At 66.8% G+C, this 51,848-nt stretch carries 51 protein-coding genes (1 of these 51 running past the window's edge); 29 read left to right on the top strand and 22 right to left on the bottom strand.

Annotated features, from left to right (window positions below; all coding sequences use genetic code 11):
- From AC30QB_RS07465 to AC30QB_RS07445, 5 genes are all read left to right on the top strand, one after another.
- A partial coding sequence (locus AC30QB_RS07465; protein ID WP_489545564.1) for a hypothetical protein occupies positions 1-211 on the top strand: 211 nt, incomplete at its 5' end.
- Positions 208-1,083 (top strand): glycosyltransferase family 2 protein, encoded by an 876-nt coding sequence (locus tag AC30QB_RS07460; RefSeq protein WP_489545563.1) that lies wholly within the window; start codon positions 208-210, stop codon positions 1,081-1,083. The genes AC30QB_RS07465 and AC30QB_RS07460, both read left to right, overlap by 4 nt.
- A complete protein-coding gene (locus tag AC30QB_RS07455; protein ID WP_489545562.1) occupies positions 1,080-1,925 on the top strand; it encodes a glycosyltransferase family 2 protein in 846 nt (281 codons plus the stop codon). The genes AC30QB_RS07460 and AC30QB_RS07455 overlap by 4 nt, the downstream gene beginning before the upstream one ends.
- A gap of 126 nt (positions 1,926-2,051) precedes the next feature.
- Complete coding sequence (locus AC30QB_RS07450; protein ID WP_489545561.1) at positions 2,052-3,800, top strand: DUF1800 domain-containing protein; 1,749 nt, start codon at positions 2,052-2,054, stop codon at positions 3,798-3,800.
- A gap of 43 nt (positions 3,801-3,843) precedes the next feature.
- A complete protein-coding gene (locus tag AC30QB_RS07445; protein ID WP_489545560.1) occupies positions 3,844-5,292 on the top strand; it encodes a DUF1501 domain-containing protein in 1,449 nt (482 codons plus the stop codon).
- A gap of 6 nt (positions 5,293-5,298) precedes the next feature.
- Here the strand turns inward: AC30QB_RS07445 and pyrF are convergent, their stop codons facing one another.
- Positions 5,299-6,126, bottom strand: coding sequence for an orotidine-5'-phosphate decarboxylase (gene pyrF / locus AC30QB_RS07440; protein WP_489545559.1), 828 nt, complete (start codon positions 6,124-6,126; stop codon positions 5,299-5,301).
- Between the two features lie 2 nt (positions 6,127-6,128).
- The gene (purB, locus tag AC30QB_RS07435; RefSeq protein ID WP_489545558.1) at positions 6,129-7,499 is read right to left on the bottom strand and encodes an adenylosuccinate lyase; all 1,371 of its coding nucleotides are present in this window, start codon (positions 7,497-7,499) and stop codon (positions 6,129-6,131) included.
- A gap of 187 nt (positions 7,500-7,686) precedes the next feature.
- Here purB and AC30QB_RS07430 point away from each other — a divergent pair, with 187 nt between their 5' ends.
- From AC30QB_RS07430 to AC30QB_RS07395, 8 genes are all read left to right on the top strand, one after another.
- Positions 7,687-8,280 carry a DUF2239 family protein gene (locus AC30QB_RS07430; protein WP_489545557.1) on the top strand — a complete coding sequence of 198 codons (594 nt, stop codon included), beginning with the start codon at positions 7,687-7,689 and terminating at the stop codon, positions 8,278-8,280.
- Between the two features lie 96 nt (positions 8,281-8,376).
- A complete protein-coding gene (locus AC30QB_RS07425; RefSeq protein WP_489545556.1) occupies positions 8,377-9,759 on the top strand; it encodes an MATE family efflux transporter in 1,383 nt (460 codons plus the stop codon).
- Between the two features lie 215 nt (positions 9,760-9,974).
- Positions 9,975-10,442 (top strand): cache domain-containing protein, encoded by a 468-nt coding sequence (locus AC30QB_RS07420; RefSeq protein WP_489545555.1) that lies wholly within the window; start codon positions 9,975-9,977, stop codon positions 10,440-10,442.
- A gap of 81 nt (positions 10,443-10,523) precedes the next feature.
- Entirely contained in the window at positions 10,524-12,065 is a 1,542-nt protein-coding gene (locus tag AC30QB_RS07415) for a methyl-accepting chemotaxis protein (protein WP_489545554.1), read from the top strand.
- A gap of 366 nt (positions 12,066-12,431) precedes the next feature.
- Positions 12,432-13,259, top strand: a complete 828-nt coding sequence (gene phnC / locus AC30QB_RS07410; protein ID WP_489545553.1) for a phosphonate ABC transporter ATP-binding protein — start codon at positions 12,432-12,434, stop codon at positions 13,257-13,259.
- Positions 13,260-13,294: 35 nt separating this feature from the next.
- The gene (gene phnD, locus AC30QB_RS07405; protein WP_489545552.1) at positions 13,295-14,275 is read left to right on the top strand and encodes a phosphonate ABC transporter substrate-binding protein; all 981 of its coding nucleotides are present in this window, start codon (positions 13,295-13,297) and stop codon (positions 14,273-14,275) included.
- 5 nt (positions 14,276-14,280) lie between these two features.
- Positions 14,281-15,051, top strand: coding sequence for a phosphonate ABC transporter, permease protein PhnE (gene phnE / locus AC30QB_RS07400; RefSeq protein WP_489545551.1), 771 nt, complete (start codon positions 14,281-14,283; stop codon positions 15,049-15,051).
- 50 nt (positions 15,052-15,101) lie between these two features.
- Entirely contained in the window at positions 15,102-15,686 is a 585-nt protein-coding gene (locus tag AC30QB_RS07395) for an HD domain-containing protein (protein ID WP_489545550.1), read from the top strand.
- Between the two features lie 18 nt (positions 15,687-15,704).
- On the opposite strand, the gene AC30QB_RS07390 is transcribed toward AC30QB_RS07395, so the two are convergent.
- The 9 genes from AC30QB_RS07390 to phnG all read right to left on the bottom strand — a co-directional run bounded on the left by AC30QB_RS07390 (position 15,705) and on the right by phnG (position 22,731).
- Entirely contained in the window at positions 15,705-16,082 is a 378-nt protein-coding gene (locus AC30QB_RS07390) for a hypothetical protein (protein WP_489545549.1), read from the bottom strand.
- Positions 16,083-16,383: 301 nt separating this feature from the next.
- A complete protein-coding gene (locus AC30QB_RS07385; protein ID WP_489545548.1) occupies positions 16,384-17,523 on the bottom strand; it encodes an alpha-D-ribose 1-methylphosphonate 5-triphosphate diphosphatase in 1,140 nt (379 codons plus the stop codon).
- 10 nt (positions 17,524-17,533) lie between these two features.
- Positions 17,534-18,223 (bottom strand): phosphonate C-P lyase system protein PhnL, encoded by a 690-nt coding sequence (phnL, locus tag AC30QB_RS07380; protein WP_489545547.1) that lies wholly within the window; start codon positions 18,221-18,223, stop codon positions 17,534-17,536.
- 96 nt (positions 18,224-18,319) lie between these two features.
- Positions 18,320-19,099 carry a phosphonate C-P lyase system protein PhnK gene (phnK, locus tag AC30QB_RS07375; protein ID WP_489545546.1) on the bottom strand — a complete coding sequence of 260 codons (780 nt, stop codon included), beginning with the start codon at positions 19,097-19,099 and terminating at the stop codon, positions 18,320-18,322.
- A 97-nt stretch (positions 19,100-19,196) separates the two neighbouring features.
- The gene (locus tag AC30QB_RS07370; RefSeq protein WP_489545545.1) at positions 19,197-19,652 is read right to left on the bottom strand and encodes a GNAT family N-acetyltransferase; all 456 of its coding nucleotides are present in this window, start codon (positions 19,650-19,652) and stop codon (positions 19,197-19,199) included.
- A complete protein-coding gene (locus tag AC30QB_RS07365) occupies positions 19,649-20,482 on the bottom strand; it encodes an alpha-D-ribose 1-methylphosphonate 5-phosphate C-P-lyase PhnJ (protein ID WP_489545544.1) in 834 nt (277 codons plus the stop codon). The genes AC30QB_RS07370 and AC30QB_RS07365 overlap by 4 nt, the downstream gene beginning before the upstream one ends.
- Positions 20,479-21,645, bottom strand: coding sequence for a carbon-phosphorus lyase complex subunit (locus AC30QB_RS07360; RefSeq protein ID WP_489545543.1), 1,167 nt, complete (start codon positions 21,643-21,645; stop codon positions 20,479-20,481). The genes AC30QB_RS07365 and AC30QB_RS07360 overlap by 4 nt, the downstream gene beginning before the upstream one ends.
- Position 21,646: 1 nt before the next feature.
- Complete coding sequence (gene phnH, locus AC30QB_RS07355) at positions 21,647-22,264, bottom strand: phosphonate C-P lyase system protein PhnH (RefSeq protein ID WP_489545542.1); 618 nt, start codon at positions 22,262-22,264, stop codon at positions 21,647-21,649.
- Entirely contained in the window at positions 22,261-22,731 is a 471-nt protein-coding gene (gene phnG / locus AC30QB_RS07350; protein ID WP_489545541.1) for a phosphonate C-P lyase system protein PhnG, read from the bottom strand. The genes phnH and phnG overlap by 4 nt, the downstream gene beginning before the upstream one ends.
- Before the next feature lie 67 nt (positions 22,732-22,798).
- On the opposite strand from phnG, the gene phnF reads away from it, so the two are divergent.
- From phnF to AC30QB_RS07335, 3 genes are read left to right on the top strand one after another with little or no spacing between them, the layout of a single operon-like run.
- The gene (gene phnF, locus AC30QB_RS07345) at positions 22,799-23,557 is read left to right on the top strand and encodes a phosphonate metabolism transcriptional regulator PhnF (RefSeq protein WP_489545540.1); all 759 of its coding nucleotides are present in this window, start codon (positions 22,799-22,801) and stop codon (positions 23,555-23,557) included.
- A complete protein-coding gene (locus tag AC30QB_RS07340) occupies positions 23,554-24,228 on the top strand; it encodes a DUF1045 domain-containing protein (protein ID WP_489545539.1) in 675 nt (224 codons plus the stop codon). The genes phnF and AC30QB_RS07340 overlap by 4 nt, the downstream gene beginning before the upstream one ends.
- The gene (locus AC30QB_RS07335) at positions 24,225-24,815 is read left to right on the top strand and encodes a ribose 1,5-bisphosphate phosphokinase PhnN (protein WP_489545538.1); all 591 of its coding nucleotides are present in this window, start codon (positions 24,225-24,227) and stop codon (positions 24,813-24,815) included. Before AC30QB_RS07340 ends, AC30QB_RS07335 begins: the two co-directional genes overlap by 4 nt.
- Here AC30QB_RS07335 and AC30QB_RS07330 read toward each other — a convergent pair.
- From AC30QB_RS07330 to AC30QB_RS07315, 4 genes are all read right to left on the bottom strand, one after another.
- Positions 24,803-25,981: an ABC transporter substrate-binding protein gene (locus AC30QB_RS07330; protein ID WP_489545537.1), complete on the bottom strand. Its 1,179-nt coding sequence runs from the start codon at positions 25,979-25,981 to the stop codon at positions 24,803-24,805. The genes AC30QB_RS07335 and AC30QB_RS07330 overlap by 13 nt on opposite strands.
- 246 nt (positions 25,982-26,227) lie before the next feature.
- Positions 26,228-26,986, bottom strand: a complete 759-nt coding sequence (locus AC30QB_RS07325; protein ID WP_489545536.1) for a LytR/AlgR family response regulator transcription factor — start codon at positions 26,984-26,986, stop codon at positions 26,228-26,230.
- Positions 26,973-28,010 (bottom strand): sensor histidine kinase, encoded by a 1,038-nt coding sequence (locus AC30QB_RS07320; RefSeq protein ID WP_489545535.1) that lies wholly within the window; start codon positions 28,008-28,010, stop codon positions 26,973-26,975. Before AC30QB_RS07320 ends, AC30QB_RS07325 begins: the two co-directional genes overlap by 14 nt.
- A gap of 50 nt (positions 28,011-28,060) precedes the next feature.
- The gene (locus AC30QB_RS07315; protein ID WP_489545534.1) at positions 28,061-29,038 is read right to left on the bottom strand and encodes an alpha/beta fold hydrolase; all 978 of its coding nucleotides are present in this window, start codon (positions 29,036-29,038) and stop codon (positions 28,061-28,063) included.
- Positions 29,039-29,281: 243 nt separating this feature from the next.
- Here AC30QB_RS07315 and AC30QB_RS07310 point away from each other — a divergent pair, with 243 nt between their 5' ends.
- The 5 genes from AC30QB_RS07310 to AC30QB_RS07290 all read left to right on the top strand — a co-directional run bounded on the left by AC30QB_RS07310 (position 29,282) and on the right by AC30QB_RS07290 (position 35,534).
- Positions 29,282-30,556: a GTP cyclohydrolase II gene (locus tag AC30QB_RS07310; RefSeq protein ID WP_489545533.1), complete on the top strand. Its 1,275-nt coding sequence runs from the start codon at positions 29,282-29,284 to the stop codon at positions 30,554-30,556.
- 150 nt (positions 30,557-30,706) lie between these two features.
- A complete protein-coding gene (locus AC30QB_RS07305) occupies positions 30,707-31,939 on the top strand; it encodes a URC4/urg3 family protein (protein WP_489545532.1) in 1,233 nt (410 codons plus the stop codon).
- An 18-nt stretch (positions 31,940-31,957) separates the two neighbouring features.
- Positions 31,958-32,593, top strand: a complete 636-nt coding sequence (upp, locus tag AC30QB_RS07300) for a uracil phosphoribosyltransferase (protein WP_489545531.1) — start codon at positions 31,958-31,960, stop codon at positions 32,591-32,593.
- A gap of 182 nt (positions 32,594-32,775) precedes the next feature.
- Entirely contained in the window at positions 32,776-34,296 is a 1,521-nt protein-coding gene (locus tag AC30QB_RS07295; RefSeq protein ID WP_489545530.1) for an ice-binding family protein, read from the top strand.
- A 56-nt stretch (positions 34,297-34,352) separates the two neighbouring features.
- On the top strand, positions 34,353-35,534 hold the full coding sequence (locus AC30QB_RS07290; protein ID WP_489545529.1) for an OmpA family protein: 1,182 nt from the start codon (positions 34,353-34,355) through the stop codon (positions 35,532-35,534).
- A gap of 12 nt (positions 35,535-35,546) precedes the next feature.
- Here AC30QB_RS07290 and AC30QB_RS07285 read toward each other — a convergent pair whose 3' ends face one another.
- A complete protein-coding gene (locus tag AC30QB_RS07285; RefSeq protein WP_489545528.1) occupies positions 35,547-37,430 on the bottom strand; it encodes a N,N-dimethylformamidase beta subunit family domain-containing protein in 1,884 nt (627 codons plus the stop codon).
- A gap of 308 nt (positions 37,431-37,738) precedes the next feature.
- On the bottom strand, positions 37,739-38,875 hold the full coding sequence (locus AC30QB_RS07280; RefSeq protein ID WP_489545527.1) for an outer membrane lipoprotein: 1,137 nt from the start codon (positions 38,873-38,875) through the stop codon (positions 37,739-37,741).
- Positions 38,876-39,191: 316 nt separating this feature from the next.
- Here AC30QB_RS07280 and AC30QB_RS07275 point away from each other — a divergent pair, with 316 nt between their 5' ends.
- Complete coding sequence (locus AC30QB_RS07275; protein WP_489545526.1) at positions 39,192-40,151, top strand: cation diffusion facilitator family transporter; 960 nt, start codon at positions 39,192-39,194, stop codon at positions 40,149-40,151.
- Here AC30QB_RS07275 and AC30QB_RS07270 read toward each other — a convergent pair.
- Positions 40,054-40,878 carry a trypsin-like peptidase domain-containing protein gene (locus tag AC30QB_RS07270; protein ID WP_489545525.1) on the bottom strand — a complete coding sequence of 275 codons (825 nt, stop codon included), beginning with the start codon at positions 40,876-40,878 and terminating at the stop codon, positions 40,054-40,056. The genes AC30QB_RS07275 and AC30QB_RS07270 overlap by 98 nt on opposite strands.
- A gap of 161 nt (positions 40,879-41,039) precedes the next feature.
- Between AC30QB_RS07270 and AC30QB_RS07265 the strand changes: the two genes are divergently transcribed.
- Both AC30QB_RS07265 and AC30QB_RS07260 read left to right on the top strand, forming a co-directional pair.
- Positions 41,040-41,906, top strand: a complete 867-nt coding sequence (locus AC30QB_RS07265; protein WP_489545524.1) for a transglutaminase-like domain-containing protein — start codon at positions 41,040-41,042, stop codon at positions 41,904-41,906.
- 104 nt (positions 41,907-42,010) lie between these two features.
- The gene (locus AC30QB_RS07260) at positions 42,011-42,328 is read left to right on the top strand and encodes a hypothetical protein (RefSeq protein WP_489545523.1); all 318 of its coding nucleotides are present in this window, start codon (positions 42,011-42,013) and stop codon (positions 42,326-42,328) included.
- Here the strand turns inward: AC30QB_RS07260 and AC30QB_RS07255 are convergent.
- Positions 42,276-44,504 carry an acyl-CoA dehydrogenase gene (locus AC30QB_RS07255; RefSeq protein WP_489545522.1) on the bottom strand — a complete coding sequence of 743 codons (2,229 nt, stop codon included), beginning with the start codon at positions 44,502-44,504 and terminating at the stop codon, positions 42,276-42,278. The two genes, AC30QB_RS07260 and AC30QB_RS07255, sit on opposite strands and share 53 nt — an antisense overlap.
- A gap of 142 nt (positions 44,505-44,646) precedes the next feature.
- Here AC30QB_RS07255 and AC30QB_RS07250 point away from each other — a divergent pair, with 142 nt between their 5' ends.
- Positions 44,647-46,239 carry an alkaline phosphatase D family protein gene (locus AC30QB_RS07250; RefSeq protein ID WP_489545521.1) on the top strand — a complete coding sequence of 531 codons (1,593 nt, stop codon included), beginning with the start codon at positions 44,647-44,649 and terminating at the stop codon, positions 46,237-46,239.
- A gap of 12 nt (positions 46,240-46,251) precedes the next feature.
- Here AC30QB_RS07250 and atpE read toward each other — a convergent pair whose 3' ends face one another.
- Positions 46,252-46,494, bottom strand: a complete 243-nt coding sequence (gene atpE / locus AC30QB_RS07245) for a F0F1 ATP synthase subunit C (RefSeq protein ID WP_489545520.1) — start codon at positions 46,492-46,494, stop codon at positions 46,252-46,254.
- Between the two features lie 198 nt (positions 46,495-46,692).
- Here atpE and AC30QB_RS07240 point away from each other — a divergent pair, with 198 nt between their 5' ends.
- Positions 46,693-47,178 carry a hypothetical protein gene (locus tag AC30QB_RS07240; protein WP_489545519.1) on the top strand — a complete coding sequence of 162 codons (486 nt, stop codon included), beginning with the start codon at positions 46,693-46,695 and terminating at the stop codon, positions 47,176-47,178.
- Between the two features lie 69 nt (positions 47,179-47,247).
- Here AC30QB_RS07240 and AC30QB_RS07235 read toward each other — a convergent pair whose 3' ends face one another.
- A complete protein-coding gene (locus AC30QB_RS07235) occupies positions 47,248-48,225 on the bottom strand; it encodes a Bug family tripartite tricarboxylate transporter substrate binding protein (protein WP_489545518.1) in 978 nt (325 codons plus the stop codon).
- A 78-nt stretch (positions 48,226-48,303) separates the two neighbouring features.
- Between AC30QB_RS07235 and AC30QB_RS07230 the strand changes: the two genes are divergently transcribed.
- Entirely contained in the window at positions 48,304-49,581 is a 1,278-nt protein-coding gene (locus tag AC30QB_RS07230; protein WP_489545517.1) for an amidohydrolase family protein, read from the top strand.
- 18 nt (positions 49,582-49,599) lie between these two features.
- Here the strand turns inward: AC30QB_RS07230 and AC30QB_RS07225 are convergent, their stop codons facing one another.
- Positions 49,600-49,947, bottom strand: coding sequence for a hypothetical protein (locus tag AC30QB_RS07225; protein ID WP_489545516.1), 348 nt, complete (start codon positions 49,945-49,947; stop codon positions 49,600-49,602).
- A 360-nt stretch (positions 49,948-50,307) separates the two neighbouring features.
- On the opposite strand from AC30QB_RS07225, the gene AC30QB_RS07220 reads away from it, so the two are divergent.
- Positions 50,308-51,312, top strand: coding sequence for a glycosyltransferase family 2 protein (locus AC30QB_RS07220; RefSeq protein ID WP_489545515.1), 1,005 nt, complete (start codon positions 50,308-50,310; stop codon positions 51,310-51,312).
- Positions 51,309-51,848 carry the 5' portion of a GtrA family protein gene (locus AC30QB_RS07215; RefSeq protein WP_489545514.1) on the top strand. 1,347 nt of this gene lie beyond the right edge of the window, so only the first 540 of its 1,887 coding nucleotides appear in the window; the start codon lies at positions 51,309-51,311; its stop codon lies off the right edge, out of view. Before AC30QB_RS07220 ends, AC30QB_RS07215 begins: the two co-directional genes overlap by 4 nt.

The raw sequence follows: 51,848 nt of genomic DNA, 5'->3' as shown, positions 1-51,848 counted from the left end.
GCGCAGTTCCTCCGGCATCCCCGGCCTGAGCCGGATCCCGGTGATCGGCGGCCTGTTCGGCCAGCAGGGCACCAGCAATCGTCGCGAGGAGTTGATCGTGCTGATCACCCCGACCGTCGTGCGCAATCCGCAGGAAGCGCGCAACCTCACCGACGAATACGGACGCCGCTTCCGCGCGCTGGAGCCGCTCTACAACCGCCGGACGCAGTGAACCCAGCTGCGTCCTCGCCAGCCACTGCGCTGCCCATCGTGCTGGTGCCGGTCGGCACCGACGAGGAGGCGTTGGACGCCTGCCTGGCCTCGCTCGACGCCGGCACGCCCGCCGGTACCCGGGTGTGGCTGGCCGACGACGCCCAGGCGGGACCGCGCGCCACCGCGATCATCGAACGCTGGCTGTCCCGCACCCGCCTGCAAGCCGCGCACACGCGCCGCGCTGCGAGCATCGGCGAGGCCGCGCATATCGACCAAGCCCTGCGCGCCTGCGGTGCGGGTGACGTGGCGGTGCTGGCCAGCGACGCGCAACCCGCGCCTGGCTGGCTGCAACAACTGGCGGCCAGCCTTGCGCGCGATGCCGTCATCGCCACCGCCACGCCGTGGAGCAATGCCGGCGAAGCCGCTGCATGGCCGCGGATCGGCGAGATGGCGGCGATCGAGCATGCCCCCGGCGCGCTGGCCGAGGCCTGCATGCGCCTGTCGACGCGGCATCCGGACCTGCCGTCGGCGGTCGGCCACGCGGTGCTGATCCGCGGCATCGCGCGCGCCCGCGCCGGCGGACTGGATGCAGCCAGCTATCGTTCCTGGTATGCCAGCCTGATCGATTTCTCGTTGCGCTTGTCGGGACTGGGTTGGCGCAATGCGTTGTGCGAAACCACGTTCGTGCTGCGCAATGACGAAGGCTGCGCCGTGCATGGCGACATGGATCGGCTGTCGGTGCGCTGGCCCGGCTGGCATGCGCGGCTGGCGCACTTCCTGATGGAGGATCCGCTGCATGGCCTGCGTGCGCAGCTGGGCGCCGAACTCGCGCAACGCGCTGCCGGATCTGCGCAGCGCGACTTGTTTGGCGACCCCACGGAACCGACATGAACGAGAACGCGATCGCCGCGATCGTAGTCTCGCATCGCAGCGCGGCGACGCTCGACGAATGCCTGACGCGGCTTCGCGTCGCCACCGAGGTCGCCGAGATCCGGGTGGTCGACAACGCCTCCGACGACGGCTCGCTGGACATTGCGCAGCGCCACGCCCTGGCCGATCCACGCCTGCGTTTTATCGCCAATCCGGACAATCCCGGCTTCGCCGTGGCCTGCAACCAGGGCGCTGCCGACTGCAAGGCGCCATGGCTGTCCTTCGTCAACCCGGATTGCCTGGTCGAGGTTGATTCGCTGGCGCGCATGCGCGTGCATGCAGAGGGTTTCAGCGCTGCGCTGGTCGGCGCCGATTTGGTCGACGACGACGGCGTGCGCGATGTTGCGTCGCGTCGGCGCGATCCGGACTTTGCGGCAATGCTGCGCAACCCGTCGCGGGCAGCGCTCGGGGTCGGGGTCGATCCCGAAGCCACCCTGCAACCCGTGGATGCGGTGTCAGGCGCTTTGATGCTGTTGCCGCGCAGCTTGTTCGTGCAGATCGGCGGGTTTGACGCAGCGTACCGCTTGCACGTCGAGGACTTGGACCTGTGCCGGCGCGCGCGCGCAAAAGGCGCATGTGTCGCCGTGGCCAACGATGTGCGGGTAGTGCATGTGCGCGGCGTGTCGTCGCGCAGCCGCCCGCTGTTCGTCGAGTGGCACAAGCACCGCGGGTTCTGGCGCTACTACCGCAGGTTCGAAGGCCCGCGACGCGGCGTGCTGGTGTCGGCCCTCGTGTTTGCAGCAATCTGGTGCCGGTTTCCGATGGCAGCGCTGGGCGCTTTGCGAGGACGGTCCCGCCGCTGATGCCGTGGCGGCGCCTATCGGCTGTCAACCGAATCCGCGGGCAGGCGTTGGCAGTTGATCCAAACCGTTCGCAATGCGAACGTGCAAGGCAGATTGTACCGTAGCCAGGGCTGGGGAGCTCCAATCATGTCGATCAAACGTCAACCGGCCGAACACCATCTGGCACCCGTTTGGCGCTTGCGCTGGGCTGGCGGTCTGCTGTGCGCGTGCAGCGTTTTGCTGGCAGCCTGCGGCGGTGGCGGGAGTAGAGCCCCCAACGCCCCGCCCATCGCGCCGCGCCCGCCGCCGCCTACTGTAGCCGCGATCAGCGAAGTCGAAGCCGCGCGCTTCCTCGCGCAGGCCAGCTTCGGCCCGACCCGCGCCGAGATTGCCCGCGTGCAATCGCTCGGTTATGCGCAATGGCTGGACCAGCAGCTGGACCCGACGGCCACTCCGATGACCCTGGTGCTGCCGCACATCCAGCAGATCCAGGCCAACGGACTGGCAGCAACGGATCTGACCCAGTCCCATCGGCGCAACGCCTGGTTGTGGCAGGCAGCCACCGGTCCGGACCAGCTCCGCATGCGCATGGCGTTCGCGCTCAGCGAGATCTTCGTGGTTTCCGATTTCGAGAGCGGCCAGGCGCAGATTCCGCGGATTGCCGACTATCAGGACACCCTGTCGCGCAATGCATTTGGCAGTTATCGCAGCCTGCTCAAGGCGGTCACCCTGCACCCGGCGATGGGCGTGTACCTGAGCCATGCCGGCAACCGCAAAGCCACTGCGGACGGCAAAATCGTGCCGGACGAAAATTACGCACGCGAGGCGATGCAGCTGTTCAGCATCGGCCTGCAGGAACGCAGCCCGGATTTCTCTCCGGTGCTGGACGGTGCAGGCCAGCCTGTTCCCACGTACGACTCTGCCGTGGTTGCCGCGATGGCGCGGGTCTTCACTGGCTGGACCTACGCCGGTCTGTCGGACGCGAATTACGCGCGCGTGGATGCACGCTCGTTTGCGCCGATGGAATGCCATCCCGCGTTCCACGACGACAAGCCGAAGGCAATCTTCCGCGGCATCGTGATCAGCAACGGCAGTGACTGCGTTGCGGACCTTGAGCGCGCGCTGGATGCGCTCAGCACCCATCCCAGCACCGCGCCCTTCATCAGCCGCCAGTTGATCCAGCGTTTCGTCACCAGCAATCCAAGTCCGGACTACATCCGTCGCGTGGCCCAGGCCTGGAGCGGCAGTGGGGGCAACCTGGGCACGGTGCTGCGCGCGATCCTGCTCGACGGCGAAGCGCGCAACCTGCCCGCTGCCAGCGACGCCACCTTCGGCAAACCGCGCGAGCCGTTGCTGCGCATCGCCCACGCCTGGCGGGCTTACCAGGCGCGGTATGTGCCGCCCGCCGATGGCAGCCTGCGCTTCCGCGCAGGCAACACCGCAGACCTCACCCTGACGATTTCCCAGGATTCCCTGCGCGCGCCATCGGTGTTCAATTTCTTCGAGCCCGACTACCGCATTCCCACGACCAGTGGCACCGCGGGTGCGTTCGCGCCGGAACTGCAGATCATCAACGAATCCACCTTCACCACCGGGCACAACCAGAGCGATGCGCTGGTGTGGAACTACGCCAGCACCGCAGCCCCGACCGCGACCACCAACGCGCCGGTGCTGGACATCACCCGGCTGGTGCAGCTTGCCGACGCCGGCGACCACGCCGGCATGGTCCAGGACGTGAACCTGCTGCTGCATGCGGGCGGTTTGTCCACCGCCAGCGCGGGCAGCATGACCCGCATGCTGGACGCGCTGCGCAGTGACGGCCGCACATCCTCCGAACGCGCCCGCTCGCTGCTGCTGATTGCGCTGATGTCTCCCGACTACGCGATCCAGCGTTGACCCGACCCACCGGCCTCAGCTGCGCCCTGCAAGGATCCAAGCCATGACCCATTCCACCCGCCATGATCGCCGCCGCTTCCTGCACGGGCTCGGTGCCCTTGTTGCAGGCGGGGCGGCCAGCGCGATGTTCCCGCAGATGGAATTGATGGGCCGCGCGCTGGCCGCTACACCCACCAAGGGTGAGTACCGCGCGCTGGTCTGCATCTTCCTGTACGGGGGCAACGACTCCTACAACATGCTGGTCCCGCATGCGCAGGCCGAATACGACATCTACCAGCGCAGCCGGGGCGGCATCTACGACGCCACCGGCAATCCGTTCGGGCTTGGCATCGCGCGCGACAGTTTGGCCACGGTCGTCGATACCGGCGGCAAGACCTGGGGCCTGCATCCGGCGTTCGCGGCCGCCAAGCCGTTGTTCGATGCAGGCGAACTCGCCTTCCTCGCCAATGTCGGCAGCCTGGTGGAACCGGTACGCAAGCCCGAGGTCGGATTCCCCGGCGGCAAAGCGTTGCCGCCCTACCTGTATTCGCACAACGACCAGCAGCGCCAGTGGATGCGCGGGCATTCCACCGGCACCCGCAGCGCGAATGGATGGGGTGGGCTTGCGGGCGACCGCATCGCATCGCTCAACAGCGGCTTGACGGCCTTGCCGCCGACTATCTCGATCTTCGGCAACAACCTGTACCAGAGCGGCGCCTCGGTGCTGCCGTATGCCATCTCCAGCAGCGGCCCCAGCGAGCTTGCGCGCATGTCCGCCGGCGGCAGTCGCGCCGACGCGATCCGGCTGGAGGCGCTGAACGAGTTGCTGCAAGCCGGCCAGTCCCAGGTCATGCAGGGCCGCTATGCCGGCATCGGCAAGACGTCGCTCGCAGTCAATGGCGCGTTGCGCACGGCGCTGGACCCGGCCAATGGCGGCGATATCGCCACCGCGTTTCCGGCGACCCAACTCGCCGCGCAACTGCGCATGATCGCCCGCATGATCAAGGTCAGCCGCGGTCCGGCGATCGGCCACCAGCGGCAAATTTTCTACGCCGGCCTGGGCGGTTTCGATACCCACGACAACCAGATGGAGCCGACCCGCCACGCCGCGCTGTTGTCGCAACTGGCGGGTGCGCTGGTGGCGTTCCGCGCGGGCCTGCAGGAAATCGGCATGCTCAACCAGGTATCAACCTTCAGCATGAGCGATTTCGGGCGCACCTTGAACAGCAACGGCAACGGCACCGACCACGGCTGGGGTGGCGTGCAACTGGTGATGGGCGGTTCTGCGGCGAACGGTGGATCGTTGCAGGGGCGCCGCGTGTGGGGCGACTACCCGCTGCTCGAGCTGGATGGCGAGCAGGCCATGGGCCGCGGCCGCATGATCCCGACCACCTCCATCCAGCAATACGGCGCCACCATGGCCAACTGGCTGGGCGTGCCGGCGGGCGACATGCCCACCATCTTCCCGGGGCTCGGTAATTTCGCCACGCCACGGCTCGGGCTGCTTGGCTGAGCAGGCTCAGCGATAGCGGTTGATCTCGTCGCGCAAGCGGCGCGCGGCGTCGGCCGCGGCCTCTGCGTAGTCCGCACCTTGCGAGGCATACAGGATGCCGCGCGAGGAATTGATCATCAGTCCCGTGCCATTCGCAGTCTTGCCGTTGCGCACGGTGGCTTCCACGTCGCCACCTTGGGCACCGATGCCGGGAATCAACAACGGCATGTCGCCGACGATGCCGCGGATCACTCTCAGTTCTTCCGGAAAGGTCGCGCCGACCACCAGCGCGCAATTGCCATCGGTGTTCCAGTCATTTGCGATGGTGCGCGCGATGCGCTGGTAGAGCGGCTCGCTGCCGCCCGTGCCATCGGCCACCGCGAGTTCCTGGAAATCGCGCGCGCCCGGGTTCGAGGTGTGGCACAGGAACACGCAGCCGCGGTCGTTGCGCTGCAGGAAAGGTGCGGCGGAATCAAGGCCCATGTACGGGTTGAGCGTGACGGCGTCGGCACCGAAGCGGTCGAAGGCTTCGGTTGCGTAGTGCTCGGCGGTGCTGCCGATGTCGCCGCGCTTGGCGTCGAGGATCACGGGCACATGCGGCGCGACGCGCTTGATGTGTGCCATCAGCCTCTCGAGCTGGTCTTCGGCACGGTTGGCAGCGAAGTAGGCGATCTGCGGCTTGAAGGCGCAAACCACATCTTTGGTCGCGTCGACGATGGCCGAGCAGAAGTCGTAGATGCGGCCGGCGTCGCCTTTCCACTTGTCGGGGAACTTGGCGGGCTCGGGGTCTAGGCCCACGCACAGCAGCGAGTCGTTGGCGCGTTGGGCGGCGGCGAGTTGGTCGGTGAATTTCATGTTCAGCCGATGCGTTTCGCGAGCTCGGCCCCGAGGCCGGTGTAGCTGCCCGGTGTCATCGCCAGCAGCCGAGTCTTCTCGGCCGCCGGAATCTCCAGCGTCTCGATGAAGGCCTGAATCGCCTCGCGCGTGATCGTCTTGCCGCGGGTCAGCTCTTTCAGGCGCTCATAGGGGTTGGCCAGCTTGTAGCGACGCATCACCGTCTGGATGGGTTCCGCCAACACCTCCCAGGCATCGTCCAGATCGGCGGCCAGCGCAGCGCGGTTCACCTCCAGCTTGCCGAGGCCGCGCAGCAGGCTGTCGTAGCCCAGCAGCGCGTAGCCGAGTGCCACGCCCATGTTGCGCAGCACGGTGCTGTCGGTCAGGTCGCGCTGGAAGCGGCTGATGGGCAGCTTCTGGCTCAAGTGGGTGAGCAACGCATTGGCGAGGCCGAAGTTGCCTTCGGCGTTTTCGAAGTCGATGGGGTTGACCTTGTGCGGCATGGTGCTGGAGCCGATCTCGCCGGCTTTCGTGCGCTGCTTGAAGTAGCCCAGGCTGATGTAGCCCCACACGTCGCGCGACCAGTCGATGAGGATGGTGTTGGTGCGCGTGATCGCATCAAACAGCTCGGCCATGTAGTCGTGCGGCTCGATCTGGATGGTGTACGGGTTGAAGCTCAGGCCCAGCTGCCCCTCGATGACCTTGCGGCTGAAGGCCTCCCAATCGAAATCGGGGTAGGCCGAGAGGTGGGCGTTGTAGTTGCCCACCGCGCCGTTCATCTTGGCCAGCAGCTTCACGTCGGCAATGCGCAGGCGCGCAGTCTGCAAACGTGCCACCACATTGGCCACTTCCTTGCCGACCGTGGTGGGGCTCGCCGTCTGGCCGTGGGTGCGCGCCAGCATGGGCACGTCGGCCAGGTTTTTCGCCAGCGCTGACAGCACGGTGATGATCTTGTCGATGGTGGGCAGCAGCACGTCTTGCCGTGCGGCCTTGAGCATCAGGCCGTGGCTGGTGTTGTTGATGTCTTCGCTGGTGCAGGCGAAGTGCACGAACTCGCTGGCGGCCTTGAGCTCGGGCGTGTTTTCGAAGCGGCTCTTGAGCCAGTACTCCACGGCCTTCACGTCGTGGTTGGTGGTCTTCTCGATGTCTTTGATGGCTTGTGCATCGGCTTCGGAAAAGCGCGACACCAGCCCGCGCAGCAGCCCGCGCGACGCGCCGGTGAGGGGTTTGAACTCGGCAAAGCCCGCATCTGACAGCGCGATGAGCCACTCGACCTCCACCTGCACGCGCCGGTGCATCAAGCCGAACTCTGACAGCAGCGCGCGCAGCGGCGCCACCTTGGGGGCATAACGGCCGTCGAGCGGGGAAAGGGCGGTGAGGGCAGACAGGTTCATGGGGTGAGGCGCATCGGGCTGATGCAGGGGAATGAGAGCCAGCCGCGATTTTAGTGGGCGGGTTCCGGCGCTACACCCAAGACCGTTACACCAGCGGCGTCCATCGGGCGCCAACCTCGACTCGGGCGTGAAATATATTGCCCGGGTGATATTGACTAAGAATTTAACCCGGGTCAAAATACGCCCCATGACGACAGCCGCCCTCTATTCCGCCTTCAACGGCAGCACCCACCTGGCCAGCGGAAGCTTGGTTGACGTGGCCCTTGCGCTCAAGCGGGCAGCGGGCACAGGCGGCCGCCCGCTGATCTTCAACAACCGCAACGGCCAGGTCGTCGACCTGCACCTTGAAACCACGGAAGACGACTTGCGCCAGCGCGCCTTGGCGCGCTCCGCGCCCGCTGCCGGCGCCGAAGTGCCCGCCACCGAGGCACGCGGCCGCGGCCGCCCCAAGCTCGGTGTGGTGGCACGCGAGGTGACGCTGCTGCCGCGCCATTGGGAGTGGCTGGCCGGTGAGGCCGGCGGTGCTTCGGTGGCCTTGCGCAAACTGATCGAAGCCGCGCGCCGCAGCCCCGAAGGGCTCAAGCGGCGTGTGCATGAGCGCGCCTACGAGTTCATGCGCGTGATGGCCGGCCACGAGCCCGGTTTCGAAGAGGCCACCCGTGCCTTGTTCGCCGACGACCGCGCCCGCCTGGTCGAACTCATGGCCCAGTGGCCGCTCGATGTGCGCACCCACGCGCTTCGCCTGACCTCCAACGAAGGCGGTGTCACTTCCCCCGAGTGACGGCCACGTAGTCGCTCAAATCACGCCCATCGCTTAATTCGTTAGCGCTGCGTTTCCCGCAGCGTTAAGCCACCGCTTTGCCCAAAGGAAACTGCCATGTCTGCCCTCGCACCCCCTCAAACCGCCAGCGCCGCCAGCCCACCGCCGCTGTGGAAGCCGTACACCGCCATTCTGGTTCCCATGCTGCTGACCAACATCTTGCAAGGGGTCTCGGGCACGCTTGATGGCATCTATCTCGGCCAGATGATGGGTGTAGACGCGCTCGCCGCTGTCTCGGCCTTCTTTCCCTTGTTCTTTGTGTTCCTCACCATCGCCATCGCGCTCAGCTCGGGTGCCACCGTGTTGGTGGGCCAGGCCTGGGGTGCCGGCAATCTGGTGGCGGTACGTGCCGTTGCGGGTACCGCTTTGGTGATCGCGCTCGGTGTGGGGGCGGTGGTGAGCCTGCTCGGGGGCTGGTGGGCGCCTGAGTTGATGCGGGCGCTGGGCACGCCGCTCAACGTCTTGGCCGAGGCCAGCGCCTATGCACGCCTGATGCTGTTGGGCATGCCGCTCTTTTTCATGCTGTGGTTGTTGACCTCGCTCAGCCGCGGAGTGGGCGATGCGATCTCGCCCTTGTGGACGCTGTTGATCGTGACGGCGGTCGCCATGCTGTGCACGCCGATGTTCATACGCGGCAGCGCCGGCCTGCCGCAACTGGGCGTGCGCAGTGCGGCCGTGTCTACCTTGTTGGCCTTCGCGCTGGCGATGGCCTGGACGCTCTGGTACTGGCGGCGCAAAGACCACCCGCTGGCGCCGACGCCGACCCTGCTGCGAGCGGTCCGCTTCGACCCGACGATCGCACGCAAGCTGCTGCGCCTGGGCCTTCCCACTGGCTTGCAGCTGCTCACGATGGCGTTGGCCGAGTTGGTGCTGCTCGGTTTGGTGAACCGCCACGGCTCCAACGCCACGGCCGCTTACGGTGCGGTCACGCAGTTGATGAGCTGGTTGCAGTTCCCGGCGATGTCGATGGGCATTGCGGCCACCGTGCTGGCGTCGCATGCCATCGGTGCAGGGCGCGCCGGGTCGCTGGGCAACATCGTGCGCACAGGCCTGTGGCTCAACCTGCTGTTCACCGGCGCGTTCGTGGCCGTCGCCTATGCCATGGCGCGCACGGTGCTGGGCTGGTTTCTGGTTGACGCCCAGGTGATCGCCCTCGCGCTGCACCTGCTGCACCTGGTGGCCTGGACCATGCTCTTGCGGGGTGCGGCCATGGTGCTGGTGGGCGTGATGCGGGCCAGCGGTGTGGTGTGGGCACCGACGGCGCTGGGCATGCTCGGCATCGTCTGCATCGAGCTGCCCGCGGCGTGGTGGCTCAACGCGCGCATGGGCATGGTGGGCATTTGGTGGGCCTATGTGCTCACTTTCGTGGCGATGCTGCTGTTGCACACGGGCTTCTACCGGCTGGTGTGGCGCAAGAGGCCGGTGGAAAGGCTGATTTGACGGATCAAGAGACGCGGCGTGTCGCGCACCGCCTGCTCTGCGTACCCGGTGAGCACCTGGATCGGGAAGGCGTGCGAACAGAAACCTGAAATGCTGCCAATTCCTTGCATTGACCACTCAAGCTCTCGCCAAGAATGCCGATAAGCCAGGTTCAAAACCTTGGGCCGCCCAGCTTGGCGCCCGAAAGTCAATCGCCTTTACACAGGAGAAACGCAATGCAGATCACGTCACTTTTCAACGGCTTTGTGCGCGCAGCGCTGGTGAGCCTCGCCATGGTGAGTTCGGCCTACGCCGAGCAAGGCACATCCGCCGAGGCCGAGGCCATGGTGAAAAAGGCGGTGGCCTTCATCAAGGCCAACGGCCCTGAAAAGGCCTACGACGAGTTCACAAATGGCAAGTCTTTCAAAGACCGCGACCTGTACATCATCGTCTACGACCTGAATGGCAAGAACCTCGCCCAAGGCGCCAACCCCAAGCTGGTGGGCAAGGACCTGATTGGCCTGAAAGACCCGGACGGCAAACCGCTGATCAAGATGTTCGTAGACCTGGCCAAGGAAAAGGGCAAAGGCTGGGTCGACGGCTACAAGTTCCTCAACCCGGTGACGCAAAAGATCGAAGGCAAGGCCATGTACCTCGAGCGTGTCGGTGACACGCTGGTCGGTTGCGGAATTTACAAAGGCTGAGCCTGGCGCGCGCGTACGGCGTGAACCGGCGCGCCCCTTGCTCCTGCAGGCATAGCCTTCACTCGAATCGAAGCCATCAGCATGAATCTGCGTGACCTCAACATTGGAACCCGGCTCGGCTTGGGTTTTTGCGTGATCTTGCTGTCTGCGAGTGCCCTTCTGGCGGGCTCCATGCTGAGCAATGCCGCCAGCCGCAGCGCATTGCAACAAACGCTGCAGACCGCGGCCACGCAAGAAGATCACGCCGTTGCCATGCGCCACGCGCTGCTCAGCAGTGCCGTTGCCGTGCGCAACATGGGCCTGCAGAGCAAGATGGAGGCCGTGCAAAAAGACGAGGCGGAAGCGAAGAAGGAGCGCGCCAACTACCTGGCCACGCGCACCAAGCTGGAAGCCAATCAACTCAGCGATGCAGAGCGCGCGGTATTCCAAAGCCTGGCCGAGATAGACCGGCAGATGGATGCGCACTTCAAGGAAGCGGTGGATCTGGCCGCCCAGTTCAATACCGAGCAAGCAGCCAGCGTCATCACGAGCAAGATCGATCCCTTGCTGATTCGCGCCAACACCGAGTTGGCCAAATTCATTGGCATTCAAAAGCAACACACTGCTGACGCGACGGCGCAAGCCAATGCCCGCAGCCGCGTCACCGACTGGACCATTGCGACCGCGGGTGCCGTGGTGCTGGCGCTGGCCGCACTGATGGCCTGGCGGCTTACCTTGAGCATCACCGGCCCGTTGCACACGGCGATGAACGCCGCGGCTCTCGTGGCCAAAGGCAACCTCACATCCGAGATCACGGTCAGCGGCCGCGACGAAGCCGCGCACCTGCTGTCGGCGCTGAGAGAAATGCGCGACAGCCTCGCCCGCATGGTGAGTGAGGTGCGCTCGGGCGCAGAGGCCATCAACGGCGCATCGACTGAAATTGCCACCGGCAATTCCGATTTGTCGTCACGCACCGAATCACAGGCCAGCGCGCTGCAGCAAACTGCGTCGAGCGTGAGCCAATTGACTGTCACCGTGAAGCAAAACGCGCAAAACGCCGTGCACGCGCAGGGCCTGTCGCAAGGCGCCGCGCAGCAAGCCGACGAGGGCCTTGCGGTGGTGAGCAAGGTGGTGGGCACCATGAGCGAAATCAACGAAAACTCGCGCAAGATCGCCGACATCATCGCGGTGATCAACAGCATCGCGTTCCAGACCAACATCCTGGCGCTGAATGCGGCTGTTGAAGCCGCGCGCGCCGGCGAGCATGGCCGTGGCTTTGCGGTGGTGGCCGCAGAAGTGCGCACCCTGTCGCAGCGCACCACCCAGGCCGCCAAGGAAATCGAAACCCTGATCCGCTCCGCCGTGAGCTGCACGCAGACGGGGTCAAGCTTGGTTGACCAAGCCGGGCGCACCATGAGCGAGGTGACGAAGTCGGTGCGCAAGGTGGCCGACATCATCAGCGAGATCAGCGCCGCGAGCCGAGAACAGACCACCGGCATCGAAGATGTGAATAACGCCATCTCTGAAATCGACCGAACCACGCAGCAAAACGCGGCGCTGGTAGAACAGGCAGCCGCCGCGGCCGAGTCGATGCGCGATCAAACGCACCGATTGACCACGCTCGTCAGCGCCTTCGAAGTGTGAAATGTGGCCGCCGCCAGGCGGCTGCAACTCAAAAGAACGCCACGCTGGCATCGCCCGCGTGGCGTTTTGCTTTGATGTTCATGCCCAAGCGCGCCTGGGGCGCCAGCGCATCCCGCGGGCCGCGCGGCGGGGCGTGCGATCACAGGCGCGCAGGGCTGTTGATTCGGCTGAGTCCCTTGACCCGACCGGGGCTTTGACGATTTCCAGTCTCTTCGACTCAGTGCGGGTGGGCGCAAACAGCCTGCTGTGCCCTCTCATCTAGACCACTTGATAGGCGTTCATAGGTAGCGAATTGGCAGCTGTGCGTCACGCAATCGTCACGAGCGCTGTCCAGAATGCGTCGAATGAGGAAAGCAAGGAGTGCAGATGAGCGAACTGGCGATTGAGGTCTTGCGCCTGCGCAAGAGCTTCGGCGGGCAGCCGGCGCTGCGCGACGTGTCGCTGCAGGTCAAGCGCGGCGAGATGGTGGCTTTGCTCGGTGCTTCGGGCTCAGGCAAGTCGACGCTGCTGCGCCACCTGAGTGGCCTGCACCGCGCCGACAGCGGCAGCGAATCGCATGTGAAGGTGCTGGGCCAGACCTTGCAGCAAGGCGGCCGGCTGGCGCGCAATGCGCGTGCCCTGCGCTCGCAGGTGTCGTCGATCTTCCAGCAGTTCAACCTGGTCGACCGCTTGCCGGTGATGACCAATGTGCTGGCCGGCGCGCTGCACCGCCTGCCGCTGTGGCGTGGCCTGTTCGGCCGCTTTCCACAAGACGAGCTGCAGCGCGCGTTCGATGCACTGCAACGTGTGGGCATCGAGCGTTGTGCGTGGCAACGCGCGTCCACCTTGTCGGGTGGGCAGCAGCAACGCGCCGCCATTTCGCGCGCCCTGGTGCAAGGCGCGCAGGTCATCCTGGCTGACGAGCCCATCGCCTCGCTAGACCCCGAATCCAGCCGACGCGTGATGGAGCTGTTGGCCGAGGTGAACCGCGAGTTCGGCGTGACGGTGATCGTCTCGCTGCACCAGGTGGACTACGCCTTCGCTTTCTGCCCGCGAACCGTGGCGTTGCGTGCCGGCGAGATCGTGCACGACGGCCCCACCCACGCGCTCAACGAAGCGCGCCTGAGCGAACTCTATGGCGGGCAAACCGGCGAATTGCAACTTGGGCAACACCGCCCACCGGCTTCCCCGCCGCCGCTCCTGCAAGCGGCCTGACCCCACAACCCCGTTCACTACAAGGAGTTCCCTCCATGCAACCCAACACCCGACGCGCCGCCCTGGCCATCCTCGCGGCCACCACCTCGCTGTGGTTCAGCACGGCGCGTGCCGAAACCACCGAAATCAACTTCGCGATGATCTCCACCGAGTCGTCAGGTGGCCTGTCGGCGGCGTGGCAGCCTTTGATCGACGACATGCAGAAGTCCACCGGCCTCAAGATCAAGGCCTTCTTCGCCCCCGACTACGCGGGCGTGATCGAAGCGATGCGCTTCAACAAGGTGCAGATTGGCTGGTTCGGCAACAAGTCGGCCATCGAGGCGGTGGACCGCTCGCAGGGCGAGGTGTTCGCCAAGGTCGTGGGGGTCGATGGCAACGAGGGCTACTACTCGCTGCTCGTGGTCAACAAAGACAGCCCGCTCAAGTCGCTCGACGACGTGGTCAAGAACCGCGCCAACCTGACCCTCGGGTTTGGTGACCCCAACTCCACCAGCGGCACGGTGATTCCGGGTTACTACGCGTTCAGCCAAAACCATGTCGACCCGTTGCGCGACTTCAAGCGCACGGTGCGCAGCAACCACGAGACCAACATGCTTGCGGTAGTGAACAAGCAGGTCGACGTGGCGACCAACAACACCGAGAACTGGGAGCGCTTTGAGCAGACCCACCCGGAGCAGGTCAAGCAGGTGCGCGAGATCTGGCGCTCGGTGCAGATCCCGAGCGACCCGCTCGTTTGGCGCAAAGACCTCGACGATGCGACCAAGACCAAGCTGCGCAGCTTCATCCTCGGCTATGGCAAAACGCCGCGCGAGGCCGAGATCTTGAAAAAGCTCGGCTACAGCGGGTTCCGCCCTTCGTCTGACCGCCAGCTGGTGACGATTCGCCAGATCGAGTTGGCCAAGAAGCGCAGCAGCGCCGAACAAGACGCCAAGCTCAGCGTTGAAGAGAAGGCCAAGCGTCTGGCCGAGATCGATGAGCGCCTGGCCGAGCTGGGCCGCCAAGTCGCTGCCAAGTGAGCGCCATGACGCCCCAGCCGCCACGCGCGTCGGTCGCCAGCATGGTGGGCTGGGGCGTGCTGCTCGTGCTGCTCGCGGCGTCATGGAAGGGCGCCGAAATGCGCCCGCTCGACCTGTTCCGCGACGCCGGCAACATGGCCGAGTACGGCGGGGGCTTCTTCCCCCCCGATTTTTCAGATTGGCGGCGCTACCTCGAAGAGATGGTGGTCACGCTGCAGATTGCGCTTTGGGGCACGGTCTTGGCCGTGGTGTGCGCCGTGCCGCTGGCCTTGCTGGCCTCCGCCAACATCACGCCCTGGTGGGTCAACCAGCCGGTGCGCCGCCTGCTCGATGCGTTTCGCGCCATCAACGAGATGGTGTTTGCGCTTCTGTTCGTGGTGGCCGTAGGTTTGGGCCCCTTCGCGGGTGTGCTGGCGCTTTGGGTGCACACCACCGGCATTTTGGGCAAGCTGTTTTCTGAAGCCGTCGAAGCCATCGACCCGCAGCCGGTGGAAGGCATTCGTGCCACGGGGGCGCACCCCTTGCTCGAAATTGTCTACGGCGTGATTCCGCAGGTGATCCCGCTGTGGATCTCGTTTGCGCTGTACCGCTTCGAGTCCAACGTGCGCTCCGCTTCGGTGGTGGGCATGGTGGGCGCCGGTGGCATAGGCATGGTGCTGTGGGACATCATGCGCAGCTTTCAGTATGCGCAAACAGCCGCCGTGCTGGCGATGCTGGCCGTTTCGGTGACGCTGATCGACATGGCATCGGCGCGCTTCAGAAAGCAGCTGATCTGAGCGCCTGGCACATGCCGGGCGTGCCCCAGCTCAGCCTACTGAGTGTCACCATGAATCTGATCGACCGCATCGAAACACTGTTTGCCGAGCACGGTGGCCGCGCTTACGACGACGCGCGCAAGGAATCGGTGACGGCCTTGCAGCACGCCCTGCAATGCGCGCAGCTGGCCGAGTGGGCGCGCGCCCCCGACGCTCTCGTGGCGGCCTCGTTGCTGCACGACATCGGCCACTTCGTGGCCCACACCGAAGCCCACACCGACGACCGCCATGAGCTGCGCGCCCTGCCCGAGCTGGCGGCGCACTTTGGCGCCGAGGTGCTGGAGCCGATCCGCCTGCACGTGGCAGCCAAGCGCTACCTTGTGGCCACCGACCGCCACTATCTGGCCGGTCTGTCACCCGCCTCGGTGCACTCACTCGCCTTGCAGGGGGGGCCGATGACAGCCGCTGAGGCCGAAGAATTTGCAACCCTGCCGCACGCCATGGATGCTGTGCAGCTGCGCCGCTGGGACGACCTGGCCAAGGTGCCAGGCGAGGTCACACCGCCCTTGGGCTATTACCTGGCCCTGCTTGATGGCGTGCAACGCAATGGCACGCAGGGTGTCTTGAGCGAGATCGACCCGCCGACCGTGGGCTGATGCACTGCGGCGGCGCCTTCAGCGCGGCTTGCGTTTGGCGGCCGTGGCGGCCAAGCCGGCGGCCGTGGCCTCCGGCCGTGTGGTTTCGCCCGGTGCCAGCGTGAACAGCTTGGCCGCACGGCCCTTGAGTTCGAGCAGCTCGTTGGGCGTGACCGAATAGGCGCCGGTGGCCAGGTTGACCTGGATGCCGAACTCCACTTCCTTCTTGCCGTTGGACAGCGCACCCGAGGTGAACTCGTAGTCTTCGTGCTCGGCCGGCAGGCCCAGCGTTGACGTGTCGTAGTCCTCGTACTCCACGCTGCGGATCTCGCCGCTGGCCAAGTCCAGCATGCCGGTCGACCTGATGACCGCGTCGCTCAACTCGTCGGTGATGGTGATGGGCAGTTTGAGGTCCAAGGTGGGGCTCGGTTGGTGGGCTGGGGTGGGGATTCTAGGTGCGGCCGAAATGGCCGCGCCCGCCACTGGCCTAACGCCGCCAGCGATCAGCTGCCGAACACGCGCATCGCCCGCGCGAGGGAAGAAGTGTGGTCTGAAGCCGCGGTGCCACCCGCCGCCGCCGGCACACGGGCCAGCGCGTCCACAGAGCGCCCGGATGTTTCGCGGGGTGTCTGATTGCACGGTCGTGCAAAATATAGCGGTGGCTGCGCGGCCGCCGCCATACGGACTATCCCCAGGGCCTGTTGACGCCCCGCTTGCCTCAGGCCACGCGCCGCCCGCGCACCCAGGTTTCGCGCACCACGGGGTGCTCGCCGAGCAGCTTCACGCGCAGCAGGTCGCCGCGCAGGCCGGCGGCCACCTCGCCGCGGTCGGCCAGGCCAATGGCGCGCGCTGGGTTGCGGCTGACCACACACACCGCCTCGGGCAGCGAGTAGCCGCCGTCTTGCACCAGCCGCCAGGCCGACTGCAGCAGGCTGCTCGGCACGTAGTCGGACGAGAGCGCGTCCAGCACGCCTTCGCGGGCGAGTTCCATCGCCGAGACGTTGCCCGAATGCGAGCCGCCGCGAATCACGTTGGGCGCGCCTGCCACAGTGGAAAGCCCCAGCGCCTTGGCGCGGCGCGCAGCCGCCAGCGTGGTGGGGAACTCGCTCATGCCGGCGCCCAGCGCATGGGCTTCGTCCACATGGGCGACCGTGGTGTCGTCGTGCGTGGCCAGGGCCACGGCATGCGTGCGCGCGAAGTCGGTGAACCAAGTGCGGTTGGGCTGTGCGTACTCGGCCTGACGCAGCGGCGCAATGCACACCTCTTCATTGAACTGCGCGTCGCTCCAGCCCTTTTTGCCGGTGTAGTAGGTGCGGGCGTGCTCGATGTCGCTCCACTGGCGCTGGCCGGGCGTGTGGTCCATCAGCGAGATCAGGCGCAGCCGCGGGTGGTGGGCGAAGGGCTCGAACAGCTCGCGCGCATTCGGTGCCGGCAGCTCGCAACGCACGTGAATCAAGTGGTCGGCGCGCAGCAGCCCGGCGTTGTCGAGTGCGTCCAGCACGGCGAGCAGCTGGCTCTGGTCGCGCGAGCGAAAGCCATCGCCGTAAGGGTCGCCCACGCCGATGGCGTCGAGCACGGTGGTGATGCCAGCGCTGCTCACCTCGGCGTCGTGCGCTTGGAGGGCACCCTGCATCGGGAAGTTGACCTTGGGGCGCGGTGTGACGTGGCGCTCTAGGTTGTCGGTGTGCACTTCCACCAGGCCGGGCAGCAAGTAGTCGCCGTCCAGGTCGTGTGCATTCGCAGCCGCGGTGCTGCCGCCGCTGATGTCGACGATGACGCCATCGCGCAGCCGCACATTGCCGTGCAGCACTTCGTTGGCGAGCACGATGCGCGCGTTGCTCAGGATCAAATCGTTCATCGGGAGCCTTTCAGTTCAGCGTGACGCAGCGGCTCGCCACCGCATCGCGCACTTCTTCGTCATGGAAGATGCCCACCACCGCTGTGCCGGCATCACGCGCTTCACGTATCAACCCGATCACCCCGCGACGGTTGGCCGCGTCTAGCGAGGCGGTGGGCTCGTCAAGCAGCAGCAGGCGCGCAGGCTCGATGAAGCCGCGCGCGATGTTGACGCGCTGCTGCTCGCCACCCGAGAAGGTGGCGGGCGGCAAGCCCCAAAGGCTCGCGGGCAGGTTGAGGCGCTGAAACAGCGCGCGGGCTTCTTCGCGGGCGGTTTCTTGCAGCGCGTCGGCGTCCAGCTCAGGCCGTGCTTGCAGCCAGCGTTCGGCCACCACGTCGAGGGCCGGCACGCGCGGCACGGCGCGCAAGAATTGGCTCACGTAGGCGATGTCGCGCCGGCGCAGCGCCAGCATCTGCTGCGGGCTGGCCTGGGCGATGTCGACGCGTCCGTCTTGTGCGTCAAGCCAGATGGCGCCGGCGTCGGCGCCGTAGCTGCCGTACAGGCATTTCATCAGCGTCGACTTGCCCTGGCCTGAAGCGCCGAGCAGGGCTACGCATTCGCCCGGCGCGACGTGCAGCGAGATGTCTTTCAGCACGGGCAATTCGAGGCCGCCGCGCAGGTGCAGGGTGAAGTGCTTGGAGAGGGAGTCGACGTGGAGCATGGTGTGAGCTGCGATGATTTCAGTTCAACGTGCGTTCAGCCCGAGCGGGCTGGGTGTGTGCTGGCAGGGGCAGGGGCAGGGGCAGGCGCAGGGCCCTCACGGTGCCACCACCGACGACACCAGCAGTTGCGTGTACGCATGCTGCGGGTCGTCGAGCACACGGTCGGTCAGGCCTTGTTCGACGATGCGGCCTTCGCGCATCACCAGGGTGCGGTGCGCCAGCAGGCGAGCCACGCCGAGGTCGTGCGTCACGATCAGCGCCGAAAGGTGCATGCGTGCCACCAGCAGGCGAATCAGGTCGAGCAGCTTGGCCTGCACCGACACGTCCAGCCCCGAGGTGGGCTCGTCCATCAGCACCAGGCGCGGTCGGGTGACCAGGTTGCGTGCAATCTGCAGGCGCTGGCGCATGCCGCCCGAGTAGGCGCGGGGCGAATCGTCAATGCGCTCGGCGTCCAATTCCACGCGTGTCATCCAGTCGGTGGCGGCGCTGCGCAAACGGCCGTAGTGGCGCTCGCCCTGGCCCATCAATCGCTCGCCGATGTTGGCCCCGGCGCTCACGTTCATGCGCAGGCCATCGCTCGCGTTTTGCTGCACGAAGCCCCATTCGGTGCGCTCCAGTTGCCGCCGCTCGCGCTCGCTCAAAGCGTGCACGTCGAGCAGGCGGCCGTCGCCGGCGCGGTAGCTCACGACGCCCTGCGTCGGCGCCAGTCGGCCGGCGATGCAGTTGAGCAAGGTGCTCTTGCCCGACCCTGACTCACCGACGATGGCCACCACCTCGCCGGGGAAGACGGTGAGGCAGGCCTCGCGAACGGCGAAACTCTTGCCCTGAGGAAAGCGATGACAGAGGTCTTGGACGGACAGGAGAGGTTGGGTCATCTGGATCACCTGTTGGCCGCCATCATTGCCGCGAAAGCGGGAACCCACGATGCGCACCGATGCTGGATTCCCGCGGGCGCGGAAACGACGGAGCCACTCATTGCGGCTGCACCACAAAGCTCACGCCGTGGCGAGAAAACCCGAGGCGCTCATAGAAGGCGTGGGCCTGCTCGCGGCGCTGGTTGGACGAGAGCGTGAGCTTGTAGCACCCGGCTTCACGGGCGAGCTGCATGGCATGCTGCATCAGCGCACGGCCTATGCCCTGGCCTTGCGCTTCGGGGTGCACCGCCACGTCTTCCACGATGGCTTCAGGTGCACCGGCGTGGGCGAGCAGCGGCAGCACGAAGAAGGTGTACGTGCCCACCGCAATGCCGGCACGCCGCGCGATGAACACCTTGGCACCCGGCACGGCCAGGCGCATGTGATCCCACGCGCTGCGCGCTTGGGCTTCGTCGTGCGGCCCGCGCGTGTCCAGGCCGGCGGCGGTGTACAGCGCCAGCAAGCTCGGGATGTCGCTGCGCTCGGCAGTCACGATGGAAAGGCCATCCGTCATGCGGCCTGCTCCTGCTGCTCGCGGCACCAGTCGGTGTCGGAGCAGGTCCACAGCCGTTCGCCTTCGCCTTGCAGCACTTCATCCAGAAAGCTGGTCGTGCAACCGCACAGCGCGCACGCATGGCCTTGCGCCATCACCTGGAAGGGGTGGTCTTCAAAATCCAGGCTCTTCACGTCGGTGTAGGGCGGCACGGCATAGAGGCGCTTTTCTCTTCCGGCGCCGAAGAGCTGCAGCGCCGGCATGCGATGCATCTTCGGGTTGTCGAAGCTCGGGATCGGCGAGGGCGACATCACGTAGCGGCCATTCACCTGCACCGGGTAGTCGTACGTGGTCTCCACGCGGCCCCAGTGCGCCAGGTCTTCGTAGAGCTTCACGTTGACCAGGCCATATTCCTCGCAGGCGTGCAGCTTGAGCGTCTCGGTGCGGCGCGGCTCCAGCCTGTACAGCGGCTCGGGCTGCGGCACCTGGTAGACCAGCACCTGGCCTTCGTGCAAAGGCGCTTCGGGAATGCGGTGGCGCGTTTGAATGAGCGTGGCGTCTCGCGTGCGCTCGGTGGTCGCCACGCCGGTGGTGCGCGCGAAGAACTGGCGAATGTTGACCGCGTTGGTGGTGTCGTCGCTGCCTTGGTCGATGACCTTGAGCACGTCGTGCTGACCCAGCACCGCGGCCGTGACCTGAATGCCGCCCGTGCCCCAGCCGTAGGCGAGCGGCATCTCGCGCGAGCCGAAAGGCACTTGGTGGCCGGGGATGGCCACGGCCTTGAGAATGGCGCGGCGGATCATCCGCTTGGTGCGCTCGTCCAAGTACGCGAAGTTGTAGCCGTCAATCATGGCTGCCCTTCGTTCGACGCGTACATAGGCTGATTCGCCGAGGGGATGCCGGCAGGCTCGGGAGCCGCCCGGCGCTCGGCCGGCTCTGATTTGAAGGTCTCTTCACGCAGCTTGCGTATGAGCTGCAGCTCCGACTCGAAGGTCACGTAGTGCGGCAGCTTCAAGTGCTGCACAAACCCAGAGGCCTCGATGTTGTCGCCTTGCGGCAGCACGAACTCTTGCTGCTGCACCGGTGCCGTCACGTCTTCGTCGAACTCGTCCGCGCGAAGCGCCCTGTCCACCAGCGACATCGCCATGGCCTTGCGCTCGCCGTGGCCGTACACCAGGCCGTAGCCGCGTGTGAACTGCGGCGGCACGCTGGCGCTGCCGGCGAACTGGTTGATCATTTGGCACTCGGTCACGTCGATCTCGCCCACCTCGATCGCAAAACCCAGCTCGTCGGGCACGATCTCCACGCCCACGGCGCCGAAGCGTATGTCGCCCGCAAAGGGGTGGGTGTGGGCATAGCCGCGCTGCGTGGCGTAGCCCATGCCGAGCACCCAGCCTTCGTCGGCGCGGGCCAGCATCTGCAGGCGTGCGCTGCGCGGCAGCGGGTAGACGGGCGGGTCGCGGGTGATGTCGGGCGGGGCGGGGTCGCCTTCGCTCGGGAGCGACGCTTCGATCAGGCCCTCGTCGGCCAAGGTGTCGAGGGCATTGGGCATCTCTGCAAAGGAGGCCAGCCCCGATGCGGGCCTCACTTCGACAGGCTCAGTGCCAACGGAAAGAAGCGAAAAGTCGATCAGGCGCTGCGTGTAGTCGTATGTAGGCCCCAACAACTGCCCTCCCGGCAAATCTTTGAAGATCGCTGACACGCGGCGCCGGGTGCGCATGCGCGCCGTGTCCAGCGGCTCGGTGCTCGCGATGCGCGGCAAGGTGGTGCGGTAGGCGCGCAGCAGGAAGATGGCTTCCACTGCGTCGCCACGGGCCTGCTTGAGCGCCAGCGCGGCCAACTCGGGGTCGTAGAGCGAGGCTTCGGCCATCACGCGGTCGACCAGCAGGCCCAGCTGCTCGCGGATCTGCGCCACTTCAAGCTCGCGCACAGCGGGGTCGCCGCGGCGCGCAGTGGCCAGCAGTGAGCGAGAGGCCTCAATGGCGGCTTCTCCGCCCTTCACGGCGATGTACATGTCAGGCGCCTTCCAGGGTGATGAGCGTGGAGCGCGGCACGCCTATGAGTTGAGATCCGCACACCAGCAGCAGGTCAATGCCGCGGGGGAACTGCGGCTGCATCGCGATGCGCTGCTGCCAGAACTTGGGCGGCAGGCCGCACAGGCCCATGCGCTGCTCGTGCTCGATGCCGGGGCCTGTCAGGCGCAGGCCGGTGCCGCGCTCCAGCGCCAGGCTGCCGGTGTCGACGATCAGCGTACCGCCTTGTTGCGGCACCTCATCAGTGCCCAGGCGCAGGGTGTCTAGCCTGGCATCGCTCGCCCGCACAGCAACGAAATCGGCTTGTGCCGTGTCGTCTGCGCGTTGCACGCCGGTGTGGAAGCGGCAGTACATCCAGGCCGCGTCGCTCGCCAGCGGGTCGGCCAGGTGCAGTGAGGTTTCGGTGTCGAGCAGGGTCAGCAGCAGCGCGGTCAAACCACGGGACAGCGGCGCGGGCGCCTGCAGCCCATCGCTTGCGCTCAGTGTCTGCAGTCGGCCCGGGCGCGACAAGGCTTCGAGCACGCTGCGAAACACCGCTTGTGAATCGTGCGTCGCATCGGCAAAGCCGCGCGGCATGGTGGCGAGCAACTCGGCCGTCATGCGGTCGCCTCCGACTGAAGTGTGTAGAACGAGACCTTGCTCGCCGCGTGGCGCGACCGCTCGTCGGCTTGTGCGGCGGCGCGCGCCGCGCGCAGCGGTGCGATCACCTCGGCCAGCAGGCGCGCGTGCAGCGAAGGCTGCTGCAGCAAAGCGTCGAGCTGCGCCACCCAGCGCACGCGTTGTTCATCACGGCCCAGCACATGCCCCACACCGGCCGTGGCGTGCCCCGCCATTGACACACGGGCGATGCAGCGCGTGAGCGTTACCTCGCCCAGGTTGAATCGGTCACCGCGGTTGGCAATGCGCGCTCGCACCAGGGCCAGCCCGGTCTCGGGCTCGCGCAACCAGTCGAAGCTTTGGGCGGCAAGCAGGGCTTCGGCGCGCTCAGCCAGTGCTGCGCGGGGCGCATGGGCCAGCACCGCGAGCCAGGCCTGGCGATCGGCTTCGGTGAACAGGGGCTTGGTCATGCGGATGTCATCTAGATGACTGTAGGATGAGGGCCAGTATCAGGCAAACCCGTGACAGATTCTTGACATGACCCTCACCACATCGTCCCTTCCCGCCGACGAGACCGGCCTGCTCGCGTCGCCGCGCCGCTGGGAAGCCATTGCCGCGGCGCTGCGCCATGACATCGCCGAAGGCCGCCTGCAACCCGGCGAGCGGCTGCCCAACGAGACGCTGCTGGCCTTGCGCTTCGACGTGAATCGCCACACCTTGCGCCAGGCCGTGCAGTCTTTGGCGCGCGAGGGTTTCGTGCGCGTGGCTCACGGCAGCGGCACTTACGTGCGCGAGCTGGTGCTCGACTACGCCTTGCAGCGCCGCACCCGCCTGTCGCAAAACCTGGCGGCCGTGGGCGAGACCGCACAACGCGAGCTGCTGGCGCATGAGCTGGCACACGGCGGCGAGTGGGCGCGCGAGCTGGGCATCGGGTCGCGTGGCCGCTTGCAGATGATGTACACCCGCGCCTGTGTGCGCGGCCGGCCGGTGAGCCTGTCGACAGTGGCCTATCCGCTGCCTCGCCTGGCCGGCATGGTCGAGGCGTTTGAGGCCACGCGCAGCATCACCGCTGCGCTGAGGCGGCTGGGCGTGGCCGACTACACCCGTGCGCGCAGTGTGGTGTCGTGCCGGCTGCCCACGCCGGCCGAGGCCGATGCGCTTGCGCGGCCGGCCACGCAGCCCGTGCTGGTGGTGCGCTTCGTCAACGTCGATGCGCAGGGTGCGCCGGTGGAGGCGGGGTGCACGCTCTTTGCCTCGGATGCGATCCAGCTCACGGTCGAGCCTGAAGCCACATGAGCGCGCGTTACGCTGCTTACTACACGCCAGCGCCGCGCCATGCGCTGTGGCATGCCGGCTGCGACTGGTTGCAGCGCGACCCGTCGGCCGATGAAGCGCGGCCACCCACGCGTGCCCATGTGGGCCAGCCCTGGCGATACGGCTTTCACGCCACGCTCAAGCCCCCGATGCGCCTGGCCCCGGGCCGCGATGAAGCTGGCCTGCGTGCCGCATTGGTGCACCTGGCCGCGCGCACACCGCGCTTTGCGATGCCGGTGCTGTCAGTCCAGTGGTTGGGTGCGTTTCTCGCGTTGCGCCCGGTGGCCTTGCTGATGCCCACTCACCCGCTGCGTCAGCTGGCCGACGCCTGCCTGACCGAGCTAGACCCCTGGCGCGGCGAGTTGTCAGCGCCAGAGTTGCAGCGCCGCCTGGCCGCGCCGCTGAGCGAGGCTGAGCGCGGGCTGCTGCAGCGCTACGGCTACCCGCACGTGCTCGGTCAGTGGCGCTTTCACATCACGCTCTCTGACGCTTTGCCGGAAGACACCGTGCTGCGCGGCCAGATGCATGAGATGGCCGCGCAGCACTTCGCTGCCGCGCTGAGTCAGCCACTCGAGTGCGACGCCATCAGCCTCTTCATCGAGCCCGCCGCAGGCGAACCCTTGCGCCTGCTGCAGCGCTACCCCTTGGCATGACGACCTGGCCTCACATTGCGCACAGCGAGCGGCTGGTCGTTGTCGTTGGCCCCTCGGGTGCCGGCAAAGACAGCGTCTTGCAGGCCTGGGCGGCCTTGCGCGGCGAGGGCGATGCGGTGGTGCACCTGGCGCAGCGTGTCGTCACGCGCCCACCCGAGGGGGGTGCCGAGCAGCATGAAGCGGTGAGCCCCGAAGTGTTTGCAGCGCTGCAGGCGTCACACGCATTCGCCACCGCATGGCAGGCCCACGGCCTGGGCTACGGCGTGCGCCACCGCGAGCTTGCGGCCTTGGGCGCGGGCGAGTGGGTGGTGCTCAACAGCTCTCGCGCCCACCTGCCTACCTTGCGAGCGCAGGCGCCGCGCATGGGTGTGGTCGAGATCACCGCATGCGCCGCGTTGCGGGCCGCGCGGCTGTCTGGCCGCGCACGCGAAGACGCGGCCTCGGTCGCTGCGCGCCTGCAGCGCGAGGCACCCGCGCCGCAGGCCGACCTCACACTCATCAACGACGGGTCACTGCACGAAGCGGCCCAGGGCCTGCACCGCTGGTGGTTGGCCCGCCGGGCTGCATCGGGCACTCAGCGCATGTAGCGCCCGCCCGGGCCCACGATCACCGTCTCGACGAACCTTGAACCGTGGTGGTTGGTGGCGCTGAAATCGAGCACATAGCCGCCGATGTCCACCCTCTTCATGCGCTCGAGCGTCGAGACCAGCGCCTGCGATGTGATCGACTTGCCGGTGCGCGCCAGCACCGCCAGCAGCACACGCATGTTGAGGTAGCCCGTCAGGTGGTCGTAGTCGACCGGGTGCTTGGCTTCTTCCATTGCGCGGTTGTAGTCGCGCATCAGCGGCGTGGTCTGGCGCCACGGGTAGGGGATGGTGACGGTGTAGGCCAGGCCGCGCGCGTCGTCTCCCAGCGCATCGAGCAGTGCCTTGGCATTGGCGACCGACGGGCAGTAGATCGGCGCGCCGACGATGCCGCGCGCCGCCTTGATGAAGGGGAAGATGCCGGTGCCGAAGGCCATCATGATCACCGCCTGCGGGCTGCCCTTGGCGATGGCTTGCGCGGCGGCCACGGCATCGGTGCCGGTGATTTCGAGCGAGGCGCGGCTGACGATGGACACGCCCATCTCCTTGGCCACCTCTTCCACCACCGGCACCATCAGCTGGCCGAAGGGGTTGTTGCTGTAGACCAGGCCGATGCGCGAGCGCTGCAGCGTCACTTGGTTGCGGATCATCTGCACCACCTCGTCGCGGTAGCTCGCGGTGGTGGTGAAGAAGTAGGGGTGCTGCTTGGTGCGCAGGCTGGGTGAGCCGGTGTACACGCCAATCAGCGGCACCTTCTTCTCCAGAAGCAGGGGCAGGCTCGCCGCCACGCCGGCTGTGCTGCCCAGGCCTGAGAGTGCGACCACCTTGTGCTCGTCGATCAGGCGGGTGACATTCTCGACGCACTTGCGAGGGTCGTAGCCGTCGTCGAGCTTCACCAGCTTGACCGGGCGGCCGTTGATGCCGCCCTTGTCGTTGATCTCTTTCAGCGCCAGGTCTTGCCCTTCCAGCAGCACGGCGAACGAAGGTGCGGCGGGCCCACTGAGAGGCACGCTCTGGCCAATGACGATTTCACCGGAGTCAGCGCCCGCCCCAGGCGCGGCCAGGGCGGCGGTCGTGGCCACAAACGGGGCCGAGACGGAAGCGGCCAGCAGCGACAAGGCATGGCGGCGCGAAAGGCGAGCGGTAGGGCTGAAGGGGGTCTGTGGCATTTTTAATCCAAACTAGAAAACACGCTCGCAGTCTGCTTCACTTCAGCCCAGCTTGTGCACGCTGCCGGTGTGCAACTTTTCGCACTTGCGCTTGTTTTACATCTTGATGAGGGCCGCGCCCTCGGCCGTAGCGGCCCGTTTCAACGCGGCACCTGCAGACGCTGAGGATTGGTGGCCGCCCGATGGGTAAGCCGCGCCCTGTGGCGTCGCCCTCCCTGGGTGCGCGCAGCCAGGCATCTGCGCGGGCTACATCTGCCGAAACAGATGCGCGTACGCACGGCTCACCGCCAGCTGCTCGGCACGGCCCTTGAGCTGCAGATTGGCACCGCCGGCCAGGTTGCGCGTGACCGATTCGATGCAACGCACGTTGACGAGCGTGCTGCGGTGAACCTGCCAGAAGCGTTGCGGGTCGAGCTGCTCGGCCAGCTCGCGGATCGAGGTCTTGATGAAGGCTTCGCCGTCGGCCGTGACGACCCGGGTGTAGCGCTCGTCAGCCTGGAAGTAGCGCACCTCATCAACGCTGATCAGGCGCACCGTGTTGCCTTGCGAGGCCTTCACCCATTCCAGATGGCGTGCGGCCGCTGTGCCTTGCAGCGACTTCGCCATCTCGCGAAACAAGGTCTGCATGCCGGCCGGCACGGTGGCGAGCAGAGCTTGCAGCCGGGCCACTGTTTGCGCGAGGCGGGTGTGGTTGAGTGGCTTGAGCAGGTAGTCGACGGCACCGCGCTCGAAAGCGTCGACTGCATGTCGGTTGTAGGCGGTGACGAAGACGATGCGCGTGGGGCTCACGGCCCGTTGCGCCACTTCCAGCCCCGACAGATGCGGCATGCGGATGTCGAGAAAAGCCACGTCGGGACGGTGCTCTGCCAGGGCCGCAAGGGCTTCGTTCCCGTCGGCGGCTTCTGCGCAGATGCGGGCTTCAGGCCACAAGGCTCGCAGCCCGTCGCGCAACTGCTCGCGCAGCAGCGTCTCGTCTTCAGCGATCAGCAACTTAGGCGCTGGCATGGGGCACGCGGATGGTGGCTACAAGGCCGCCCGATGTGGGCGCTTCCAGGCTCAGCCTGGCGGCACTGCTGTAGAGCGCCATCAGCCGCTCGCGGATGTTGGTGAGCCCCACACCGGGCGCAGCGTGGGTGTCGAAATTGCTGCCGTCGTCGCTCACGTGCAGCGCCAGCCAGCCCGGCCCGCTGCTCGCGGCCACGTCGATGCGGCCATGTGGCCGGTCACCCAGGCCGTGCTCGACGGCGTTTTCCACCAGCGACAACAGCATCATGGGCGGGAAGGGCACCTCGAGCAGCGCCTCGGGCACCTCGAGGCGGCAGGCCAGGCGGGCGCCCAGGCGCACCTGCATGATGTTGAGGAAGGCACGCGCCATGTCGACCTCGCGGCCCACGGTCGAGTGGCTTTCGCGCATGTCGGGCAGCGAGGCGCGCAGGTACTGGTTCAGGTTTTCCAGCATGGCGTCGGCCGCGGGCGGGTCGGTGGCGATCAGCCGTTGCACGCTGGCCAATGTGTTGAACAGGAAGTGCGGCTCCACCTGGGCTTGCAGCAGCTGCAGCCGCGCTTGCACCACCTGCTTTTCGAGCAGGCGCTCGCGCGCCTCGTGCTGCGCACGGTCGGCTGACTGCCGCTCGCGCAGCGCGATGACGAAGGCCATGGCGGCGCCGATCACCAGGCCCAGCGTCACCAGCGAGCCCAGGCCGTGGCGGCCCGATGGCGACTCGATCAGGCTCAGCGGGTCTTGCGGCTTGAAGGTGGACAAGAGCAGCGTGACCACCACCGAAGCCAGCAGCACGGCCGTGGCATTCAGCGCAGCAGGCGGCACCAGGCTTTGCCGCAGGTTGCCTGCGACGGTGAGCGCCAGCGCGATGGCAAAAGCAAACGCCAGGCTGCCACCCAGATAGCGCGGGAAGAGCGCGAGCGACATGGCCGGCACGCACAGCAGCCCGGCCGCGGCCAGCGCCACGCTGACGGTGAGCGCGAGCCGGCGCGCATCGAAGCCACGTGTCAGTTCACGCAGCACGGTCATGGCTTGGAGGCAGAGGTGTTGCGCGCACGCGGACCATCGTACAGGCCGGGTCAGCGCTGGCTGGTGAGGAAAGCGAGGATGGCGTCGACCGTGCGTTCGGGGGCTTCCAGCGGCGGGAAATGGCCCACGCCGTCGAGCACCACCAGCCGGTGCGGGCCGGTGAATGCGGGCTCTGCTTTTTCATAACGGGCCAGGCTGAACACGCCGTCGAGCTGGCCGGCGATGACGAGCGAGGGCACCGTGATCGGCGCTTGTGCGAGGCGGCGATCCAGCCCGCCGCCCTGCGCCAAGGCCCAGTAGTAGCCCAGGGCTGCTTCGACAGCACCGGGTGCGCGCAGCGTGGCCTTCACGTCGGCCATCACTTCAGGCGGTGGTGTGTAAGTGGGTGACCAGCTTTTGTAGAGGCGGTCGACGTGTGCGAAGTCGTGGCTCCAGAACAGCCGCGTCGCCCACGGCAGCTGGTAATAGACAAAATGCGGTGCCTCCCAGAAGAAGCTGCGGTCGCCCGCCAGGCCGAGTGGGTGAGGCACGGCAATCGCCACCAGCTGCTTGATCTTGCCCGGCTGTTTCGTGGCCACCGCGTAGGCGGCCGACGCACCCCAGTCGTGGCCCACCACGATCGCGCTTTGTTCGCCGAAAGCGGCGATCAGCGCGATCAAATCCTGGCCCAGGCTGGCGACGGCGTAGCTGCCATCGGCGGGAACCGCGCTGGGCGCGTAGCCGCGTGAGTACGGCGCGACCACGCGGTAGCCCGCGGCCGCCAGACGGTGTTGCACGCCGGCCCATGAGCGCGCGGTCTCTGGGTAGCCGTGCAGCAGCAGGATCAGCGGGCCTGTGCCTTCTTCCAGGTAGGCGAAGCGCAGACCGTTGGCTTCGATGAACTTCACGTCGGCCGCAATCGTCACGGCTTGGATCGACGAAGCGGGCCGCGCGCCCAGCTCGAGGCTGGTGCAAGCCAGCAAGGTCAGGGCGACCAGCGCCATCGCGGTGACGGCGGCCAGGCGGCGGAGCAGGGGCTTGGGTTTCATGGACGCGGCTCAAAGGGTTGTGAGGCTTCCCACGGTAGGGAACGGGTGGCCCGCTGCCCAGCGCGGAGCGGGCCGGCGGTGAAAACCGCGTGCCGGCCTGTCGAAAGCAGAGGGCCGATGGCGAGGCGTGACGCTTGTCGCAGATCAGGGCACGGTGTTTGCATTCACCTGGCGGCACGCTATTTCCCGCGTTGCAACGGCGTATGCTCGATCGCGTCGTGGACCCAAGAAGGAGCGACGTTGATGAGCACAGACATGCCGGGCGAGGCCAAGGTCAACACCAAGCACATACGCCTCACCTCACACCCTGGGCAACAGGGCGCGAGTGGCGCACCCACCATCAGCTGGGGCGCGGCCGATCCACAAAAGCGCGGCCCGGTGGTCGGCACCACCACCAACCGCAGCCAGCGCAACGTGGTGGGCACGCACAGCGGCAGCTACGGCATCTACCGCGCACTGGCCGTGGCGGCGGGCAACCTGACCAAGGGCCACCGCGCCGACCTGACCAACACCTCGCCCACCAGCCCCATCGGCCCGTACCCGCAGTGGAGCGACCCGCACCGCATCGTCTCGATCGACCCGTGGGGCGCCATCCCGGGTGAGGTGTATGCCGAACATCTGGCGCAGGGTTACGACATCCGCCCCACCATCGCGGTGACGCAGGCGCATGTGCACCTGCCCGAGATCAAGCAGGCCATCGCCTTCCAGCGCCTGAAGCCCGATGGCAAATACCTGCTCGAAGATGCGTCGGCCATGGTCACCAAGGTGGCCATCGAGCCGGTGTGGTGGATTGAAGGGGTGGCCAAGCGCTTCAACGTGAGCGAGGCCGACCTGCGCCGGGTGATGTTTGAAGAGACCGCCGGCATGTACCCCGAGCTGGTGACGCGCAGCGACATCGGCATCTTCCTGCCGCCCATCGGTGGGCAGACGCTCTATATCTTTGGCGACCCAAGCGACCTGGCCGACCCGAGCGTCACGCTGACTGCGCGTGTGCACGACGAGTGCAACGGCTCCGACGTGTTCGGCTCCGACATCTGCACCTGCCGCCCCTACCTCACGCACGCGATCGAAGAGTGCGTGAAAGGCGCGCAGCAAGGTGGTGTGGGGCTCATTGCCTACAGCCGCAAAGAGGGCCGCGCGCTGGGTGAAGTCACCAAGTTCCTGGTCTACAACGCACGCAAGCGGCAAGTGGGCGGCGACAGCGCCGACAAATACTTTCTGCGCACCGAGTGTGTGGCCGGTGTGCAAGACATGCGCTTTCAAGAGCTGATGCCCGACGTGCTGCACTGGCTGGGCGTGAAGAAGATCCACCGCCTGGTGAGCATGAGCAACGACAAGTACGACGCCATCACCGGCAGCGGCATCGAGGTCGGCGAGCGCGTGAAGATCCCCGATGAGCTGGTGCCGGCCGATGCCAAAGTGGAGATCGAGGCCAAGATTGCGGCGGGTTACTTCACCGATGGCAGCGTGCCTGATGACGTGAAGCTGGCGGCCACCAAAGGGCGCGACCTTGCCTGAGCATGCCTGCGTTGTGGCTGAGCCTGTCGAAGCTCATCTCGGCACGGCAACAGGCCCTTCGACAGGCCCAGAGAGCGAGAGTTTTTTGAGTTCCAGTCGCCAACCCCGAAATCAAACAGCTCTCACTGTCTCAGAGCGAACGGAGTAAGCATGGCGGCCGACAACCTTTCCATCACCTCGCCTCTTCGCTCCACGGTCACCATCCGCGAGCGTTGCCGCAACATCCTCGCCGCGGTGGAAGAAGGCCGCTCACGCCATTTCACCCTGCACCGCAGCCAGCTCGACGAAGTGGCGCGCCGCGTCGAGCACGTCACGCGGCAGAACTACCCTGGCCTGCGCATCCCGTACCACAGCCGCTGGCGGCATTTCGAAGCCGGTGGCGTTGACCGCAAGGCCGAGCTTGACGCGCAACTCGCCGGTCGCGACCCCAGCGCACAGGCGCGCGCGCGCATCGACCTCACGCTGGTGAGCGTGCTGCTCGACGCTGGCGCTGGCCCGCAGTGGCGCTATGTGGAGTCGCAGAGTGGCCAGACATTTGCCCGCTCTGAAGGCCTGGGCGTGGCCAGCTTTCGTGCCTTCATGCAAGGCCGCTTCTCGTCTGACCTGCGCGACCCCTACCGTGTGGATGCCGCCGCGCTGCAGCAAGCCGATGCCGCCACGCTGGCCGAGGTGTTTCAGGTGCGCCCCGACAACCCGCTGGTTGGGCTCGACGGCCGGGTGGCCTTGCTGCAGCGGTTGGGCAGCGCGATGAGGGCGCAGCCCGAAGTCTTCGGCACCGAAGGCCGCCCCGCTGGTTTGTTCGACGCCCTCACCGAACCAGGAGAAAGCCCGCGTCTGGCTGCCCCGCGCGTGCTGCAGGCGCTGCTCGATCACCTGAGTCCCATCTGGCTCACCGGCAGCCAGCTGCAAGGCGTGCCGCTGGGCGACTGCTGGCCGCACCCGCTCGCCGGCGGCACCGGCATCACCGCAGGCTGGGTGCCGTTTCACAAGCTCAGCCAGTGGCTCACCTACTCATTGCTCGAACCCTTCGAGTGGGCTGGCGTCACGCTGACCGACATCGACGGCCTGACCGGCCTGCCCGAGTACCGCAACGGCGGCTTGCTGCTAGACGCGCGCGTGATCGCGCCCAAAGACTCGACCTTCTCTACACGCAGCTACACCGCCGCAGACGAAGCCATCGTCGAGTGGCGCGCGCTCACCGTGGCGCTGCTCGACGAGCTGGCGCCGCTGGTGCGCGATCGGCTGAACAAGAGCGCTGACGAGATGCCGCTCGCCTGCATCCTCGAAGGCGGCACCTGGGCCGCCGGCCGCGACATTGCGAAGACGCTGCGCGAAGGTGGCAGCCCACCGCTGAAGATCGAGAGTGACGGCACTGTTTTCTGACCCTCGCAACGGAGCCCTATGAGCACAGCCCCAGTCCATCACATCACCCACCCGCTGATCCAGCACAAGCTCACGCTGATGCGCGAGAAAGACCGCAGCACCAACAGCTTTCGGCGCCTGCTCAACGAGATCAGCCTGCTGATGGCCTACGAGGTCACGCGCGACATGCCCACGCAGCTGATCGACATCGAAACCCCGCTTGAGAAGATGCGCAGCCCGGTGATCGACGGCAAGAAGACGGTGTTCGTGAGCATCATGCGCGCGGGCGGCGGCTTTCTGGACGGCATGCTCAACGTGATCCCCGGTGCGCGCATCGGGCACATCGGCCTGTACCGCGACCCCAAGACGCTGGTGGCGGTGGAGTACTACTTCAAGATGCCGCACGACATGCACGAGCGCGACGCCATCGTGCTCGACCCCATGCTCGCCACCGGCAATTCGGCGGTGGCCGCGGTCGACCGGCTGAAGGAAACCAAGCCGCGGTCCATACGCTTCGTGTGCCTGCTCGCCGCACCCGAGGGGCTGAAAAACTTCACCGAGTCGCACCCCGACGTGCCGGTGTACGTGGCCGCCATCGACCGCGAGCTCAACGAGCACGGCTACATCGTGCCGGGCTTGGGCGACGCGGGGGACCGCTTGTTCGGCACCAAGTGAAACCGCTCGCCGGATGGGTGATGTTGTAGGTGTCCGCCTACCGACAGGCAACGGTGTAGGCGAGCGCCTACCTCAAGACGCGCCGTGCTCGATGCGCCAGCGCACGAACGCTTTAGAACTGCAGAGGCTACAAACGAACACCGTTTTCTCGCGGTGCCGCGCTTGCGCAACGAAAGCCTCTCATGAACTCGATTCCCTTACCCTTGTACCGCTCGAAGGTCTGGCTTGCGCCCGCGCTGCTGGTAGTCACCCTTGCCACCGGCTGCGGCGGCAGCAGCCTCGACCCGATCCTGGGCACCCCCGGTGTGGGCACGGTGCCCACCGTCACTGCAACCACTCCGCTGAACAGCACGCCGGCCGTCACCGGCGTGGCCACCAACAGCCGCGTGTTTGCGACCTTCAGCAAGCCCATGCAGGCGTCGACGGTCAACGCGACGAGCTTCACCGTGAATTGCCCGGCTGCCACTGCCGTGGCAGCAACCGTCGCCTACGACGAGAGCACCCGTGTCGCGACCTTGACGCCCACGGCCGCGCTGCCGGTGAGCACCACCTGCGTGGCCACCGTCAGCACTGCTGCGCAAGACACCACCGGCATCGCACTCGCCGCCAACTACCAATGGAGCTTCGTGACCGGTTTCGCCGGTGACAGCACGGCGCCCACCAGCACGGGTGTGAACCCGGTGGCTGGCAGCACCGGCGTCTGCCGCACAACCACGGTCTATGCGACCTTCAGTGAGGCGATGGACCCGGCCTCGGTCAACGGCAGCACCTTCACCGTTACCGCGGCGGGCGTGCCCGTGGCCGGCACGGTGAGCTACGACGCTGCGACCCTGCAGGCCCGCTTCGTGCCCAGCAGCCCCACCGGCTTTGCCTCTGGCGCCACCTTGGTCGCCACGGCCTTGTCGGGCCCCACCGGCGTGAAAGACGTGGCCGGCAACCCGCTGGCTGCCGACGTGACCTGGAGCTTCACCGCTGGTGCACAGGCTTGTACCAGTGGCGTCAACCTGCGCACCGCGGCGGCCTACGGCGCCTTCGGCGGCACGGCAGGGGTCACCAACCAGGGCATCAACACGGTTGTGGGCGGCAGCGTCGGCAGCACCGCGGCATGCACACTGATCACCGGCCTGCACGATGCAGCCAACGTCTACACCGAGACGCCGTTGAACATCGGTGCGGTCAGCGGTTCCATCACCTGCGGCCCGCCCGCACCCGGCACCGCCACGACCTTGGCCGCGGCCACTCAAGCCCGCGCCGATGCGCAGACGGCCTACAACGAACTCGCCGCCCTGCCGGCTGGCAGCGACCCCGGCGCCGGCCAGCTCGGCGGGCTGGTGCTCGCCCCTGCGGTGTACACCGCGGCCGGTGGCACCTTTGCCGTCACCACGGGCAACCTGACGCTGGATGCGCAGGGTGACGCCAATGCGGTGTGGGTGTTCCAGAGTGCCGCCGCGCTGACCGTGGGCCTCACGGCCACGCCGCGCAGCGTTCTTTTGATCAACGGTGGACAGGCCAAAAACGTGTACTGGCAGGTCGGCAGCGCAGCGCGCATTGAAGACGGCAGCACCATGGCGGGCACCATCATCGCGCCCGCCGGTGTGACTGTCTCGACCGCTGGGCAGACCGCGCAGACCACCCTGACCGGCCGTGCCATCGGCCTCACCGCTTCGGTGACCTTGGTCAACACCACTGTGGTGGCGCCATGAGCTGCGATCCCACTTCACATGCCCACCATGGCAAAAAGCCGACTCGAAAGAACACCATGAAAACATCCCACGCTTTGCGCTTCATCTGCCACGCCGGGGTCGGCTCGCTGCTGGCCACGGCCGCCGTAGCGTCTTACGCCCAGGCACAGGAAGGCGGCTACTACTACTGGGGGCTCGGCATTGGTCAGTCACGCGCCCGCATCGACGAAGACCGCATCTCGGCCAGCCTGCTGGGCGCGGGCCTCACCATGAGCAGCATCTCGCGCGATGAGCGCGACACCGGCTACAAGGTCTTCGGCGGCTACCAGATCAACCGCAACTTTGGCCTCGAGGCGGGCTACTTCAAGCTCGGCAAGTTCGGCTTCCATGCCGTCACGGTGCCGGCCGGCACGCTCGATGGCGAGATCAAGCTGCAGGGCCTGAACCTCGACCTGGTGGGCACGCTGCCGCTGTCAGAGCGCTGGTCGGCGCTCGGGCGCGTGGGTGCGCAGTACGCCCGCGCGAGCGACAGCTTCAGCGGCACCGGCGCGGTCGGTGTGAGCAACCCCAGCCCGAGCAAGAGCGCACTCAACCCCAAGCTGGGCCTGGGCTTGCAGTACGCGTTCAGCCCGTCGTTTCTCGTGCGTGGCGAAGCCGAGCGCTACCGCATCAACGACGCGGTGGGCAACCATGGCGACGTCAACCTCTACTCGGTGAGCCTGGTGTTTCCGTTTGGCCGCGCGCCGGCCCCCGCACCGCGCGCAATGGCCGCGCCCGCGCCCGCTCCGGTGATGCAAGCCGCTGCGCCGGTGGTGGTTGAAGCGGCACCCCCACCGCCTCCCCCGCCGCCACCGCCGGTGGTCGTGCCCCCGCGCCGTCGGGTGAAGTTTGAGGCGGACTCCTTGTTCACCTTCGCCAAAGCCGACGTGCATGCGGAAGGCAAGGCTCAGCTCGACACCCTCGCCAAAGAGCTCAAGAGCACGCAGTTCCAAACCGTCACCGTCGAAGGCCACACCGATCGCTTGGGCACCGCTGCCTACAACCAAAGCCTGTCCAACCGGCGCGCCGAGACCGTCAAGAACTACCTCGTGCAATCGGGCGGTGTTGATGCGTCGAAGATCACGTCCATCGGCAAAGGCGAGACCGAGCCGGTCACCAAGCCAGGCGACTGCAAGGGCAACAAGCCCACCCCCAAGCTGATTGCCTGCCTGCAGCCCGATCGCCGTGTGGAAGTTGAGGTGGTGGGAACGCAACCCTGATTCAGCGCTGAATCAGGTCTCGGCGCTGAGCGCGTCCAGCGCGCCGTGGCGCAAGTCCAGCCACCACAAGCGGTCTTGCGTGGTCGACACGAAGAGCATGCCGTCGACCACGGCGAGCGCGCGCGCGAAGTTGCAATGGTGGATGTCGACCCAGGCGGCGCTCTCTTCAATGATGTCGTAGCCCGTGCGCAGCAGCCGGTTGCCGGTGGTCGACGCGAAGAGCACGCCGTTGTATGACGTCATCGCATTGATCGTGGCGTTGGCCAGCTGGCTCCCCACGGGGAGCCAGCTGGCCGCCGTTTTCGTGGCAGGCCGCGACACCAATTGACCGCTGTTGTCGATGGCGTAGAGCATGCTGCCCGCGGCGCACATCGCGCGCAGGCCGCCGGTGGGGCCGGTGCCGGCGCTCGTCCAGTTGATGTCGGCTTCGACGGGCGGGCGGACCCAAAGCGTGTTGTCGGCCGTCACGCTAAAGAGCAGCCCGCGCGTGCCCGCCATGGCGAGCACGTTGTTGGCGTGGCCGACGTGGCGCCACACCACCTCGGCCAGCACCGGGTAACGGCGCCAGAGCCGGTTGGCGCCGGTGGCGCCGAACAGCTTGTGGTCTAGCGCGGCCATGGCGCGCACGTCGATGGCGTGCCCCACGTCTTCCCAGTCGAAGACGGGCGGGCTGCGCAACCGGTCGAGCAGCCGCTGGGTGATGTGGGCGATGGCGGGGTTGGCCGGGTTGGCGAGCGCGGCGATCCAGTCGGTGGTCGAGGCGCTGAACACCATGCCATGGCGCACGTACAGCGTGGCCGTGGCCATGCCGGGCTTGCCGCGCCACACGCCGCCCAGGTCGCGCGAGGCGAGCACCACGGTCGACAGTGGCGTGCCTTCTTCGCCGGTCACGCGCGGGTAGCCTTCGTCTTCCATGGCGAAGTCGGTGGCGTCGGTTTCGTAGCCCATGAAGGCGGCGGTCTTGTTGCCGGTGGCGAGCGGCGCGCCGCTGCAGGCCCAGTGGTTGGGGAAGTGCACTTCGTAGGGCTCGGCGGCCGGCGTTGCGTCTCTGAAAGCGCCGTGCGTCCAGCCCACACCGAGCATGGTGTTGGGCGGGCGGTTGACCGGCGGCTGCGCAAACGCGATGGTCTGGCGGCGCAGGTCGGTGCCGGGGTCGGCCTTGGCGTTCTTGTAGCAAATGAGCGTGCGTGCGCTGTTCTCGAAGCGCACCTGCCGGAAGCAGGTGTTGCCCGACAAGGACATCACGTTGCCGCCGCGCTGCACGTAGGCCTCGACCTGGTCGCGCATCTCCTTGCTCCAGTACTCGGTGTGCGGGCCAAACAGCAGGCACTGGTAGGGCGCGAGCAGGTTGACCCTCGTGTGCAGGTCGACCAGCGAGGCGTACTCGATGGCATAGCCGTTGGCCGCCAACCAGGCGATCAGCTCCGGGTGGCCGCCCAGCATGCCGAGCGGGCGGTTGAACGACACCTTGCTGCCGCGCGCTGAAGGCCAGTTGTAAAAGCTCTTGCCTCCCGAGCCGTTGTAGGCCTGCGGGGTGACGAAGTCGCAGGCCAGCAGGATCTTCGATGTGCTGCCGGGTGAGGCGGCACGCACCACGAATTCGAGCACGGCCACATGGGCGGTGTCACCAGGGCCGCGGGCCTGCATCTGGTAAAGGCCCGAGGGCCAACTGGCCGGCACGGTGAAGGGTTGCGCCGGCCAGCCGTAGCCCAGCCACGCGTTGGCGGCTGGCGCCGCGGTCGCCGCCACGCTCACGTCCAGCGTCTCGCTCATCAGGCCCGAGCCGATGCGGTAGAACACGCAGTTCACCAGCCCGGCCGGCGTGGCGCTCAGGTGCAAGCTGAGCGTGCCCCCGGGCAGCACCGACGTGGTGGAGGAATAGCCGGTGGTCGACATGCGCGTGCTCCTGGGGTGAGTGAGCGTCGCGGCCAGCGTCGCTGCGCTTGAATACTCTTCCCTTCGGTCGTTCTGGCAACCCCTAGAACGGTCGACGCGGGCTTGGGAGCGCGGCTCGCGGCCACGCGGGTCAAGCCGCTAGTTAAAGCTTGCCGCGCGCCAGCCCGGCAGTCACCGCCCGTGTCGCGTGGCTCAGGAAGCGCGACGATGTCGTTGAGCAGGCGCGGCATCACCAGCTGAGGATGCCGGCGAGCAGCGAAATCAGCGGCGCCAGGCCAAGCTGGAGATTCCCCTCGGGAGTCTCCTGTTCAGCGGCGCACGATGGCGCCATCGACGATCTTCACGCGCGCACCCACCAGCAGTACCGGGTCCACAGCGTGGTCGAAGTTCTTGGTGCTGCCGTCGTCCATCTGGACCGTGACGCGGTAGACCGTGGTCTTCTCCCTGGCGTTCTGGATGCGGTTGCCTGCGTAGGCGCCGCCCAGGGCACCGACAACGCGGGCGACGTTCTTGCCCGAACCGCCACCCACCTGGTTGCCGATCACGGCGCCGATCACGCCGCCGGCGACGGTGCCCAGCACATTGCGCGAGCCCTCTTCGTCGATCTCGGCCTTGCCGACGGCCGTCACCGCGCCACAGCTTGCACCGATCATGTCGGGGCGGCGGCCTTCGCGTTCCTCGCGGCGCTCACCGCGGTCGCCCCGCTCACCGCGGTCGCCGCGGTCACTGCGGTCACTGCGGTCGCAGCCGTAGGTGTCTGTGATCGCCACTTGGTCACGCACGAAGCGCTGGCTCGTCTCCTTCTGCCCGACCTTCAGGAAGCCAGTGGCGACCAGTTTGTCGCGCAGACGGTCTTTGCGGGACACGGTGTAGCTGCCTTCGTACAAGCCGCGGCTGACCTCGGTCAGGGGCATGCTGGTGGTGATGCCCTCGACGGCCACCCGGGCCGTGCCACCGGGCACACCGGAGAGGGAAAAATTCAGCTCATCGCCAGGACGGATGCGCTCCGGCGCATTGACCGAGAAGGCCCCGATGCGTGCCGTCTGCACCGGGCTGGGCGCGCCGCGCAGCAGCGACTGGTCCAGCGTGGCATTCATCACCTGGCCATCGCGCGCGATGCGAGCCGTCACCAGGCTGGTCGCCGTCAGCCGGTCACGCGTGCGAACGGTGTAGTCGCCTTCGTAGACTCCGGGCCGGACCTCGTACAGGCGCACGCCAGCGGTAGCACCGCCGATCTGCAGTGAGACTTCGGACCCCGGCGTGGCAGAGAGCCTGAAGGCCAGCTCGGTGCCGGGTGTCAGGGCGCTCACCTGTTCAACGCCGAAGCTGTCGGCGGTCACGGTCGCGGTCGCGGCCGTCTGCGCGTAGGCAGACGTGCCCACGGTCAGCGGCAAGGTGGCCGCCACCGCGAGAATGAGCACGGACAGTCGTGAGGGCAAGTTCATATGAGTCTCCAGCGCGCCACGAAACGGGCGCGTGTCCGGGCTTAACGCGGCACGCGCCCACGCGGCCGACAGAAAAACAGATTGCTTGTTTGGGTGCGATTTCGGTCCGACAAGAGTCAACAAGTTGCCGACACCATTTCCGACGGGCTTTCTTGCATCCATCGATGACGTGGCAATTGAGACCGGCGGTACAGCGCAGAACCACGAGCCGGTGCAGTGCAAGACACGATGCTTTGTCCAAGGCGATGCAGGCTAAGCCGAAAGCGTGGGGCAGGCTGGGCGACACTTGGGGCACCCGAGTACGTCGCCGCCCGCCATGCAGTTCATTCCCTCTCACGAAGAAGACAGCGCGCAGCACGCCGTGGCGGCGCTGCGCAGCACCTGGGTCAGCGTAGGGGTCAACCTGGCGCTGAGCAGCACGCAGATCGCGGTGGGCTTGCTGTCGCGCTCGCAGGCACTGGTGGCCGATGGCATCCATTCGCTGTCCGATCTGCTGTCTGACTTTGCGGTGTTGTTTGCCAAGCACCACGGCCAGAAGGAGGCCGATGCCGAGCACCCTTACGGCCACCTGCGCTTCGAGACTGCCGCTTCGTTGCTGCTCGGTGTGCTGTTGTTGGCCGTGGCCGCGGGCATGCTGTGGTCGGCGATTCTGAAGCTCCAGGCGCCCCAGTCGATACCGCAGGTGCACGTGTCGGCGCTGTGGGTGGCGGGGGTGGCGCTGGTCGCCAAGGAGCTGCTGTTTCGCTACATGCTGCGCGTGGCTGAGCGGGTCAAATCGAGCCTCTTGGTCGCCAACGCCTGGCATGCCCGCTCAGACGCCGCTTCGTCGCTGGTGGTGGGTGTGGGCATCGTCGGCAACCTGGCCGGCTACCCGCTGCTAGACCCGATCGCGGCCCTGATCGTGGGCTTGCTGGTGGGGCGCATGGGCTGGCGCTTCGGCTGGGCCGCGCTCGACGACCTGATGGACCGCGCCGTCGATGAGGCCGAGCTAGAAGCGATTCGCCTCACGCTGGTCAACACCCCGGGCGTGAGCGGTGTGCACGAGCTGCGCACCCGCAAGATGGGCGACATGGTCGTCGTCGACGCGCACATCGAGGTCGATGCCACCCTGACGGTGGAAGCCGGCCATGACATTGCGGTGGCGGCGCGCCAAAACGTGATGCGGCACCACCGCGTGCTCAATCTGATGACACACGTTGATCCGTGGCATCGCCCTGACCGAGACCACGCGGCGCCGCCAAGCCCGCCACCGCCGGCGGGCCCCCCGCCTCGGTGAGCGTGAGCAAGATGTCGGCGTACCAGGCGCTGTTGAGCCCCAGCGACTCGTCTTGCTGACGGTCGCGGCTGCGCATGTCCATGCGCGCCGAGTGCACGCCCAGCAGCTTCCAGGGCAGGTCGCCTTCGGGCTGCTGTGTGGCCGGCGCGCGCATCGCGCGCATCACCACCGGCGCGCCGCTGGTGCCGCGGTGCGTGCGCGCATCGGTGAGGAACAGGCCCTGACCCTGGAAGCGCAAGCCGAACGACGAGGCGATCACCGCCTGGCGCACCACCGGCAGGTGGTGCAGCGTGTCGTGAAAGCCTAGCGGGAAGCCCACGATCAACAGTGCCGCGCCGACCTCGATCTCGCTGAGCGAGGCCTGAAGATGGTCGGGCGTGAAGGCGTGCAGCACGACCGAGGCGGGCAGCGCCGCGCGGTCGAGCTCGATCACGGCCACGTCGATCTCACCCGCCGGGTCTTTGCCCTGGTGCCACACGCTCTTGCCATCTTGGTACAGCAGCACCGAGAAACCGGTGGAGCGCGTGAGGTTGTCGGCATCGGTGTGCAGCTCGATCTCGATGCGGTTGGGAAAGTGCTTGCTGGGCTTGTCGAGCATGACGTGGCGGCTGGTCACGAGAAACAGCCGCTCGTCGCGCGCGAAAAAGAAGCCGCTGGCACGTGTGAGCAGGCGCGTGCCGTCGAAGGTGGAGATTTGGGTGGCGGTGAGCAGCAGAGCTTCGGTCATCGGGCTGATCTTAGAGGAGGGTGGGCGCGGGGCCGTCTTGGCGCAGGCCTTGCATGGAGCATGGGGCGTGCCTGCGCCGCTAATGTTGGCGCGCATACTCCGGCCGTGAGCGTGTCGCACCGGAGCGCATTGCATAGCAGCGTAGTCCAGGAGCCCCACACATGATCCGAATTGAATTGCACGTCGAGTTGACCTATGAGATCGACCAGGGCGGCGCCGATTTCGTCTTCAACATCCACGCCGCCCACACACCGCGCCAGACCATCTCGTCAGAGAGCCTGGTGCTGAGCCAGCCGGTCACCCCGCAGATCCACACCGACCCCGTCACCGGAAACCGCTACATGCGTTTGCGCGGTTTGCCGGGCGAGCTGAAGCTGTCGTACATGGCCACAGTCGACATGGAGCACCACCGCGCCGACCCGACGCAGCTGGCCGAGGTGCCGGTGCGCAACCTGCCCCCCGAGGTGATTGGCTACATCTACCCGAGCCGCTACTGCCAGTCTGACCGGTTGGTGAAGATGGCCATCAACGAGTTTGGGCAGATGTGGCAAGGCCACAGCCGCGTGCGCGCAATTCAAGACTGGGTGAAGCGCCACGTGAGCTTCAGCTCGAACACCACCAACTCCAACACCTCGGCGGTCGACACCTTGATCGAGCAGGTCGGTGTGTGCCGCGATTTTGCGCATTTGATGATTGCGCTGTGCCGAGCGGTCAACATCCCGGCGCGCTTTGCCACCGGCACCGACTACGGCGCCGACCCGGTGCTGGGGCCGCCCGATTTCCATGCCTACGTGGAGGTGTATTTGGGCGACCGCTGGTACATCTTCGACCCCTCGGGCACCGCCATTCCCATGGCCTTCGTGCGCTTTGGCACCGGCAGAGATGCGGCTGACGTGGCATTTGCCACGATCTTCGGCGGCGTGCGCGCGCATGCCCCGCAAATTCGGGCGTGGGCGGTACAAGATGCGTCGCAAGGCATCGTGCTGCCCTTCCACTGCCAAGAGGCGCTGTCGACAGACGGCGTGTGACCGGCAAAGAACCGCCGGTTTATCCAGTTTGATCGACCGATCGGTGTGGGCGGGGTTTGCTTAAGGTACGGCCATCGAGTTTCGCAAACTCCCGGGAGCGTGCATTGAAATCCGCCAAGCCCAGAGAGGGCCGCCATCTTTACGTCGACAGCCTGGCCCACAAGCTAGAAGCGATCGAATCGGGCCGCGTGCCCATGCAACCCTTGACCTATCGCGTGCACGCCAAGATGCTGCGTCGCGCCTTGCTCAACTGCCCCGATGCGGGCTTTGACGGCCACCCCGCCTTGGTGTGGGGGGTGATGGAAGACGCGCTGGCCAACATGTGCTTCGAAACCACGGGCCAGCTGCCCACGGTGAGCAGCCACGAGGTCAAGCAGATTGCCGATGCGCTGATTGCGCGCTGCCGCCGCTCGATGGCTTGAGTGCTTCTCGGGTGCCGGCTTTGGCGTCGGCCCGAGTGTCATCCCCGAAGTCATCCACCTGGATCACCTTGTCGGCCGCGTGCAGATAGGCTGACGCCGCGGCCGGGTTGCGCGCTTGCCGCGCCACCGCTTCCAGCGAATGCGTGCGCCTGAGCGCCTGGTTGAGCTCGGGCAGCTCATCGCCCACCGCGCGGGCGCATTCCAGCGCGTCCATCAGGTCGAGCAAGCCACCCGATCGGGGGCGAGACACATCAGGGCATAGGCGCGCGATGAGCGAGGGGTCGTCGCGCAAGGTGTCGGCAAAGGCAATCAGGTCGCGGTCGCGCAGCGGCGCCAAGTGGCGCGTGCCATGCAGCAGCAACGGGGCGGCCATGCGCAGTGCCGCCGATGGCAGATTGGCATAGAGGTCGCGCAAAGTGGCGGCGGCCTGGTCGAGCTGCACCCGGATCGCGGCGCGCGCGAACGGCAGCATCTTCGGGTCACCCTCGACCTCGTAGCGCCAGACACTGGCCGAGGCCATGTAGAGGCACGACAGCACATCGCCCAGGCGCGCTGACAAAAGCTCCATGCGCTTGAGCTTGCCGCCGAGCAAACCCATGGCCAGGTCGGCGCTCAGCGCGTACTTGGCCGACAGCCTGGCAATGAGCTGCGCTTCCTTGAACAACTCTTCCGGCGGCATGCCCAGCACCGGCGCGTGCACCACGCTGCGCCAGAGGTTGGCGAGCACATGGCCCGCGTGGCCGAGCAAGGCCTTGCCGAGTTTTTCGGGGTCGTTGGCTTGTACCGCCGCCATCTCGTCAAGCACATGCGGGTGGCAGCGTACGGCGCCCTGGCCGAAGATGATGAGCGCGCGTGTGAGCAGGTTGGCGCCTTCCACGGTGATGGCGATGGGCGCCTGGCGGTAGGCCACGCCAAGCAGGTTTTTCGGGCCGCTGATGATGCCCTTGCCGCCCAGGATGTCCATGCCGTCATTGACCGCCTTGCGCCCCGCCTCGGTGAGGTGCACCTTCAGAATCGCGCTGGCCACGCTCGGGCGTGCGCCGGCATCGAGCGCCGCGGCGGTGTAGCGGCGCGCGGCGTCGGTGGCATAGAGGCGGGCAGCGGTGTTGGCAATGAGCCCCGCGATCGCGTGAAACTTGCTGATCTGCAAGCCGAACTGCTCGCGAATCTGGCCGTAGCCGTTCATCACGAAGAGCGTGGTCTGCTGCATGGCCGAGCCCAGCGCCGGCAGCGAGATCGCGCGGCCCGCGGCCAGGCTCTCCATCAGCATGCGCCAGCCCTGGCCCACCTGCTTCTCGCCGCCGATGATCCAGTCCATGGGCACGAACACGTCGTGGCCGCGTATGGGGCCATTCATGAAGGCCGAGTCCATGGGCCGGTGGCGGCGCCCGATTTCCATGCCGGTCGTGGGCACCGGGATCAGCGCGCAGGTGATGCCCAACAGCTGCTGGTCTTCGGGCAGGCTTTCGTCTACCGCCTGGAACGCCAGGCCGACCACCGTGGCCACGGGCGCGAGCGTGATGTAGCGTTTGTCGAAGCGCACCATGAAGCCCTTGACGGCGCGCCCGTCGACCATGCGCTCGGTGAGCACGCCGCGGTCGGGAATGGACGCCGCGTCAGAGCCGGCGTAGGGAGAGGTCAGCCCGAAGCAGGGCAGGTCGCGCCCGTCGGCCAGGCGCGGCAGGTAGTGCTGCTTTTGCGCATCGGTGCCGTAGTGCAGCAGCAATTCGGCGGGGCCTAGCGAGTTGGGCACCATCACCGTCACGGCGCAGGCCACGTTGACGGTGGCAATGCGCGTCACCACCGCCGCATGCGCGAAGTGGCCGAAGCCCAGGCCGCCGTTTTCCTTGGGGATGATCATCCCGAAGAACTTGTGTATGCGCAGGTAGTGCCACACCTCTGGCGGCAGGTCTTGCGCCTGGTCGATGGCGAAGTCGTCGAGCATGCTGGTGAGCGTGACGACCTCGTGGTCGAGGAAAGACTGCTCTTCGACCGTGAGCTTGTTGGGCCCCATGAAGCGCAGCAGGTCGAAATCGGGCGCACCGGCGAAGAGCTGGCCCTCGAAGCCCACCGTGCCGGCTTCGAGCGCGGCACGCTCGGTGTCGCCCATGGGCGGCAAGGCCTTGGCAAAAGGCTTTAGCGCGGCCCGCCCAATCAGTCGGTCAAGTGCTCCCATGCCGGCAAGCCTAGGGCTCTTGCCCTCTGATGGGAAGTCATCTGTCGCCCCAAGGTCTTGTAGGACAGCGCTGTGCCGCCGTCGCACGGCTGTCACGCGGGCACGCCAGCATGCGGCTTTGTCCAACAGCCGCCCCACACCCATGAGCCGCATCAGCCAACCTCGCCGCCAGTTCGTCATTGCCTCGTCGACGGCCCTTGCCGGCGGCTTGCCCGCCATCCTGGCCCATGCGCAGGCCCCCGCGCTGGTGGCGGCGCCCGGGCAGCGCGTGGGCTTCCCGTCAGGCGTGCAAAGCGGTGACGTGCTGGCCGACCGCGCGATGGTCTGGGCGCGCGCCGACCAGCCGGCCCGCATGTGGGTGGAGTGGTCGACCAGCGCCAGCTTTGCGCAATCGCAGCGCGTGCGCGGGCCGCATGCGCTGGAGGTCACCGACCTCAGCGCCCGCATAGACCTGACCGGCCTGCCCCCGCAGCAAGACATCTTCTACCGCGTGCAGTGGGAAGACCTGGCCGGCGGCGGCTTGTCCGAGCCGATGGCCGGGCACTTGCGCACCGCGCCTGCGGGCCGGCGCGACGTGCGCTTTCTGTGGTCGGGCGACACCGTGGGCCAGGGCTTCGGCATCAGCGACGAGTTCGGTGGCATGAAGATCTACGAGGCCATGCGCCAGCGCAACCCCGACTTCTTCATCCACTGCGGCGACACCATCTATGCCGACGGCCCCATCACCGCCGAAGTGAAGGCCACTGATGGCAGCGTCTGGCGCAACAGCGTGTTGACCGAAGAGAAGAGCAAGGTCGCCGAGACGCTGAAAGAGTTTCGCGGCGCCTACCGCTACAACCAGCTCGACGCGCACGTGCGACGCTTCAACAGCGAGGTGATGCAGGTCTGGCAGTGGGACGACCATGAAGTCAGCAACAACTGGTCAGGCAGCAAAGATCTCTCGGCCGACAAGCGCTACACCGAGAAGAGCGTGCCCCTGTTGGCGGCGCGCGGCGCGCGTGCCTTTCTCGAAAACGCGCCGATGCGCTGGCATGGGCAGCAAGAAGAGCAGCGCGTGTACCGCAAGATCCCCTACGGCCCGCTGCTCGACGTGTTCGTGATCGACATGCGCAGCTACCGCGGCCCCAACACCCACAACCGCCAGGGCAGCATCGACGCCGAATCAGAGTACCTCGGCAGTGAGCAGCTGGCGTGGCTGCGCGACGAACTCAAGCGCAGCCGCGCGGTGTGGAAGGTGATCGCGAGCGACATGCCCATCGGCCTGCAAGTGACCGATGGCAAAGACGCCGAGGGGCGCATGAAGTTTGAAGCTGTGGCCAATGGCGACGGCCCGGCGCTCGGGCGTGAGCTGGAGATCGCCCAGCTGCTGTCCTTCATCAAGCGCGAGCGCATCCGCAACACCGTGTGGTTGACGGCTGACGTGCACTACACCGCAGCACACCACTACGACCCGAGCCGCGCGCAGTTCCACGACTTCGAGCCGTTCTGGGAATTCGTCAGCGGCCCCTTGCATGCTGGCAGCTTCGGGCCCAACGCACTCGACAACACGTTCGGCCCCGAGGTGCGCTACATCAAGGCACCCGCGGTGGGCCAGACCAACCTGCCGCCCAGTGCCGGCCTGCAGTTCTTTGGTGAGGTGCAGATCGACGGCAAGACCGCGGCCATGACGGTGCACCTGCGCGGGCTCGACGGGCAATCGCTTTGGAGCACCGAACTCGCACCACGCCGCGGGTGAGCAGCGGGCCGGTCAACCTTTGAAGGGGTTGGCCGTGGCAAACCACAGGCCGATGCCGGTTGCGATGATGAAGGCGCCGTCGAGCACGCCCACCAGCAGGAACACCTTGCCTTGCAGCGGCTCCATCAGCTCGGGCTGGCGGGCCGAGGCTTCGAGGTACTTGCTCGCCATCACGCCCACGCCGAGGCAGGAGCCTATGGCGCCCAGGCCGATCATGTGGCCGACGGCGAGTGGGACGAGGTTGATGCTTTCCATGTGTTTTCTCCTTGTGTGTGCGGCACATGGTCTCGTCGCGCGTGTTCGGCGTCCATGACGTGGCAGGTCATGGTTGAGCGCGACCACCCCACAGCGATCGGTAATTTTTACCGTCAACAGGCAGCGGGCGGCGCGCGTTAGGGATGCACGCTCGGTCAACAACACGGCTGAGCTCCACTACCACTGAAAGAGATCCTCATGAACAAACTGCTCGCCACCCTCCTCGCCGGCTTCTTCGCTTCTGTTGCCATGGCACAGACCACGCCCGTCGCAGCCTCGGCCCCGGCCGTCATGAAGGCCGAAGCCAAGGCTGAAAAGAACACCACCAAGGCCATGGCCTCGGAAGCCAAGGTCGATGCCAAGGCTGACGCCAAGATGGTCAAGGCCGATGCCAAGGCCGCCGACACCAAGGCCGACGCACACGCCACCGCTTCCAAGAAGAAGACCAAGGCCCACGCCAAGGTTGCCAAGGCTGATGCCGAAGACAAGATGAAGATGGATGCCAAGGCCGACAAGGTCACGGCCAAGGCCGACGCCAAGGAAGCCAAGACCGCCATCAAGGCCGACACCAAGGCCGAGAAGACCAAGGTTGACGCCACTGCCGACAAGGCGCAAGCCCAGGTCAAGACCGAAGCCGTGAAGGCCGAGGGCAAGGCCGACGTGAAGGCTGCTGTCACCAAGTAAGCGCGCTTCAGCGCTGAAACAAGAAAGGGCGCCGCGGCGCCCTTTCTTGCGTTTGTGGCGGATGAGGTGTCAGCCGTCGACCTTGATCCCACGCGACGTGATGATCTCGCCCAGCAGCGCCAGGTCGGCCTTCATGCGCTGGGCCAGCACCTCGGGCTCGCTGCCCACTGGCTGCCAGCCGATGGTCAGCAAGCGAGCTTGGGTCTCGGGCAGCTTCATCACTTCGGCGAGTGCTGCCGAGATGCGGGCCACGATGGGCTTCTGCAAAGACGCCGGGCCGACCAGCGCCGTCCACACTTCGAGATCGGTGCCGTTCACGCCGGCTTCGCGCAGGGTGGGCACATCGGGCGCCAGCGCGCTGCGCGTGGGCGAGGTGACGGCAATCGCCTTCAGCTTGCCCGCCTTCACTTGCGGCATCGCAATGCCGGGCGGCAGCAGCGACAGCTGGATCTGCCCCGCCAGCAAGGCATTGGTGACTTGCGGGTTGCCGGGGAAGGGCACATGCACTGCGGCGAGGCCGGCTCTGCTCTTGAGCAACTCCATGCCCAGGTGGCTCACGGTGCCGTTGCCCGGCGTGCCGTAGTTGGCCTTGTCGCCCAAGGCGCGCACCCATTGCAGCAGCTCGGCGGGCGAGCTGCCGGTGGCGCTTTGGGTGGTGGTCAGCACCAGCGGTGCGGTGCCCAGCAGCGAGATGGGGGCGAAGTCTTTGGCGGGGTCGAAGGGCGTGGCGGGGTTGACGAGCCTGGCCACCGTCAGGTTGCCGTTGATCAGCACGCCCAGCGTGTGCTCGTCGGTGGCGCGGGCCAGTTGGTCGGCTGCGATGTTGCCGGACGCACCGGGCTTGTTGTCCACTACCACCGGCTGCCCCAGCGCGTGAGCCAGGCCATCGGCGAGCGCGCGCGCCATCAGGTCGGGTGACGAGCCACCCGGGAAGCCCACCAGCAGGCGCACGGGCTTGCTCGGCCAGGCCGATTGCGACCACGCGCGCGTGGTGATGAAGGGGCTGGCGGCCAGTGCCGCCAGCAGGTGCCGTTTGGTGATCGTCATGGGAACGTCTCTTGCATTGAGTCGCGAGGAAGGGCCCAAGCGTAAGCCAGAATCACCCCAGACCCAGGAGCGAAGACCATGAACCTGCTCGTACGCAACGCCACGCTCCCCGACGGCACGCAGGCTGTCGACGTGTTCGCGCAAGCCGGCCGCATCGCAGCCATGGGTAGCGCACTCGTGGCACCCGAAGGCACGCCGGTGCTCGACGCGCAAGGCCTGCTGCTCAGCCCGCCCTTCGTCGACGCGCATTTCCACATGGACGCCACGCTCAGCCACGGCTTGCCGCGCGTCAACCAGAGCGGCACCTTGCTCGAAGGCATTGCGCTGTGGGGCGAGTTGAAGCCGCTGCTGACGCAAGAGGCGCTGGTAGAGCGGGCGATGCAGTACTGCGACTGGGCGGTGGCCAAGGGCTTGCTCGCCATACGCACGCATGTGGATGTTTGCGACGACCGGCTGCTCGCCGTCGAGGCCTTGCTGCAGGTGAAGGCGCGCGTGAAGCCGTATCTTGATCTGCAGCTGGTGGCCTTCCCGCAAGACGGCGTGCTGCGCTCACCCACGGCACTGGCCAACCTCAAGCGCGCGCTCGACCTGGGCGTCGACGTGGTCGGCGGCATCCCGCACTTCGAGCGCACCATGGCCGACGGCGCCGAAAGCGTGAAGCTGCTGTGCGAGCTGGCCGCCCAGCGCGGCCTGCGCGTCGACATGCATTGCGACGAGAGCGACGACCCGCTGAGCCGTCACATCGAGACACTCGCCTTCCACACGCAACGCCTCGGGCTGCACGGCCGCGTCACCGGCTCGCACCTCACGTCCATGCACTCGATGGACAACTACTACGTCAGCAAGCTGATCCCGCTGATCGCCGAAGCACAAGTCAACGCCATCGCCAATCCGCTGATCAACATCACGCTGCAAGGCCGCCACGACACCTACCCCAAGCGACGTGGCATGACCCGCGTACCCGAGCTGATGGCGGCTGGAGTCACCGTCGGTTTCGGCCACGACTGCGTGATGGACCCGTGGTATTCGCTGGGCAGCGGCGACATGCTCGAAGTGGCCCACATGGGCCTGCATGTGGCGCAGATGACCTCGCAGGCGCAGATGCGCGCCTGCTTTGAGGCCGTCACCGTGAACGCCGCGAAGATCCTCGGGCTCGAAGGCTACGGGCTGCAGGTGGGCTGCAACGCCGACTTCGTGCTGTTGCAGGCGCGTGACCCGGTCGAGGCGATACGCCTGCGCGCGGCGCGCCTCGCGGTGGTGCGGCGTGGGGAGGTGGTCTCGCGCATGGCGCCGGCCACGGCCGCGCTGAGTTTGCCGGGGCGGGCGAGCAGCGTGGACTGGATGCCGCACCGCTAGCGCCCGCTTTGCCTCGCGTCAATCCGCGGGTTCGACTTCAGGGTCCAGGAAGCCACGCGGTGTCGACGGCCGTGTGAGGTTGTGGCCACGCTCGGATGCGTTGACTGGCATCACGTCATCGTGCGCAATGGTGGGCGCGAGGCTTTGGCGTGAGCCGATGGCCGCGCGCTGGCTGGGCAGTGCCGCGGGGTGGAGCCGCGTCTTGTCTTTCAGGGCCAGCTGGGCCATCTGCGCTATGCGCACGGCCTCGGCCTTCTTCTCTTGCGCTTGCTCGGCTTTCTTGCGCTGCGCCTCCAGCGCCTTGGCAAGTGCCTTGGCGTCTGAAGAAGGGGGTGGCGCGGGTGGAGCGGGTGAGCGGTCGAACATGATCGTCTGTGATGTCGGTTGGTCGAAAACGCGAAAACGGCTGCGCCCAAGTTAGCCGTGTGAACACCGCGCGGCAACGGAAAACTCCGACAAACCGCAGCGTCGCGCACGCCTGACGCGCGGGGTTTGTTGTTGACAGCGCGAAACCCGCTCCCCTATCGTTTCCGGATTAGCGACGAACCTCAGACCAGCTCCGTTCGGGGTGAGGTATCGAAGCCCAGCGCTGGCCTTCGATACCTCAGCCCGAACGCAACCAGGCGAACAGCATTGGGAGCTGAGGTTCGTCGCCAATCAGTTGTCGTTTTGCCACCGCCGGTCAGCCCTTTCCTGCCTCACCGCGCATGCCCCGGACCCGCCTTCATGATGAAGCTCCACATCGTCGTGCCTTGCTACAACGAAGAAGCCGTTCTCGCTGAATCGGCGCGCCAGTTCGATGCGTTGCTGGCCCGCTTGATTGAAGCCGAGAAGATTTGGCCTGACAGCCACGTGACCTTCGTCGACGACGGCAGTCGCGACAACACCTGGGCGTTGATCGAGCGAGAAGCCGCCACCCGGCCGCGTGTAGGCGGCATCAAGCTGTCGCGCAATCGAGGCCATCAGAATGCGGTGTTCGCCGGCCTGATGACCGTTGACGGCAGCGCGGTCGTCACCATCGACGCCGATCTGCAAGACGACCTGGGCGCCATCGAGTGCATGGTCGACGAGCACCTGAACGGCTGCGACATCGTCTACGGTGTGCGCAGCGACCGCTCGACTGACACGGCCTTCAAGCGCCACAGCGCACGGCTGTTCTACCGGTTTCTTGCGCTGTTCGGGGTGGAGCTGGTGCACAACCACGCCGACTTCCGACTGATGAGCCGGCGCGCGATCGAGGCCTTGCGCGAGTACCGCGAGACCAACCTGTACCTGCGCGGCATCGTGCCGCTGATCGGCTTTCGCACCACCACCGTCGCCTATGCGCGCAAGCAGCGCTATGCCGGTCAGTCCAAGTACCCGCTGGCCAAGATGCTGGGCCTGGCGCTCGAGGCCATCACCTCGTTCTCGACCGTGCCGCTGCAAATCATCACCATCCTCGGCGTGACCGTGTTCGCCGGTGCGATGGCGGTGTCGGCGTGGGTGCTGTGGGTGGCCTTGTTCACCCACGATGCGGTGCCCGGTTGGGCATCGACCGTGCTGCCCATGACCTTTCTCGGTGGCATGCAAATCCTTTGCATGGGCGTCGTCGGCGCCTACCTCGGCAAGATCTATGGCGAGGTGAAGGCGCGGCCGCGCTTCTTCATTGACCGCACGGCAGGCTTCGGCACATCGGGGCTGCCTGCAGCTGCCGCACGCTCACGTGCCGCGCCCGAGACGCACGGGTCATGAGCAATGTGGCCGCCGGCCCATGGGCGTGCATGCGCCGCCACAGCGCTGCCCGGTTCCTGCTGGTTGGCGCAGCATGTGCCGCGCTGTCGCTCACGATCATCTTTGCGATGAAGGCGTCCGGGGGCTTCGGCGACGCCTGCGCCAACGCCGTGGGCTACGGGGCGGGCCTGGTGTGCGGCTTCGGGCTGAACCGCAGCTGGACCTTCCAGCACCGCGGTGCGTTGGCGGCTGCGCTGCCCAAGGCCGCGATCGTGCTGGGCGTGGCCTATGGGCTCAACCTTGCGCTGGTACTGCTGCTGGTGCGACAGGGTGTCGACGCTTATGTGGCGCAGCTGGCCGGCATGCCGGTCTATACAGCACTGTCGTACGCCGGCTACCGGTGGTTCGCGTTTCGCGCTGACAGTTCACTGCGCATTGCGCACTCTGCCTGGCCCGTGTCCGCCGCGTTGATCGCAGCGGTGTCGCTCTTCTATCGGTTGGGTGATCGGCCCCTCGCCCTCTGGGACGAATCGCGCCTCGCCAACAACGCACTGGAA

It is taken from the genome of Rhizobacter sp. (assembly GCF_046595475.1).
GTDB lineage: Bacteria > Pseudomonadota > Gammaproteobacteria > Burkholderiales > Burkholderiaceae_C > Rhizobacter.
This window is presented reverse-complemented; position numbering and strand designations above follow the sequence as displayed.

What these genes read in the sequence shown, in the direction of transcription:
- phnE (WP_489545551.1), top strand. Translation starts at nt 14,281, where the DNA reads ATGACGCCCCAGCCGCCACGCGCGTCGGTCGCCAGCATGGTGGGCTGG.
- AC30QB_RS07250 (WP_489545521.1), top strand. Translation starts at nt 44,647, where the DNA reads ATGAGCCGCATCAGCCAACCTCGCCGCCAGTTCGTCATTGCCTCGTCG.
- AC30QB_RS07455 (WP_489545562.1), top strand. Translation starts at nt 1,080, where the DNA reads ATGAACGAGAACGCGATCGCCGCGATCGTAGTCTCGCATCGCAGCGCG.
- AC30QB_RS07450 (WP_489545561.1), top strand. Translation starts at nt 2,052, where the DNA reads ATGTCGATCAAACGTCAACCGGCCGAACACCATCTGGCACCCGTTTGG.
- phnL (WP_489545547.1), bottom strand. Translation starts at nt 18,223, where the DNA reads ATGCTCCACGTCGACTCCCTCTCCAAGCACTTCACCCTGCACCTGCGC.
- AC30QB_RS07270 (WP_489545525.1), bottom strand. Translation starts at nt 40,878, where the DNA reads ATGACCGAAGCTCTGCTGCTCACCGCCACCCAAATCTCCACCTTCGAC.
- AC30QB_RS07280 (WP_489545527.1), bottom strand. Translation starts at nt 38,875, where the DNA reads ATGAACTTGCCCTCACGACTGTCCGTGCTCATTCTCGCGGTGGCGGCC.
- AC30QB_RS07340 (WP_489545539.1), top strand. Translation starts at nt 23,554, where the DNA reads ATGAGCGCGCGTTACGCTGCTTACTACACGCCAGCGCCGCGCCATGCG.
- AC30QB_RS07365 (WP_489545544.1), bottom strand. Translation starts at nt 20,482, where the DNA reads ATGATTGACGGCTACAACTTCGCGTACTTGGACGAGCGCACCAAGCGG.
- AC30QB_RS07415 (WP_489545554.1), top strand. Translation starts at nt 10,524, where the DNA reads ATGAATCTGCGTGACCTCAACATTGGAACCCGGCTCGGCTTGGGTTTT.
- AC30QB_RS07310 (WP_489545533.1), top strand. Translation starts at nt 29,282, where the DNA reads ATGAGCACAGACATGCCGGGCGAGGCCAAGGTCAACACCAAGCACATA.
- AC30QB_RS07370 (WP_489545545.1), bottom strand. Translation starts at nt 19,652, where the DNA reads ATGACGGATGGCCTTTCCATCGTGACTGCCGAGCGCAGCGACATCCCG.
- AC30QB_RS07420 (WP_489545555.1), top strand. Translation starts at nt 9,975, where the DNA reads ATGCAGATCACGTCACTTTTCAACGGCTTTGTGCGCGCAGCGCTGGTG.
- pyrF (WP_489545559.1), bottom strand. Translation starts at nt 6,126, where the DNA reads ATGAAATTCACCGACCAACTCGCCGCCGCCCAACGCGCCAACGACTCG.
- AC30QB_RS07265 (WP_489545524.1), top strand. Translation starts at nt 41,040, where the DNA reads ATGATCCGAATTGAATTGCACGTCGAGTTGACCTATGAGATCGACCAG.
- AC30QB_RS07220 (WP_489545515.1), top strand. Translation starts at nt 50,308, where the DNA reads ATGATGAAGCTCCACATCGTCGTGCCTTGCTACAACGAAGAAGCCGTT.
- phnF (WP_489545540.1), top strand. Translation starts at nt 22,799, where the DNA reads ATGACCCTCACCACATCGTCCCTTCCCGCCGACGAGACCGGCCTGCTC.
- phnK (WP_489545546.1), bottom strand. Translation starts at nt 19,099, where the DNA reads ATGACCCAACCTCTCCTGTCCGTCCAAGACCTCTGTCATCGCTTTCCT.
- AC30QB_RS07395 (WP_489545550.1), top strand. Translation starts at nt 15,102, where the DNA reads ATGAATCTGATCGACCGCATCGAAACACTGTTTGCCGAGCACGGTGGC.
- AC30QB_RS07225 (WP_489545516.1), bottom strand. Translation starts at nt 49,947, where the DNA reads ATGTTCGACCGCTCACCCGCTCCACCCGCGCCACCCCCTTCTTCAGAC.
- AC30QB_RS07360 (WP_489545543.1), bottom strand. Translation starts at nt 21,645, where the DNA reads ATGTACATCGCCGTGAAGGGCGGAGAAGCCGCCATTGAGGCCTCTCGC.
- AC30QB_RS07285 (WP_489545528.1), bottom strand. Translation starts at nt 37,430, where the DNA reads ATGTCGACCACCGGCTATTCCTCCACCACGTCGGTGCTGCCCGGGGGC.
- AC30QB_RS07445 (WP_489545560.1), top strand. Translation starts at nt 3,844, where the DNA reads ATGACCCATTCCACCCGCCATGATCGCCGCCGCTTCCTGCACGGGCTC.
- phnG (WP_489545541.1), bottom strand. Translation starts at nt 22,731, where the DNA reads ATGACCAAGCCCCTGTTCACCGAAGCCGATCGCCAGGCCTGGCTCGCG.
- AC30QB_RS07325 (WP_489545536.1), bottom strand. Translation starts at nt 26,986, where the DNA reads ATGCCAGCGCCTAAGTTGCTGATCGCTGAAGACGAGACGCTGCTGCGC.
- AC30QB_RS07335 (WP_489545538.1), top strand. Translation starts at nt 24,225, where the DNA reads ATGACGACCTGGCCTCACATTGCGCACAGCGAGCGGCTGGTCGTTGTC.
- AC30QB_RS07240 (WP_489545519.1), top strand. Translation starts at nt 46,693, where the DNA reads ATGAACAAACTGCTCGCCACCCTCCTCGCCGGCTTCTTCGCTTCTGTT.
- phnH (WP_489545542.1), bottom strand. Translation starts at nt 22,264, where the DNA reads ATGACGGCCGAGTTGCTCGCCACCATGCCGCGCGGCTTTGCCGATGCG.
- atpE (WP_489545520.1), bottom strand. Translation starts at nt 46,494, where the DNA reads ATGGAAAGCATCAACCTCGTCCCACTCGCCGTCGGCCACATGATCGGC.
- AC30QB_RS07385 (WP_489545548.1), bottom strand. Translation starts at nt 17,523, where the DNA reads ATGAACGATTTGATCCTGAGCAACGCGCGCATCGTGCTCGCCAACGAA.
- upp (WP_489545531.1), top strand. Translation starts at nt 31,958, where the DNA reads ATGAGCACAGCCCCAGTCCATCACATCACCCACCCGCTGATCCAGCAC.
- AC30QB_RS07320 (WP_489545535.1), bottom strand. Translation starts at nt 28,010, where the DNA reads ATGACCGTGCTGCGTGAACTGACACGTGGCTTCGATGCGCGCCGGCTC.
- AC30QB_RS07255 (WP_489545522.1), bottom strand. Translation starts at nt 44,504, where the DNA reads ATGGGAGCACTTGACCGACTGATTGGGCGGGCCGCGCTAAAGCCTTTT.
- phnC (WP_489545553.1), top strand. Translation starts at nt 12,432, where the DNA reads ATGAGCGAACTGGCGATTGAGGTCTTGCGCCTGCGCAAGAGCTTCGGC.
- AC30QB_RS07275 (WP_489545526.1), top strand. Translation starts at nt 39,192, where the DNA reads ATGCAGTTCATTCCCTCTCACGAAGAAGACAGCGCGCAGCACGCCGTG.
- AC30QB_RS07430 (WP_489545557.1), top strand. Translation starts at nt 7,687, where the DNA reads ATGACGACAGCCGCCCTCTATTCCGCCTTCAACGGCAGCACCCACCTG.
- AC30QB_RS07330 (WP_489545537.1), bottom strand. Translation starts at nt 25,981, where the DNA reads ATGCCACAGACCCCCTTCAGCCCTACCGCTCGCCTTTCGCGCCGCCAT.
- AC30QB_RS07290 (WP_489545529.1), top strand. Translation starts at nt 34,353, where the DNA reads ATGAAAACATCCCACGCTTTGCGCTTCATCTGCCACGCCGGGGTCGGC.
- AC30QB_RS07425 (WP_489545556.1), top strand. Translation starts at nt 8,377, where the DNA reads ATGTCTGCCCTCGCACCCCCTCAAACCGCCAGCGCCGCCAGCCCACCG.
- AC30QB_RS07305 (WP_489545532.1), top strand. Translation starts at nt 30,707, where the DNA reads ATGGCGGCCGACAACCTTTCCATCACCTCGCCTCTTCGCTCCACGGTC.
- AC30QB_RS07315 (WP_489545534.1), bottom strand. Translation starts at nt 29,038, where the DNA reads ATGAAACCCAAGCCCCTGCTCCGCCGCCTGGCCGCCGTCACCGCGATG.
- phnD (WP_489545552.1), top strand. Translation starts at nt 13,295, where the DNA reads ATGCAACCCAACACCCGACGCGCCGCCCTGGCCATCCTCGCGGCCACC.
- AC30QB_RS07295 (WP_489545530.1), top strand. Translation starts at nt 32,776, where the DNA reads ATGAACTCGATTCCCTTACCCTTGTACCGCTCGAAGGTCTGGCTTGCG.
- purB (WP_489545558.1), bottom strand. Translation starts at nt 7,499, where the DNA reads ATGAACCTGTCTGCCCTCACCGCCCTTTCCCCGCTCGACGGCCGTTAT.
- AC30QB_RS07235 (WP_489545518.1), bottom strand. Translation starts at nt 48,225, where the DNA reads ATGACGATCACCAAACGGCACCTGCTGGCGGCACTGGCCGCCAGCCCC.
- AC30QB_RS07230 (WP_489545517.1), top strand. Translation starts at nt 48,304, where the DNA reads ATGAACCTGCTCGTACGCAACGCCACGCTCCCCGACGGCACGCAGGCT.